The organism is Olivibacter ginsenosidimutans (assembly GCF_039542865.1).
Taxonomy (GTDB): domain Bacteria; phylum Bacteroidota; class Bacteroidia; order Sphingobacteriales; family Sphingobacteriaceae; genus Olivibacter; species Olivibacter ginsenosidimutans.
On record NZ_BAABIQ010000040.1, the window covers coordinates 57,672 to 115,342 of the forward strand.

Here is a 57,671-nt window from a genome sequence, read left to right on the forward strand (position 1 = left end):
AATCATGAAAAGAAAGATTTATGGAACCTTTTTTCTTGATCAGAACACTTATCCATATGTTAAAAGTCTATCGCCGGTAAAAAGGTGCCTGGCAACCATAATTAACTATTAAAAAACATACAAACCTGTATAAACCACCCATTTATTAACTAACCAAAAAAGTCTAAATACATTTTTTTGATAACGTACGCTTAACCGGTTCTTAAAATCAAAGACGTTTTTTTGAAAACAATTTGCAACAAGTGTAAATAAAATAAAACAACAAATTAAAACCAGTAAAATGAAAAGAAAGATTTATCTCTTACTACTAAGTTTATGCTGTTTAACCTTCCTATCGGCGCAGCAACGCGTTTGGGCAGGTGCACGTATGAACGAGTGTAGCATCCCTGGGGCAAATGGAGATCCCTCACCCCAAGAACAAAAACAAACCTTAGGACACCTCCGTGGTAACGTTACAGATGAACAAGGAAAAGCAATAGCCGGTGCTAACATTCGCATTGTAGAACTGAACAAAAGTACTAGTTCCGATAATGAGGGTCTTTTTTCCATAGATCTACCAGCGGGAACGTATACCTTATATGTTACATCCATTGCTTATCAAGAATATCGGCAAACGCAAGTAACGATATCGGCCAACAAAACGCTTACTTTAAATTTTACTCTACAAGAAAGGATCGACGCATTAGATGAGGTTGTCGTTGTCGGTTACGGCGAACAGAAAAAAGTAAATCTAACGGGTTCCGTATCCTCCGTGAGCAGTGAACAACTGGAGAAACGCCCCCTTATATCGACTTCCAACGCCTTACAAGGTGTCGCTCCGGGTGTAACCGTAACATCGCAAAGTGGGGCTCCAGGTGGTGATGGTGGACAAATACGCATTAGAGGGATCAATTCTTTTAACGGATCCGATAGCGGTCCGCTTGTGCTCATTGACGGGATCGCCGGCACCTTAGACCAGATCGATGTCAACTTAATCGAATCCATCTCGGTATTAAAAGATGCGGCATCATCAGCCATTTATGGCTCACGCGCTGCCAACGGTGTCATTTTGATCACAACCAAACGGGCAGCGGAAGGCAAATTTACCGTTAACTACAAGGGTTATGTGGGCAAGCAGGATGCTACACGCATTCCGGAAGTGACAGACGGACTTACCTTCATGAATGTTTTTAATGAAGCAAATAGAAATGATGGTGGGGGCGACTTATACAGTGAGGCGAACATTGCTGATTTTAAAGCACAGTATGCCGCCGACCCGAACAACTTCGACTGGCAAAAAGCGATTCTTGATGGATCAGGACTTACACACAATCATTTTGTATCCCTAATGGCTAATACAGGTAAAATAAGTGTTATGCCTTCTGTTAGTTATGCCGATCAGCAAGGGATTATTAAAAACACCGGGTACAAGCGTTACAACATACGTAATAACATGGACATTCGTCCAAATGATAAAGTAGCTTTAAAATTCGACTTGGCGCTTACCAATAGCAACCGCTTACAGATTGCAAATGAAGGTACTGTCTGGAATTATTTAGGTCGGATGCCTACCAATATTCCCATTAGACGTAACGGGCTCTGGTCGGAAGGCTGGGTAGGCAACAATCCTGTCGCATTTATTGAAGAAGGTGGTGATCGGACAGCAAACAACCTTGAGCTCCAAGGAAACCTTAACCTCAATTACAAACCTGTTGACTGGCTTTCGCTAACCGGTATCCTGGCACCGAGGTACCGCACCAGAAACAATCATGTGTTTACAAAGAGTGTCATGACCTATAACGATGATGGTACGGAAGCCGGAGCGGCCAATACCTTTACGGATCTAACCGAATCAGCCTATCGCTATTTCTATGGCAACTATCAATTTTTGGCTGCTACCCACAACACATGGAAAGCACATACTTTTCAGTTTATGTTGGGTACCTCGCGTGAAACCTATGACGAAAAATACCTGATGGGTTATCGACGTGATTTTGCGTATGACGACTATGAACAACTGGTTGTTGGAGCAGACAATGAAACAAAAGACAACAATGGTACGCAAGACCAATGGCTATTGGTTTCTACATTTGGCCGGTTTAACTATAACTATAAAGATCGTTACCTCTTTGAAGCAAATTTCCGTTACGACGGTACTTCACGCTTTATCAATAAAAATCGCTGGGCATTCTTTCCATCCTTCTCGGCAGGTTGGCGCATATCCGAAGAGGCCTTCATGGCCAATGCCAAAAATGCCATCAATCAATTAAAATTACGGACCTCTTGGGGTAAATTGGGTAACCAGAATATTGGTACTTCCTATTACCCTTTTACCGAAACATTAGCATTAGGCAGTATCTCGATGGATAACAAAATCTATCCCTTGGTAACGCTTAACACGCTGGCAAATCCTGATCTGCGATGGGAAGCAACCACCATGACAGGCGTGGGCTTGGATGCCGTTTTATACCATCATTTTTCCCTGACGGCCGATTGGTATCGGAAAAACACCGATGGGATTTTGCTTACCCTAAACATTCCACAGCTTATCGGACTAAACGCTCCCTATCAGAATGCAGCCAAAGTGCGCAATACGGGTTGGGAAATCAGCACCCGCTATGATAACCAATGGAATGATTTTAAACTGGGTATCGGTTTAAACCTATCCGATGTCAAAAACGAAATTACCGACATGAAGGGCCAAACATCGGGCGACTTGTTACGCCAACAAGAAGGGTCGGCCATTAATTCTATTTACGGCTATATAGCCGACGGGTTATACCAATCGCAGGAAGAAATTGATGCAGGCCCCACACAGTTCGGCACTTTACATCCAGGCGATATCCGATACAGAGACATTGCAGGTGCTTTCGATAGTAATGGAAACCCCATTCCCGACGGCAAAATCACCAATGACGATAAAACCATTATTGGAAGCACCGTTCCACGTTATACCTATGGCCTGAACCTCGATCTGGGTTGGAAAGGTCTTCGGTTCAGCGCTTTCCTCCAAGGGCTAGGTAAAGCCGATGGCTACCTGAATTCCCACTATGTCATACCAACCGCCAACTCGAGTGCCATCAAAACATGGCAACTAGATTACTGGACGGAAGAGAACAGGGATGCGGCCTTTCCACGCCTATCAATCACCTCCACCAATAACACGCAGAATTCCTCTTTCTGGATGAAAAGCGCAGCTTATATGCGATTAAAAAACATACAAATTGGTTATGTATTGCCCAAAAATCTACTCAAAAAAATAGGAATAAGCGATTTGTTTGTGTACTTGAACGGTCAAAACCTATTCACCTTCACTGATTTCTGGCAAGGCTACGACCCTGAAGTAGGTTATGATGCAAGTGCAACAGACGGTGTATCACTAGGCGGAGCAGCTTATTACCCGCAAGTCAAAATTTATTCATTAGGTATTGATCTTAAATTTTAAAGAAAATGATTCAGTTAAAGAAAATAAGACTAGGATTAGCTCTTTTGGGGACACTGCTCGTTGCAGGGTGTGAGCTAGACAAATTTCCACTAAACGGGCCCGAAGCAGGTGCCTTCCCTCAAACAGAAGACGAAGCAACCATGGGATTATTAGGTGCTTATAAAGGGCTGACGCTATTAGACGCCGCCAGCACACCTATTTTACATGTGATGGATAATATTACCGATATTGGTTATGCTCGTCCGGGGAACAATTACACCTCTCCTATAACCAGTTCATTGACAACAGACAACGCTTTAGCCACCAAGCCATGGGGCGTACATTATAAAACTATTGCCCGTTGCCACACGGTATTGGATAAGCTGGAAGACATCAAAGCAACCATGCCAGAAGCAGCCTATAATCAACTGGATGCCGAATTACGGGTTATTCGTGCTTACTGCTATTCGCAATTGATCGAACTCTATGGCGATGTTCCACTCGTATTGCACACACTCGGTCTACATGATAGTGATGTACCCCGCACTCCTAAAGCGGAAATACAACAGTGGATCATTGATGAAATGACAGCAGTAGCCGATAATTTGCCCGTTTCACAGCCGCAATACGGTAATGTACGCGTTGGAAGCGTAGTAGCCTATATGCTCAAGGCACGCGTGGCGCTATACAGTGAGCAATACGAGGTGGCTGCAGAAGCTGCTGCAAAAGCGATCGAGTTGTCACAGGGTGTCTTCGATCTAACGCCTTTTGATGCAACAATGGCCTATGCCAACCAAACGCATGAAGCTGGCGAACCATCAAGCGCCAATATTTTTGGTTATGATGGCTATGCCAACAGCAAAGAATGGATCTGGATTGCGGAATACAACCAAAACATCAGCGGAAACACGCATAACCAGGGATATTATATGGCCTCCCGTTTAGGCAAAGGTGTTTGCTACTGGGGACCGACACAAAACTTCATTGATTCTTTCCAAGCTATTGACGGACTGCCTATAGACCAGTCTCCTTTATACGATGTCAGCAATCCCTTCGCCAATCGTGATCCTCGACTTGATCTCTACTGCGCTCGCCCGCACGCCCGTTTAATGGGAATACAATTCGAACCCAACACCAGCTTTGGTAAAGTCAACAACTACTGGCCTATCATTAAAGGTGAAAGCGATAAGCCTGCGCAGGTGGCCAATGCCGACGCCACCAATGCCTATCGCTCTTTCAGCGGTTACCTGTGGCGTAAGCATACCGATCTTAAGGATTACGATCTCAATTCCGTTAATGGCGTATCCGACCTCGACGTTGGTATTTTCCGTTATGCCGAATTGCTACTTATCTACGCCGAGGCAAAAATTGAAGCGGGAGATATGGATGCTTCGGTGTATGACGTCATTAATAAAATCCGTAATCGTGCTGGTATGCCTAATCTTAAGCCTAGTCTATCACAGTCCGAGTTGCGCACAGCCCTACGCTATGAACGTAAAGTGGAGTTATGCAACGATGGTTTACGCTGGTACGATTTACGCCGCTGGAATATTGCTCCTCAAGTTATGAATGGCTATCTGTATTTAAACCGGGCAGCTAATCCATGGACGAAAAACGTATTGGTGCGGATTGACGAAAATTACTCACCCATCTACGATCAAAGCGAAGCCACCAAGTATTTCGGCACACAAGAAGTCGTTTATAAAGAAAATAAGGACGAATTATGGCCCGTACCTCAAGCAGAACGTGATGCCAATAAAAATTTAACCCAAAATCCGGGATATTAATAACAATCAAGAGTGTCTAAAAATAAACTTTAGACACTTGATAAAACATTCACAACCATTAAACAAATCTCCTATGAAATTCTTTAAGCCTATTCTAGGATTACTTTTGATCATCCTATGTTCGAACCACAAAGCGTTTTCACAAAGTAATTATCAAAAACCCAAATTGGACCATAAAGATTCCTGGTCGCTCGTAATGATCCCCGACATACAGAATTATGTAAAATGGAATAGAAATCAACCTATTTTGGATCTCATGATGGCCTGGATTGAAGACCATATCGATACATTACATGTTAAAATGGTGGTATGCACCGGTGATCTGGTTGAACATAACGATATCATCAACAGAGGAAATGACGGCGATCAATCGGCACAACACCAATGGGAAGCTGCTGCTCGTGCCTTTTCCAAGTTAGATGGTAAAGTACCCTACATTACAGCAGCTGGAAATCATGATTATAGTATTGACCGGGAGGGACATCGGACATCGCGTTTTAATGAATTTTTTAAAATCGACAAGAATTGGATGAACCAAAAGGTCATTGTCCAGAACCATTACAATGAAGCTGGCGAACCTTCTCTGGATAATTCGGCGTATGAGCTCCGATCACTGAATGGAAGAGATTACTTATTCATTACAACCGAGTTTGCCCCTAGAGATACGGTCGTAACATGGGCTAAAAAAATTGCCGACATGGAGCAGTATAAGCATCACCGCATTGTACTGCTAACTCATGCCTATTTGAATGCCAAAGACGAACGGACTACAGGTGAACAAAAATGGTTTATCTATGAGCCTTATGTGATTAATAATAGTTACCAAAAGTCTGCCCGTATCACGCTGCCCTATGCCAATAATGGACAACAGCTGTGGGAAAAATTGGTACAGCCAGCAGCTAACATTGAATTAGTTTTATGTGGCCATATCTCAGGGGAAGGTTACCGCACCGATAAGAACGCTGTCGGAAAATCTGTTCATCAACTGCTGTTTGACGCGCAGTCTGTGGGCGGCGGCCACAGGGATGGAAATGGAGGAGATGGCTGGCTTAGGATATTGGAATTCTATCCAGATAATAAGACTGTAAAAGTGAAAACCTTCTCTCCCTTCTTCGCCGCATCACCTACTACGCAAGCTTTCGCCTGGAAAAAAGATGCACGGAATGAATTTACATTTGAATTTGATAAATAGATGTTAGATATGAGATGTTACGTGTGAGACATAGCGGTACTAAATTTAATACGATATTTATTTTTGTTAAATTTTATTTATTTTTATTTTTGTTTGTTTTATTTTGTTACATTTATCTCCATATAAGCCATTAATGAAACAATAAAGCAAAAAGTAACTAACGGAGAGCTTCACCATTAAAACGCCATTAGAAAAATGAAATCAATATCTTTTAGTGTATCTGTATTTATTTCCAATGGATGCGATAGTAGCCTAACAAAAAGCCTGTTGCTTGGAGAGAAAGCATTGAATATAAGTTAATTAATGCATAAGAAACCAAACAAAATCCAAGCTAACGAAGAAGAATACATGGGATTATCACTAAAACCGGAAAAAAGAAGGTGGTTTATCATTTTGATATTGTTTGCTGCCATTGTGTTCAATTACATCGATAGGCAATTATTATCCATACTAAAGCCAACGATCAAAGAAGAGTTTCAGATTGGTGATGACGGTTATGCTTTTATACTTAATATTTTTACGGTATGTTATGCGTTGATGTATCCACTTACTGGTTGGCTCACTGATCGCTTCGGTGCACGAAAGCTCATGTTCCTTGGTGTAGTCACTTGGTCTATCGCCTGCATTGGCGGTGGTATCTCTAAAACCATCGGACACTTTAGATTTTTCAGGGGCATGCTAGGTATGGCCGAACCCACTGTTTTCCCTTCCCAATTACGGGTAATAACCGTATGGTTTCCTGGAAAATTACGCGCTACTGCCAATAGTCTTTGTGTAGCAGGAAGCTCTATTGGTGCGATCATCGCTCCTCCATTTGTGGTATGGCTAACCGTGGCTTATAGTTGGCATATGGCTTTTATTGTTTCTGGAGCAATTGGCCTCGTCATTGCCGCATTGTGGTGGTTTATCTATCGGGATCCGCCAGCCATCATTGCGCAAGAGGCTGCAGCGTCTGCCGAGTCCTCCTTAACCGAAAGCTTTAAGTGGAAGGAACTTTGGTCTACCCAAAGTCTTTGGGGGATTCTAATAATTCGTTTTGTTAGCGACCCCGTTTGGTATTTTTGTTTATTCTGGCTACCGGGATACCTTCAAGAACAGTCAGGCCTATCCCTTACCCAATTGGGGCTAGTCGGTTGGATACCTTTTTTAGCGGCCGACTTAGGAGGAGTAGGTACTTCAGCATGGTCTGATGGGCTCGTAAGGCGCGGTTATAACCCCCTATATTCCAGAAAATTGATGCTCAGCATGGTGGCCATATTTGCGCCTTTATGTGCCTTAACACCCTATTTACCTAATGTTGCTGTAACACTTGTGATCTTTAGCTTGGTTGCAGCTGTATGCATTAGTTGGTTATTCACCATCAGTGTGGTCATAGCCGAAACCTTTCCGGTGAATAATGTAGCCAGTGTATTGGGGATTGCTGGTGGCTTCGGAGCAGTTGGGGCGATTATTTTCAATTATTTCGTCGGACAATACATTGGAACAATTGGAACAGAAAAAGTATTTCTGGCCATGGCTTTTTTACATCCAATTGCCGTATTGATTTTATGGACAATGATTCGGCCAGAAAAACCTAAACGAAACGTGGATAAAATGGTATTAAAACATTAATGATTAAAGATATGCAACCATCATGATTTATTCATTCCCCTGAAAACAAAACAAAAATGAAAAATCTGATAGCTTCATCACCATTGAAAAAAATTTATACAGATGAAAATAAAAAATAATCAAATTTTAGAGCCTGAAAAAACACTTCCCATTCGCATGGAGGCAGATATTTTAGTAGTTGGTGGCGGTCCGTCTGGAATTATTGCGGCACAAGCCGCTGCTGAAGACGGATTAAAGGTAGCGCTCATCGATAGCCGTAGCTTTCTGGGCGGGAATATGACGATCGGCCTTCCGATATTGGGTTTTTTAGGGCAAAAGGGTAATCAGATTATTAAAGGTCTGCCTCAGCAATTTATCGATCGGCTGGCTGCCAAGGGTGGAGCGAGCGAACATCGCCCTTGCCCGCTTCACATGAGCATCACGCTAGTGGAACCTGAAGCCGTAAAAAATGCTGCATTCGAGATCTTGCAAGAAAGCAATGTCGAGGTATTATTATATACCTTCTTTTCGGATGTAATTTTGGATGGCAATGCGCTCAAAGGCGTAATCGTAGAAAGCAAAGCCGGCCGGGAAGCTATCTTGGCCAAAACAATCATTGACTGTAGTGGCGATGCCGATGTAGCCTATCGCGCAGGTGTTCCCTGCGAACAAGGTAACGAAGTTGGCGGCACACAACCTCCTACACTTATGTTCTGCCTTGGTAATGTGGATACCGAAAAATTAAGAACGAGCATAGCGGAAGAACCGAGAACGTATTTAACCGACTTTATCCCTGCGGAGTACTTTGGTCAAAACAATCAGTTCATCGTAGTAGGTCTCAGAAGCTTGATGCAAAAAGCCCGTCAGGAAGGATTCAGTTTGCCCGTTGAGCGAACCATTCTGATTACAGGATTAAGAAAAGGCGAAGTGTGGGTCAATATGACGCGCATAAACGGTGTAGATGGTACAAACCCCAGTAGTTTATCTTATGGGGAAATGGAGGGTCGCAAACAAATCACAGATATTCAGGAATACCTCATTCAATATGTTCCAGGATTTGAAAAGGCCTATTTTGTAAAAATGGCTCCCTTTCTAGGCATTAGAGAAACACGAAGAATTATCGGACAATATGTAATGACCAAGGAAGACATTTTAGCTTGCAGGTATTTTGAAGACGCCATTGCCGTAGCAAGTTATCCGCTCGACATACACCATCCGGAAGGTGGGGATTGCACCCTGCAATGGTGTGGCGACTGTTATGATATTCCCTACCGTTCACTTATTCCCCAAAAAATCAATAATCTCCTCGTAGCGGGACGTAGCATTTCCACAACGCATGAAGCCATGTCGGCTATACGGGTGATGGCTCCCTGTATGGCTATGGGTGAAGCGGCAGGAAGAGCAGCAAAAATAGCCATACGAAATGGCCTTACTCCCGCTACGCTTGATGTGCACCAATTACAGGAAGAATTATTAGCAAAAGGAGCTTTCCTCCGACTGGAACGATCGACTTCTTTAGCTTAAAGATAAACGATATGGCAACAACGAATAGCACGACGAGACGCAAATTTATTTACAGTATGGGGATAGCAGCAGCTCCCTTGCTGATGCAGTCGTTTAAGCCCTTCTCCTCCCGAAAACATGCTGACCCTAATATTCACCATATTTTGACCTGCAATATACGGGTGGCACTTCCTGAAGATGACGAGAAAGGTGTTGGATGGAATTCCCGAAGAGCGATTTGCATAGACATTATCCGAGCGCACCATCCCGACATTATCGGTTTTCAGGAAGTTATAAAACCGCAAATGGATGATTTAAAGAAGGCCTTTCCCGATTTTATAGCTTTTGGTTTTGAAGGACCGGAGATGGATGCACATCCTGTGGGTTATCACGGTATTGCAAAAAATCCCATTTTATTTTCCAAAGAACGCTATGAAATGCTAGCAGCAGGCGAATACTGGCTTTCTGACACACCATTACAAGCGGGAAGTATTTCCTGGAATTCAGCTCGTGCACGCCACGCCAATTGGGTGCGTCTGCGCGACAAAAAATCTGGAAAAGATTTTCGATTGATCAACCTGCATTTAGACCATATCAGCCAGGATGCCCGTGAAAACCAAATCAAGGTTGTTATGAATGAATCAAATCAATATGCTCCAGATTATCCGCAAGTACTAACAGGCGATTTTAATTCCAGTGCGGCAAATGCGGTATACGGCATTATAAAAGAAAATCATTGGCAAGATTCTTATACCGTACTTCACGGCGATGCAGAACCCGGTTATACGGTACACCTATTTCAAGGAGCGCATTATGCTAAGAAAGAAAAGGGGAAAAAGATTGATTTTATCTTTTATCGCGGAAATATTCAAACAACGGCGGCTACAATTATTAAAGATAACAAAAATGGTCGTTATCCAAGCGATCACTATTTTGTATCAGCAGCACTCGTTATATAAAGACACCAAAAATCCTAAATTAACATGATAAAAACTCAAAATAGTTCACCTTTCGCCAATAAAATTGGATTACCGGCAAGCTTAAGCTGGGGATATCTTGGCATATTGATTTTCATGATGGGTGACGGCGTAGAACAAGGCTGGTTAAGTCCTTATCTGCTATCCAACGGCATGAGCATCGAACAATCAGCCGCCTTATTCACTGTTTATGGTATTACCATTGCCATTTCTTCCTGGTTTTCTGGTGTATTAGCCGAAACGTATGGCCCACGCAAAGCCATGTTTACAGGTTTATTACTCTATATTATAGGCACCATTGGCTTCGTCGGATTTGGTATGTCCCATCTCAACTACCCGATCATGTTGATCACCTATGCTTTACGGGGTTTTGGTTATCCGCTATTTGCTTATTCCTTTTTGGTTTGGATCACTTACCGAACACCGCAGCATATGCTTGGACGGGCAGTTGGCTGGTTTTGGTTTGTATTTACAGGTGGCTTAAATGTTTTGGGAGCATATTATTCCAGTTGGGCTATTGAACGCCTAGGTTATCAAGATACGCTATGGAGTTCCTTATTCTGGGTTTCTTTAGGTGCTCTCTTCGCACTTTTACTCAATAAAGATCGTTTTGAACAGCAAGCTAATCTAGCTACTGACTCCAAAACGGCAGAACTATTGAAGGGCCTAACGATTATCAAAGAAGAGCCAAAAGTTCTCCTAGGTGGGATTGTACGGATCATTAATACCACCGCACAGTTTGCATTTCCGGTATTTCTACCCATCTACATGGCACAGTTTGATATTTCTACCAAAGAGTGGCTTCAAATCTGGGGAACTATCTTCACAGCCAATATTCTTTTCAATTTACTCTTTGGTTTCATCGGTGATCGCCTAGGTTGGCGAACAACCATTATTTGGTTCGGCGGAGTAGGCTGTGGCATAACTACACTCCTATTTTTTTACAGCCCTAATTGGTTTGGGGGAGATTATTGGACAGTGATGCTAAGCGGCACCCTTTGGGGAGCATTACTGGCCGGTTATGTGCCCCTTTCGGCCTTAGTACCATCGCTTGTAAAAAAAGATAAGGGCGCTGCCATGGCCATCTTGAATTTAGGGGCCGGATTACCAGTATTTATCGGTCCGGCACTAGTTGGTCTATTTATCGGACTCATTGGCGATGAAGGTGTAATATGGGTCTTAGCGATATTATATTTTATCAGTGCATTGCTAACGAGCTTTATTACTTTACCAAAAGAAAGCGAATCAAGTGATAAGTTGTAAGTTTTACGTATGACAGCATACGCTTTCACAGCTAGCGGCATAGCGGTTAAGGGACTTATAACGCCTGCCTGCGGTAGGCAGGCACTACTGCTTATGACTTAAAACTATTACCTACTAGCTCCAACAATCAAAGGAATAACAAATAACGAATAACGAACAACAATATATGAAAATTTTAATTACAGCACCTTATTATGAAAAAGCGCAGCACGAATTAGCGGCCCTTTTCGGAGAGGTTATTTATCGGGAATGGAAAACAAAAGGAAGTGCTTATACCGAAGCAGAACTCTTAAAATTATTACAAGAGATTCAACCAGATGCTTATATTACTGAACATGATGAGGTTACCGAAAAAGTAATCAATAGCTATCCACAACTGAAGTTTATAGGCGTTTGTCGAGGCACGCCGTCTAACGTTGCCGTAAATGCGGCTACGCAGCTCGGTATTCCGGTGTTTAATACCCCTGCCCGAAATGCACAAGCCGTTGCCGAAATGTTTGTGGCCAATCTCATTACCTTTATGCGCAATACCCTTGCCGGTATGAAATGGTTAGCCGATGAGAAATGGGAAGCTGGTGCACATACCTCTTATCTGCAATTTAAAGGAAATGAGGTAGCCGGTAAAAAAATCGGTATGGTTGGATTTGGTGCAGTAGGCCAAACGACCGCTAAGTTATTGGAACATTTTCCGGCAACTATTTTTTATTACGATCCTTATTTTACCTCAGAAAACCCTAATTTCATCAAGGTTTCGTTAGAAGAGCTTTTTAGCACCTGTGATGTAGTGGCTATTCATCTTCCTGTTACCGAACAAACGAAAGGTATGATCGACAAAACGTATTTATCGCTAATGAAACCAGATGCTATTTTTGTAAATACTTCGCGAGCGGTAGTCGTTAATCGCCTGGATTTACTTGTTGCCTTAGAGGAAAAGAAAATAAAGGGGGCTATTTTAGATGTCTTTGATCAGGAACCACCAGATGCGATCGATTACCAAATCATTCATCACGAAAATGTATTGGCTACCCCACATATTGCAGGAGCCACTCATGAAGTGGAAGATCATCATGCCGATATTATGAATGCAAGCTTAAAAAGTTTCTTCAAAGACGGAAAAAAAGCGATTAAACAATTGGTCAATAAAGAAATCCTTGAAACGAATTTATCTTAAATAAGTCATGAGTCAGCAAGAAAAAGAAGCCTATCTCATCGTTGATATTGGTACAGGAAATGCACGTGTAGCAGCTGTTTTACCTGATGGCACCATTTTAAGTCTAAAAAGACAGAATGTGCTTTATGAAACCGATCATGATTATCCCGATGCGCTGTCATTTGATCCGGAAAAACTTTGGAAACAGATTCTCGAAATGAGTCGTGAGGTACTCTTGGCTGTCGATAAATCTATTAAAATTGCAGCCATTACCGCCACTAGTCAACGAGAAGGGATTGTCGTAATAGATGCAGCAGGTAAAGCACTCATCGGCATGTCTAACCATGATAATCGGGGAAGGGAATGGGAACATTTGATTCAAGACAAATCAGCGATGTATCAAGTAGTTGGTCGCTATCCCACGGCGCTATTTTCGGCATTAAAACTGGTCGGGTTTCGGGAACGAAAACAGCATCTTTGGCCCTCAGCACACCGCTTTACAAGCATCAGCGATTGGATAACCTTTAAATTTTCCGATCAATTCGTCTACGAACACTCCCAAGCATCCGAAACCTTATTGTATGATGTACAAAAGGGTACATGGAATCCAGCATACTGTGCCTTATTTGGCTTATCGCCCAACTTGTTGCCCCCATTAAAAACCGCTGGCACTGTATTAGGCCCTGTCCTGCCAGCGTTAGCCGAAAAGTTGGCCATCAGTCCAAAGGCACTGGTTATCACCGGTGGTTCAGACACCCAGGTTGCTATTAAAAGCGTAGCACCGACGCTAGAAGACGTTATTATCGTCTCTGGAACAACAACCCCCGTTATACAAGTGGTTGATCAGTATTTACTCGATGAACACGAACGTACATGGACCGGTAGACATGTCGACAAAAATGCTTTTGTACTCGAGGCCAATGCCGGAGTAACAGGTTTAAACTATCAGCGCCTAAAGGAAATCTTCTATCCAAAGGAAAGCTATGATACTATTGAGGAAGAACTGAATACGGTTCCTCATCAGCAGTGTATTGCTTCTTTAGGCTCTTTGGTAGCGAATGAAAAATCACCTTTAACCAAAGGCGGTTTTATATTCAATGCTCCTGTTTCCCATCAGCTCACCCGCGGTGATTTTGTATGGGCGATTCTTTGGGATATTGCCTGTAGCATTTATGAAAACTATAAAACACTATGTGCAGTTGCTCCACACCACAAAAACTACCTGTTGGCCTGCGGTGGCGGCGTGCAAAGCCGTGCTTTAAGGCAATTTTTAGCCAATCTTTTAGATAAAAAAATCATTATTCGAGATACATACCGACAATCATCGGTCATCGGTGCCGCCTTTATTTGTAACGATGCATTAGGTAAAACTACTCCTATTCCCCATACTTTAGAGACGACTGTTCCGAAAGACCGCAGTCACTACCTTAAACTGTATCAAGAATGGCAAACTGTAAGACAAACCTTTAAACAAGTATCATGAATACATACGTTATTGGCATCGATGTAGGTACACAAGGCGTTCGGGTAGCACTCATTCAGGCAAATGGTACAGTAGCGGCCAGTGCCTCCCGAACCTTTCCATTGACGGCCAAATCCAGGGAAGAGCAATCACCCCTTATTTGGTGGGATCATACCTTGCTGGCGCTTCAAGAAATTAGAAAAAAGACAAAAAATACCATAAAAGCAACGGAAATCAAAGCTATTGCCACAACGTCTACATCCGGAACGGTAATTCCTATTGACCGATCAAACGAACCTCTTCATCATGCGTTGATGTATAGTGACAAGCGTTCCGTAGAAGAAGGAACCTATTGCCGCATGTTGGCTAAACAGTATCAACCCAAAGGTTTCACCGCATTTAGTGCTTCCTGCGGATTACCGAAGATCTTGTGGTTTACCAAACACTTTCCTGAAAAATCAGCTGCTGTTCACCGTTGGATTCACGCAGCAGATTTTATCACCGGCAGGCTTAGTGGTCAATATCACATAACTGATTATACCAATGCACTCAAAACAGGCTATGATGTAAGCCACCATCAATGGCCAACTTATGTAACCGAACAACTCGTACCTGTACATTGGTTACAGAAGGTCGTACCTTCAGGAACAGTCATCGGCACCCTACAGCCCACCCTGGCACAGCAACTCGACCTACCAAATTTAGCAGTTGTTGTTGGCTTAACCGATGGATGCGCATCGCAAATGGCTTCTGGAGCAATCTGCCCGGGCGATTGGAATACCACCATAGGTACGACCATGGTCATTAAGGGGGTAACCAAAACACCTATCATCGATCCAACAGATAGTATCTATTCGCATCGACACCCTGAAGGTTTCTGGATGCCGGGTGGTGCCAGTAATACGGGCGCCGACTGGGTAAGCACCGATTTTAATGCATCAGACTTGGCTGCCTTAAATCAGCAAGCCGAGCGATTAATACCATCACCTTATCTTGCCTGGCCACTTAAACAACAAGGAGAACGCTTCCCATTTGTATCGCCCCAGGCCCGTGGATTTGCTCCCGAAAAGCTTTCCAAGGAAGCCCTTTATACAGCGAATATGGAAGGAGTTGCTTATATTGAACGTTACGCTTACGAAATCATCGAAAAATTAGCGGGAGAGCCGGTAAATGCCGTATTTACCGCTGGTGGTGGAAGCAATAGCGACGCTTGGTTACGCATCCGTAGTAGCGTGCTCAATAAGCCTATTTACAAATGCCGGGAATCTTCAGGTGTTTTGGGCGCAGCAATTTGTGCCGCTTCTAAAACTATTTTCAATTCGGTTACTGAGGCGGTTGAACAGATGACCCATCGAGAAAAGGAAATTTACCCCGAAGCAACCTTAATCGATACGTATGAAGAAAATTATCGTCAATTTATTCAACTGTTAATCAACAAACAATACCTTGCAATATGATGACTGTATATCTTTTACGCCATGGCGAAACGCCCTATAATGCTGATGGAAACCGCTATTGCGGAACGACAGATGTCGCACTGACCGAAAAAGGCATTGCACAAGCAAAAGCAATCGGACAGCGCTTACAGCCTATATCTTTTGATGCTATATATGCTTCACCCCTACAAAGAGCATACAATACCGCTGCGCTCGCTTGTCATGAACACTTACCCGTAACCAAAGACGAGCGACTAACGGAGCTGGATTTTGGCACTTGGGAAGGAAAGACCCGTGAGGAATTTATAGCCGAAAACCCTAGCTTGTGGGAGCAATGGGATAGTGCTCCGGAAAAATACCGTGCGGGGGGTACCGGTAATACAGCAGCCGAAATTGTAAGTCGCGTTGATGAATTTTTTATGGAAAAAGTACAACAATATAGTCAGGGCACCTTATTGGTAGTAGCACATAATACGGTAAACCGATTGTATTTAGCCTATAAATTAGGTATGCCTCTGCGGAATTATCGGCGAATTGTTCAAGAAAATTCGGCCATCACCTCGTTTACACTTAGTAGTCAAGGAGAACTTACGCTCCATCAACTGAATGCACGTTAACATGGTTATACGCTCATACCAGATCCCTTATAACTTTCTATCGCTTATAACGTAACTTAAAACTAACAACGCACAACTATAAAGACGCTCGCTTAAATAGATAAAAGGGTACCTCGATATGGCTTTTCGAATTTTCCAGAATTAGATTTGCCGCAGTAGTGCCCATTTTTTCAAAATCCGTTGAAATGGTGGTAATGCCATCCAAAATAAAGCGCTTTACGCGGGTTTCATTATACGATATGACACCTACCTGAGTGCCTATCTTGAGCTTCATGGAAATAATTCGATCCAGTAGGATAACCAGATCATCTTCCATCAAATTAATGTACACCTCACCTTCTTTGATGGGTTCCTTTGCAATATCACTAACCAACAAATGATCAAAGGCATATTGTTGACAAAAGCGATAAAAACCTTTAATAATTTCTCTCGGAAAGTAACTTTTATCCGGAAAAATCAACTTTAAGGTATGGTATTTTGCCAACTCTTCTCGCGCTTCTTCTAAGGCATGGTAAATATCGCCTTCAAAATTTTCATATACCGCAGCATAATCCCCCCCTACACCTGGTACCTTTTTATCCAAAAGCACCAGTTTTTCCTTCGGAAGCTGATTAATGACCTCCGCTGCTTTTTCCCGTTCTTCCACAAAATGCGGAATGATGACATAATGCGTATACTCCTGTTTCTGATTTTGGATAAGCTTTTTAAACAGGTTAAAATCGTTGTTATAAATGTAAAAATCAACCGCTGCATCAGTGCCCAAGGTCTTTATAAAAGCATCATATACAATTTTCTTGTGCGCGCTCAATTTATTAAATAGCAGCATGATGCTTCTTTTTTGCCGAAAGTCTGTACGGCTGACATAATAACCTTTACCGGGTACTGAATCAATTACGCCTAATTTCTTTAAATGCCGATAACCTTTTTCTGCGGTGTCTCGCGATACCTCCAGCACGAAGCTCAACTCGTTAATTGAAGGGAGCATTGCATCTTTTTCTATTTTCCCTTCCTTTATGGCATTCAATACTGCACTGGTTAGCTGCAGATATTTTGGCGTTACTGAAAATTCGTCAATCTTAATGTGATCAAAAAATGGATCGTACTTCATGGATAGGCTATAAAAAGCTAAAGATAGCGATTTTTACTGAATTATGCGAACACCTTTTGGCGCTTTATATTCGGTTTTTATCTGTCCATTAGCCAATTTGGTATGCTTTACCCACAATACACCCTTTGGTGTTGGAAACGTCCCTTCTACCACTTTCAAATCACCCAAGTGCGGTTTTAGCTGAATTGCTGCACAACCTGGAGCCGCTACTTGTATACCCAATACATGTTCGGTAAGCCAAGCCGTTGGTCCGGATGCCCAACCATGACATAGGCTATGCCTGAAACCTTCATAACAGTAGGCGCCATAATCGCCATGGATATCTTGTTTACCCGGCGGCACCAGCTCATCAATCCGAGCGGCATTGGGTAGCCAATCCATATTAAAGTCTTCCCAAAAGGTCGTTGCACCTAAATCGAGCATCGCTCCCCAATACGTCTTAATGATGTTTAAAGCCTGTTGATAATCTCCTGCTTTAGCCATAGCTTGTAGCATATAGTACCCATAAAAGGTAGAAAAGTCTTTCGCACCGCCTACATTTAAAATTTCATGAGCAGCTTTTTCGGCAGGCATCAATTCGGCCAACGACAATAAAGCCGCTGCTTGTTTAGATCCATGGGGGTCGGGTATATTTTTTTTCAACCGTGCAATAGCATCTGTACACAGGGCCGCGGTTGCCTGATCGTTTAATACCGTTGATAATTCTTTTCCTTTTTGGAAAGCGAGCACCATCATGGCCTGCAAACCAGCATGTACAGCGGGTGCATTCTCACTCGAAGGCCAATCTAAAAATCGCGTTCCATCTAAATGTTCACTGTTTTTTTCATCGATCTTCGTGGCCAATAATTTCAGTAGATCGGCTAAATAAGGACCCTGCTTCTTCAGGTATGCCAAGTCTCCATGATGTTGATACCAGTCGCGCTGGATAATAATCCACCACATTGAATAAGCACTGATGCCATTCATCCAACCCGGTAATGGTGTAATTTCTTTGGCCAGATCCAAGCTCTTAGGTACGACTTCGTTATAGCCAAATACCGTGTTAATCGTCGATACTTCCGGATGCATGTCGCCTACCCATACTAGTCGATCGCGTTTAATGCCATCCCACAAATATTCCTGCATATTTAAATGTACCGTATAGGCACCAGTTTCCCAGATTTTATTCAGTCGTTCATCATTACTTTTAAATGAACCAAGATAAGGAATGTCGCGATAGGTAAAAATCGCACGCACTTCTTTCAACTGTAATGCCGCACTATCCTCTTCGAGTGTAATGCGTAAAAACCGAAACCCCGTTTCGCCTAATTGGATTTTTCCCAGCCATGGCAGCAATGTCTGAAAATCGCGTATGGCGTGATCATTGGTTGCACCCTTTTCACCAACAACACTCATCGCCTCACTGGCCGACTCGCCAAAAGTCAACCGCACATGCAGCGGCTTGTTTCCCGCCCACATGCCCGTAACTAATTCTACACCTCCGTGAAGTTCACGTCCAAAATCCAGCAGAATACTGGCCTTTTTTCCATCACCGGAATTTTGTAAGATACATTTGTAACGGTTTGCTAAATCCGCCTGACCAATACCTGGTTTTAATAATACTTCTTGATCGCTTACGTTTCCTTCGGTATATAAAATGCGCTGAGGTGCAATAAAATTCCGGGTTAATGGACTAGTTAACGAATCTTCTGTGAAAATTGCCGGTTTATGATTTACAAACTGGCTAAAACCACAAGTACAACTACAAAGGAGGAGAAGGAGTATACTTATTTTCTTCATTAGGTATATAATGTTTGTATGCTGACGGCACAAGATAAGACTCTTCGTTTAACCATGCATCATGCACTATGCTGATTTATTCATTTTGAAAGATCTCCGGATATTTACGGATAAAATAAACCGGCGTACAACTCCAGGCATGGCAATAGCTGTTGACGGGATAAAAATTGTAGGGCGATTTGTATTCATCGGTTGGATCATAAACCTCCCAAAAGGTATCTGCTCCCATATCGACCATCTGTCCCCAATACTGGAGCATGATCTCTTTAGCCTCTTTGCCCATTCCACTTTGGATCATCGCTTGTAAGAGATAATGATACAGATATGGCCCACCTGGTTTTAAGGCTGTTGCATCCTGTTCTAAGGTATGGATCAACGATGGTGCATCCTTACGCGAAACCACACCGCTTAATACCATCCATAGCTGCGAAGCGTAAGAAACCTGCTTTGCTGGTCCGCTCACAAACAGTTGTTTTTGTTGATCAAAGAAATATTTTCGGGATGCCTGTTCCATTTTCTGGATCATGTTTGGTAAGCCGGAAAGTTCTTTTTCCTTACCTAAATGTTTAGCCAACTGGTAAGCTTGCTTTAACGCAAAGATAGCCAGCCCCTGTATAGCCACCGCTTTATGTAAGCCATCTTTCCAATCGATAAAAATCCATAGTTCCTTGTTTGCCCGATCATAATCGAGGCGCCCATCCGGCTGTAAGTATCGTGTTACTAGGTCTATTTGCCGTTTAACAACTGGCCACAGATCCAATGCTGTACCCGTGTCTCCTGTATTTTCGGCATAATCTTTTAACGCCACACCGAACAGCAAAGCGTAATCTAACAATTGCTGTCCTTCTTGTGGATGTGGTTTCGGACGTTCAAAAACGGTTCCGTGTAGATAACCTTCCTTATTCGCTAGAGCTGCCAGCAAATACAGGCAACGCCTGGTTAACTGGTGGTTTTTATAGGAAACATCGTTTGCCAAAGCCTCTAGGTATAAATCACCAATCCATAGCCGTCGATCCCGTTTAGGTCCATCTTCATATACCGTTTGCATACATTCGCTTAATGTTTGCAGCCCCACGCGATCAATTGCTTTTATCCGTTCAGAAGTTTTAGATGCCAAAGCAGCCACCGCGGTAGAAGCTGAGCTTGTGGCTTTAATCTGAATGGAATCGAACGTAAAATCGTAAGCAATCGAGGGACTTAACAATTCGACTTTCACATAACGAAAGGCTAGACGGCGTGGTATCGTTATTTGAGCAGGAAGTTCACTAACCGTTACAATTTCATCTTGCAACCAAGCTCGGCTTAAGCCCCCAGGATAGGGGTCGAAGGGAACAGCTACTTCTGAGGGCACCTCGCCAAAGGTCAATTTTAGACGTAAAGGTGCATCCGGTGTCGTGTGTAATGGACGTAACGAAAACGAGACATATCCGGTAACATGTGTGCCAAAATCGATGATTACACCAGACTGTTCTTTAAAGCCCTGGCTAATAAACTGGTCAATGGACGCTGCAGGATCCATCCGCCAATTTTGGAAAGCATCGTTGTCTTTTACTAATTTCCCTAAACGTACTGGTTTTACTATTGTTTCTGTTAATACGGGTTTATTTGCCTCCGCTTTGGCTAACCATTGCTCGCGTTGTGCTGCATAATAGTCTACCGTATCGTTAAGGTTCTTCAAATGCAAGCGGTCTTGTATACCGGGAACACCCTTCTCGCTTTTCGCAAAGCTAGAAGGGTGTTCACCAAACAACAGCATCGTCCCTAGCATTACCACTACTGCCTTTTGTATGCTCATCCTAATCTTATTTACCAATCAATGTCCATTTTTTAATGCGATTACTGTGGGTTCTGTTCTAGATTATCTAAGTTAATTTCCCGTTGAGGAATTGGCAGCAAAAGCCTATTGTTGGTTACCTGATAGGCGTTTGTCGGTATCGTCAGTGAGCCATCTTTTTCTCTTGCTCCATGGGCATTCATGATTTCCACCGCTTTCCCCGTCCGCAACAAGTCATACCAACGATGATTCTCAAATGCTAACTCTACCCTTCTTTCTTGGAAAACCGCTTCCCTAAAACGGTCCTGACCATTGATATCCCGAGCTTCCAACGGTTTCAAACCAGCTCTTTCCCGAATGTTATTCACTAAATTGAAAGCCTCTCCATTTGCTGCAAATCCTTTCTCATTTAAACATTCTGCCAACATCAACAGCACATCAGCATAACGCAGCACTGGAAAATTCACATCTGTTTGGCCTGGTTCAACAAAACCAAAGTTATACTTTTTAACATAAGGAACGGCAACAAAAGTCCCGCTGCTATTGGTAAATCCTTCTGCGAGGGAAGACGCTTTACGTTTATCTCCCTCTTCATAAGCATCAATCATATCCTGCGTTGGAATATTCCAACCGGCACTACCCCCCAAATTCGTATTGGGATCCTGTGTTACTACGCTACCCGACGTATAGGGTGCAAACTGGTACATAAAATTACTGGATAAGGATGGTTGGGAACCCAAGTATTGAATTTCAAAGATTGACTCTGCGCCATTTTTCTTTTCCGGTGAAAAATTATCCGCATAATTGGTCACTAAGGAATATCCCATGGTAGATACTTTTCTCAACTGATCGATGGCCTCATCATATTTTTTAAGTGTTAGGTACACTTTGGCCAATAGGGTTCGTGCCGCACCTTCCGTAACACGTCCTTTTTCTGCCGAGCTGATAGTCGCGTTCGATAAATTATCTGCGGCAGATGATAAGTCGCTAACAATTTGGTTATATACCTCTTCCACAGGTGCCCTACCTTTAGACAGCGCACTATCCGGCGATTCAACAGGAGCCAATCTCAAAGGCACTCCACCATACTGTCTAACCAGGTTAAAATAATGAAAAGCTCGAAGAAATAACACTTCACCCCGATATTGCGCACGCTTCTCATCCGTCATCTCCACTTCATCCAACCGTGCTAAAACATCATTTGTACGGGTAATGCCTTGGTAGGAAAGTTGCCAAAATTGTCTAATAGGCTCTGCACTCGCATCTACTAAAAACTGATCAATAAACTCCCGGGTTTCCAGTCCTCTATCTTGATTGTTATATTGAAATGTTGTATTGTCCGAGCGCATTTCACCGTATAACCACAGATGCAAACGACCTAAATCCTGCAAGATATTATATGCGCCATTGACGGCCTGTTCTACTTCCTCTTGGTTTTTATAAAAATTGTCTGAATTGGCTGTCGTTTCTGGGTCAATTGCTAAAAAATTTTTGCTGCAAGAACCCAATGTCAACACGGCCAAAAGGGTATATATAATCGATGTGCGATGTAAATTCTTCATGATATGTATCTTAAAAAGTCATGTTTAAACCAAAAGTAAATGTTCTAGGTAAAGGGTAGCTTGTCCAATCAAGCCCTGGAACTAAAGCGGTACTCAGGCCCCCTTCGTTGGCACGAGGTACCACTTCCGGATTACCTCCAGAATAACTGGTAAATGTTGCCAAATTCTGCACACTCGCATATAAACGAGTACTTTTTATCACGTGACTTTTTTTCAAAAAGCTTTCTGGTAGAGAATAGCCTAGGGTTAGATTCTGAATTCTTAAATAAGACCCATCTTCTACCCAGCTCGAATTTACATCACGGTAAATCACTCGTGCCCCATTGGTAGTTGGCGTCATCCCATCGCCGGGATTTTCTTCAGAGCGCCATCTATTCAGAACCGATCTATCGACGTTAAAAATCCCATCGATATTAAATAAATGTTGATTCGCCTGCTTTAAAATTTCATTTCCCTGAGATCCCACAACAACAACATTTAAATCGAAATGCTTATAGCTAAACGTGTTGGTCATACCATAGGTAAAATCGGGATGTGGATTACCAATGATAGCAAAGTCCTTTACTGGCTCGATAATGCCATTACCGTCAACATCCTTATATTTTACCGATCCTAAAACGGACGTAACATGTTTCGGCGAATTATCAAAATCTTCCTGCGTCATATAAATCCCTTCTTTGATATAGCCAAAGAACTGCCCAATAGGACCTCCAACTTTCGTAATATGGGTATAGTTCCCCTCTCCACTACGTCCGGTGTAAATTGGGTCATTGCGATCATTCAATTGAAGTACTTTGTTTCGATTAAATGCTATATTAAAGCTTGTATTCCATTTAAATGCGTTAACTAAATTTTGCGTATTCACAGAAAACTCTAAACCCCTGTTACGAATTTTACCTGAATTAATGGTCACATTACCAAAGCCAGAAGAATAAGGAATTTCTGCATCATATAACATACCGGTGGTAATACGGTTGTAGGCATCGATCGTTACATTAATTCGACTATTTAAGAAGCCCAAATCCAAACCGGCATCCCATTCCTTGGATTGTTCCCAAGTTAGCTCATTATTCTGTAAAGAAGTAGCAACTCTTCCTCCAGCGAGTTGTCCGCCTAAAGCATAATTGGCTGTCGAAATGTTTGATAAGTAGGTATAATTACCAATATTAAAATTACCGGAAAGACCATAACTAGCACGCAGTTTAGCATCGCTGATCCAAGAAATATTTTTCAGGAAATTCTCCTCCCCAATATGGTAGGCAACTGCTCCAGAGGGAAATGTACCATACTTATTATTTGCACCAAATCTCGAAGATCCGTCTCTTCTAACCGTACCGGTAAAAATCCACTTTTCTCCGAGTGAATAATTTACCCGTGCGAACATGGATAAAAGTGCCCATTCTTGCACATCTTGCCCCCATGATGGAATTAAAGAAGCTGCATTAATGGTTTCGATCAAATCATCTGGATAATTAGTGGCATTTAAATTAAGTCCATCTAACCGCTCCTTTTGCGCCGAATATCCCGCTATTGCATCAATATGATGCCCTGGAGCCAACTCTTTTTCGTATGTCAATAATACCTCAGACATCCAGTTCGTTGTAGAGGACTTACTGGTGGAAGAATTTGGCACATATGACTCGGGTGGAGCATTTATCCCGCCCACAAAGGATGGATTAAATGTAAAACCAGAGCCACTACTATAGTCGATATTAAAACTATACTTAGCTTTGAACCCTTCAAATAAATTCAATTCAGCAAAGGCTGATCCTAGGCCACGGAATAATTTTTGATTGGTTCCGCCAAACTCCAGTTTATTTAGTGGATTTGGTCCGGCATACATTCCAGGAGAGCTAATATAGGAGGTACGATTTCCGTTGGCATCGGTTACAGGTACAAGTGGACTGAGCCATAGGCTGCTTGTTAATACATCCGTAAAACCCGTTTCAAAATTATTAAGCTTTTGCGTAGAATATGTAGGCGCCAAAATCACGCCCACTTTCAACCGCTTACCCAAATCTGTCGAAACATTGGTCCGTACCGAAATACGGTCATAATCCGTATAGCGAAGCACTCCCTGTTGATTAAAATAGCCTAGCGAAAAAGCATACTGACTGTGATCGCCGCCTCCTATTACATTTGCGTTAACTTCGTTTTGTGGTGCGGTTCGTAAGATCTCATTATACCAATTGGTTCCCTCACCATATTGCTCCGGGTTTCTAAACTCAACGGGAATATCATCATCTGTAGCGACCAAGCCTCTTGAGGCAAAATTATCTTCAATGATTTCCTTTCTAAACTGCGCAAATTCCCGCGCATTTAACATCGTTGGTTTACCTTTTTCGGGAACCTGTTGTAGGCCGGTATACATCGTAACACCAACATTGGGTTGGCCAGATTTACCTTTTTTTGTCGTAATCACCACTACTCCATTGGAGCCGCGCGATCCATAAATTGCTGTTGATGACGCATCCTTAAGAATAGAAATAGATTCGATATCGTCAGGGTTAATAATCGCCAGAGGATTTGAAGTCCGGCCAGAAGAAGAAGTAAGTGGAAAACCGTCCACTACAAACAAGGGATCATCGCCGGCACCAATTGAGCCCGACCCCCTGATTTTAATTTGAGAGCCTCCTCCAGGAGTACCTGTAGGTGTACGTACTTGCACACCAGCGATTTGACCGCTCAGCTTTTGGTTAACACCAGAAACCGGCATATCTTTGATAGCGGTTTGAGATACTGTACCTACCGATCCCGTCAAGTCTTTCTTTTGTTGACTCCCGTAGCCAATGATGACTACTTCATCTAAGCCCTCGGCACTTGTTTCCAACAGCACATCAATTGTTGGTTCGTCTCCTACAGCCACTTCTTTGGTAGTGTATCCAACATTCCGAAAAACAAGTGTAGTGCCCTTTGCTGCGCTTATGGAATATGCGCCTTGTGCTGTTGTTGTAGTTCCTTCGCGTGTACCTTTGACCAGTACAGAAACTCCTGGAATGGGTCCACTAGCGTCTGACACCACGCCAGTAATTTGCTTTTTTTCCTGCGAAAATGCATAAACGGTAATAAAACAGAATAGAAGATTTAGCCATGTAGTCTTTAAGTAGTGCATAAAATGAATTTTCTTTGGTTAAAAAGTTAGCTCCTTATATAAGGCTTCCCAATTAACATAATACTTACTAGGAACTCATCCTGTACTATCCTGAAAACCATCCTGCACTGTTATGCTACCAACATATGGTATAGTTAATTTTTTCTATCTCTTCCATTGGTATCGATAATTAAATCGTCTATTTGGTGCCGTGTCTCCACGAGTACTCAACGAAATGATATCGTTTAAGTTCTCGGGGTTATCGCTCCATTTAAAATCAAATTGCAATTGCTTTGCCGTAAAGCCTACTAACCGTCTAGGAACAGCAATCTCCAAGGCATTATCCCGATAAGAAAACGGTAGATCGGCCTTGGGTTCCCAGATACCCTTTACGGAATTGTATTGCATTAAAGTAGTTGTATGTTCATCTTTCACTACCTTGTTTAGGATATAGTCGTACCCATTCCAACCCGTCTTGGAATCGCTATCAGCATCGATGAATAATAACATCCAATTGGGATCTTGATGGGAAGATAGTGCTTGGGCTGTTTGAGCATAGAAATAAATTGTTTGCCGATCGACAGCAACTTTAGCCGTAAGGATATCATTTCTTCCAGAGCTGTCTCGATAATACATGCCACCATAACCTTTATAGTCGCGGTGAAAAACATCCCCTTTGGTATCCCGGTATTCCACCGCAATCGCTTTCCAGTCATCAAAACGACCATCAATGACGATATGAGCTAAGCCTTTCGATGTAGGAATGGGCCGTACCCCTTTATAACGTCGGATATTTTGAGCCATTTGCATATAATAGTTATCCGTATAGCCACCTTTCATCGGTTGTATGGTACGATTAAATTCTGCGTTATATTGGTCAACAAAAAAATAAGGACTTTTGCGACGCATAAAATCAACTGTTTTCCCTTCTTTAGGCTGGTATTTTCCTGCTGTCCATTCATTCCAATCGTTGAGATACAAAAATTGTGGATCACTCTTAAGTGCTTCTTCCCAACGTTCCTGAAAATAAATTCCATAGCCTTCAGGACGATCAACCGTTTGATGTAACCAAGGCACATACGTCGGCTGGGGAAGATCGTATTGATTTAACACCGGCTCTCCTTTTGAACGCGACCAGGATTTACCAACCAAGCTAGAGGGATGCTGTGCGGGTGTGACAGCTGCTTCCTCTTTTTTCCCGTAGTGGGTTGACACCAAACTATCAGGAGGCATGGTGCGGACTTTTTCATTACCCAAATCGTAACCGAAACTCCAGTTATCTTCTGTACCCACAAAACGTTTTCCTGCCCATTCATAATAGCCCCACCACATATTACGCAAGGTAAAAAAAGCGTTGACCTCTTTGGTGTAATCCTTATAAAATTCTTCTGTATAATCTGGATTACCATAATGTGGATGATGGACATCTGTCTTTGCTGCTGCATCATAATGCGGATTTGGCTGTTGGGTTCCTTGCCCGTTAGCATCTATCTCTGGATTGGCGTTATACAACAATAAGGGTTTGCCATCCCAATAAAACCATAAATCGCTGAACCGTTTTGTTTTATAAATTCGGTCATATAGATCTTGTACAACGGTAATGACCGGTCCATTAAATGCCCAAAAGCAAAATTTCGGTACCTGATTACCTTCTGCCTTCATTTGTTGCATGGTGGTAAACAATACCTCCCATTCATCCCAATAACGTACCGCATTGGTTACATCCATAACCAGTACATCTACCCCCGCATCAGCAAGCATCGACATATCTTTGCGGATAACATAGGTATCTTTGCTTAGAAAATAGCCCATTTCAGGTTCTCCCCAATGATAAGATCCCTCCTTCCAAAGAGGGTGCTTGGCATTGAGGCGAGCAGTCGGATCCGACGTAAGCACCTTTGTTACATCAGCCGTATAAGGACCCTTTAAATCGGCTAGGTTATCGCTATGCCAAGTGATATAAAACATCCCTACCACCCGACGTTGATCTTTTTTTAGAGGTCCTACATCCATCATCCCCGGCATTTTACGGCCTAGCGCATCCGTGGCCACCCAAGTGTCGGGATAGATATCACGTATGGTATCTTCTTGTGCAAAACTTAACCCTGTTTGTAAGCAGCAAAAGCTCCATAACAACACGTATCGAAAATTTAGGTATTGACGCTTTTTTTCAATCATAAAAAACAGTTTATAATGAAGGAGTAGTCTGGTATACAAAATTAAAACGACCTCCGGGTGCAGTATCACCATTGACATAGAAGTCCATAATATTGCCGTTCTCCTGCATATTATCGTTCCATTTAAACTCAATAGCCACATTGTCTGGTGCTTTCAGTCCCAATGCATCAAGTTGAATAGCCAATTCCAGTTTATTGTTCTTTACGGCAAAGGGGGCCTCTGTTAGCGGCTCCCATTCCCAACGTCCTCCGATATTTCTTTCAACTATGGCTTTATTTCCTTTAGGATTCAACCGATTAATGAGGAGATCATAACCATTCCAACCGGTCGCTTTATTTCGATCGCTATCAATAAAGAGCAGCATCCAATTTCGGTCATTTTTATCTGTTAATTTATCTGCTGTTTCCACGAAGAAATACATATTACGATTATCCCGAGCCACTTTAGCGCCTACAATATCATTCCGCCCCGTATGATTAACGTAATACTGATTATACCTTCCGCGATGGTCACGACCTAAGGTATTTCCCTTATAATGTTTATAATAAGGTTTAACATCATCCCAATCATCCCACCGTCCCATACGTATGGTTTTTGAGCCAGAGGCTTGTTCAGGCGCATCCATTCCCTTAAATCTCCGCACATTATCAATCAGCTGCAAGTAATACACATCCCCTCGATCTCCCCATCCCTTATTGGGTTCAATATCACGGCTGTGTTCCCAATCAAACTGATCAACAAAAGAAAAGGGATCGCCTGTCCAACTATCTTTAGGCAGCCATTGACCTGCAGTAAATTCATTCCATCCGGTAACAAAAACCAATTCTGGGTTGAGCTCAAAAGCTCGATCCCATTGCTCCTGAAAATTCCATCCATACAGATAACCTTCAATACGCGGATCAAAGCCTTTCCGCCGACTAAAACTTCGGCCGAAGGTACCGGGAAGGTTAAATGCACTACAATGCCCTTGTGTTGAGGGACCAGCGTTCTGCGCAATACCCACTGTCACCTGTTCAACTGTTCCATTCGCATTTTTTACATAGCCATGCTGTGGATAATTCTCCAACCAACCCCATTGGTCATTTCTTGTCGGTCCATCTACATAATCAGGCTGTCCAGGACGAAACGTAAAATAGTTCGCAATCTCTTGGTCCTCCCTGCTATTGGTTAAATTATCCGGATAAGCCATGATGCAAGGCTTTCCTTTCCAGATAAACCATAAATTAGGATATTTATTTGCCTTATACACATCTTGATAAAGCTGTCTTAGGGAAACTAAGGCATTCGGAACCGGACCAAAAGGCAACATAAACGCAATTTTTGGCACCTTAACACCATCCCGTTCTGCCTGGTTCCACGTTTCCATTAACGCCTCATAAGACGCTTTCCACGTTAGGCTGCCATTGGTGCAATCGAAAAAAACAACATCAACTCCAGCATCAGCCAGCATTTCAGCATGTTTGCGTAATATCCAAGGATCGGTTGTTTGGTAATAACCGAACAGAGGCTGCTCCCAGTAAAAAAAACCAGGCTGTTTATCCCCCCAAGCAGGATGATGATAATCTTTCATTGCCTCTGGATACTGGCGTACAATTTCTGTGATATTCTTGATACCATAGGTCGTATCGTCATCACCTTGATGCCAAGTCCAGTAGAACATCGCAATATATTTATCTTTTTTCTTGGGGTGATCCGGCTGATAGCTGCTCACCTTTCTCCCAAGTGCATCTGTCGCGGCCCATTGATCGCTACTAATTCTCTCTTGTGCCAATAAGTGGATGCTCAATAACAAGAGCATCGCGGATAAACTAACTATTATTCTCTTCATTTGTAATGATTATTTTTCTAATCCAACCAACCGGGGTTTTGCCAATTCTCTCCTCCTAATCCGATTATTTTATTCACTTCTGATTGATCGATGGGATACAGCAACCACTTATCGGCTGTCGATTTTCTTGATGTAAGCTTAAACCGATTATAACTCAAATTATTTCCTGCCTTTTCAATACGCATTCCTGTGACGAACTGATCCGTTTCTGACAAAATTTTCCAGCGTCGCACATCAAAAAAACGGTGTTCTTCGAATGCCAGTTCAATCCGTCGCTCATTCCGATAACGTTGTTCAAAATCTGTTTTGGCAAGTCCTATCGGCAAAGGAGGCATCCCGGCGCGTGTACGTATGGTATTTACCGCATCACGTGCACTGAGCGACAGGTTACCCGCAGTAATATTCACATCCGGACCCTCCGACTGATAAGCCGATTCGGCAAAGTTTAGATAAATTTCTGCTAGACGGAATAAACGGATATATCCGTCGGCATTATTTCCGCTTCCAGAGCGATAATTATTAAATTTCCGTAAATAATATCCTGTCCGCGTGTTTTTAATGTTCGTGGAAGAAATCGCTTCCTTTCCGCCTACAAAAGTTTCGATAGGCGAGCCTTCGCCCGAAGATTCGGTTATCTTAATATTTCTTAGCTGAATGTCCTTACCAGCCAATCCACCGAAATCAATTCTTAAAAAATCATCTGCTTTTCCCCAAGTAAACTGCCCCACACTAGCGCCAATATCTATGGTATAGGTAGTCCAATCAGTAGCTGGAGGTATATTGCTGTAGGTGGTTGACCGACCACCAGCAATAGGGTTGAAAAATATTTCAGGTTTTTCGATACCGGTGTTGCTTTTATACTCAAAGGTCAGCACAACATTGGAATAGCCATTTAGTTTCTCTGCTAATGGGGATGTCTGTATAAAGGGATCTCCTCCAGTAGTTGTTAGTAAATAAACACCAGATTCTTCTGTTGCGCTTAGGTTATTAGCTGTACCCAATTCTAACGTGAAGGGCTGGGTTTCGCTACCACCAACTCCCAATGTCTTTGGCGCACCATTATAATAGATTGATGCGTAGAAACGCGGATCGCGTCCTTCATAAGGGCGGTTAGGATCATAGCCCGATGTTGGGTTTATAATGGGTTGCAGATGATCTGCATCAGCATATCCACGAATAGGTGATTGCCCATTAGCCATTTCGTAGCTATCAATCAATTCCTGTGACGGACAGGGTCCTGCCTTCTCTTGCCCCGTGGTTGAGGGCAGGCCCGCATACTTCCAAACTTGCCGTTGTCCACCAACTTGATAGATCGTTTCTTTATCATATGAACGTTGATCGTTCGGATTGGTGATAAAGTATAAGGCATAAGCATTTTGCGCTGCATCCGGCGATGGCTTATCATCAAAAAGTTTATAGTCGTGCGACAACAATTGGTTTAATGCCTCTGCATTAATGGATGTTGCTTTTTCCCAGGTATATGTTCCGTCTGTAAATAGCGGACTAGCAGCATAGGTAACTGCTTGTGATTGGACAGCGTAAGCTACCGCTCGCGTCATGATTCCCTGTTGATTATCATAGATCGCCCAATGAAAACCCTGCTCGGTATCGGGCACCATAAGCGCAGAATCACAATCGGAAACAATAAAATTAACGACCTCATTAAACGACGCCTTATGATCTTGGGAAAAATCATGACCAATTTCCACGGATGATTTCACTAGGGGTACACCTCCGTACCGTTTTATGAGCTGCAAATAATATAAAGCCCGTAGTGTCCTAGCCTGTGCAACCCATCCTGCTTTTTCTTCCTCGCTGGCATATACCGTCGCCGTTCGCATCCCTTCAATAAATACATTGCATTTACGTATGCCGGTATATAAATCGCTCCAAGGGCTACCATCAGTAGAATAATCCGCATAATTCGAAGAAGTTATATTGCCATCGTACCAAAAATCGTATTTACTTGATCCTGTTGCATTAATATCCGCATTTTCAGATTCGTCAGTATAGGAAGCCCGATCCATGTCTGGTGTCGGAACATAGCCATAACAGGAATTCAAATATCCCCTAGTCTGATTATAATCTGTAAAAATATCATCCATAGTGATTCTACCGTCAGACGGCAGTTCCAATTGCTTATTACACCCGAGCAGGGTAAAGAAGAAAACACTGCCAAGTAGTATGTTAAATCTCTTTATCATATTCATCATTTTAACATCTTCAGAAATACAAATTCACACCAACATTATAAACCCGATAAACAGGTATTGTCGAATAGCCGCCACCTTCTGGCCCAAAGTCGTCGGTCTTCATGTGGTGCCAAGTCAACAAGTTTTGACCAGACAACTTAAAGCGGATTTTTTGTGCCCCAATAACCTGCGCCGCACGACCGGAGAGCGTATAGCCGATTTCTACATTCTTTAAGCGTAAATAAGAACGATCAAACACATTAAAGCTGGAGTTTACTTGACTAGAACTTGTTCGAGTTGACAGTGCCGGATAAGAAATTTCTTCACCATTCGCATAGCGTTCCGGTGTCCAAGCGTGTTCATGTAACGCCGTAAATACCCCGTCATAATTTGTTTCCCAAACCCCCAAGCCACTCATAAATCGTGCATATTTTCCGAGTCCCTGAAACAAAATATGGAGATCAAAACCCTTATAATCTAGACCACCATAAAAAGAATAAACATATTCAGGAATAGCCCCCGTTCCTAAAGGTGCATAATCTTTATCATCCAGTTCACCATCGCCATTAAAATCAATAAACTTTAGATCACCAACCCTTGGGGCCACGTTATACTTTATTTGATTGCTATTTAACTCTTCTGATGAGTTAAAGTATCCATTACCATTACTGTAATCAACTAGATAGCCAAAGGCTTGCCCATAAGCAAAGCCTTCTGCTTGGTAACGATAAGCGTAATCTTCAGCGCGCATCGCTTCATCTATAGAGATTACCTTATTCTTCATATGGGAGATGGAACCTCCCACAGTGAATTGCAAATCCTTGTTGATGGCGCGATGATAATCTAAGGTGAGTTCGTAGCCCTTGTTTTCAAAAACTCCTCCGTTTATCGATGGATAGCTATCCAAAGGAATACCTTGATATGCAGGAATGGTACTTATAGCATCGATCACCATATTTTCCATACGTTCCTTAAAAACATCTACAGACAGGTTGAGTGCCTGAAAAAAGCCGATATCTAGACCCAGATTAGTTTTTGTAGAGATTTCTGCTGACAAATTCGGATTACCAAAGCTTTTCTCATTAATTTGGTATTTCAAATAGCTTAGAGGCCCACCACTAGACAATTCGATATCATCCAAATAAGAATAGCGCGCCAGTCCACTTAGATCATTGGCCGTTTTACCCCAAGCAGCCCGCAAATGAAGATTGGTTAAGATGCGGCTATCCGCTAAGAAGGTTTCATTAGAGACCGTCCAAGCCGCTGAGAATGCAGGCAAAAAGGTATAACGATGATCTGGAGCAAATTGCTCCGAACCCGAATAACTCGTCACCGCACGTAAGAAATAGCGGTTATCATAGCCATAATTTGCATCTAAACCGGAACTAAATCGATTGTATGGTAATAGATCGGGACTATTCGTATTAGCTTTAGTTAAATTCTGGTAATAAGCATAAGCGGTACCACTTAGCTCATGCAAGCCAAAGGATCGCTGATAATTCAATACCCCATTGTACGTTAAATGATAATAATGTGAGTGGCTTTTGGAATAGGCTAATGGGCTATTCGTATCCTCTCCTTTACGAATGAATACCAATTCATTTTGTTTCTGTGGGTCACGCTGCCAACGTTCATAATTTTGGAGCGTACTTAAACTGCCCACAGAATTGGTTTGATACGCAAAAATTCCCGTAGCTTTCAAGCCTTTAGTGAGAAAGCTCAAATCCATGTTCAGCCCAAACTGCGAAGTAATATTCGTTACTGTGTGATTTACATAACCCGAACGATTTAGCTGACCATATGTCGGACTCCCTATGAGTTGTGTCGTTAACACCTGACCACTTGAATCGCTCAGTTGCCCCGTCGTTTGGTCAAAGACATCTGGTGTTACCGGTCCATACATCGTTGGTGGCAATTGAAAGATACTGCTATATACATTCGCTACACTTGAACCTGGTGTATGCTCCCGTTTCACATTGCCAGCCAGACGTACAAAAGCACTAAGGTAACTATTGAGCTTCATATCGACGTTAGAACGATAGTTCACCCATAAATTATAAGGATCGGTACGATAATCCGGCTGGTCTGTATGATAAATACCAGCTTGGTGCATAAAATTTACGTTTGAATAGAAAGTAATCTTATCATTTCCACCATTGACATTCACACCAACCCGTTGCATGGTGCTTAAATCCTTCATATAATAGTCGTACCAGTTATTATTGGGATATAGTTGCGGGATATCTCCATTTCTAAAATGGCCAATTTCTTCGTCGGTAAAGAATGGAGATACACCATCGTTAATAGCAGCTTGATTTCGGAGTTCCGCATACGTAGCGGCACTGATGAACGTCGGTTTGGTACTTACTTGTTGTACTGCTTGGTCCAATGTGGTTGACATTCGTAATGGCCCTTTCTGTCCTCTTTTCGTTGTAATGACGAGTATACCATTAGCCCCTAATGTACCATACATCGCTTGGGAGGCGGCATCTTTTAATACACTAATCGATTCGATTTCATTGGCCGAAATGTATTCCAAAGTTTGGTTTGCATTGTAAGAAGTGATAATACCATCAATCATCGCTAAAGGTCCATTTGCACGGGCGGCAGAAACGCCACGTACATATAGTGTAGTATTTGCACGTGACAATTCAGATGAAGCCTCTTGGGTGATTAGACCGGGGAATCTTCCGGCAAAACTCATGCTTAGATTGGCCACAGGTGCGCGTTCCAGTTCTTCGCCACGAACACTCGCTACTGCACCACTTAAGGCTCCTCGTCGCATAACAGAATAGCCCAATCCGACCATTTCATCCAAGCGATGTACATCAGGTTGTAGCTTGACGGAAATATGTTCGTTTGGCGTGCAGGGTATCTGTTGACTAATCAAACCATTCTTTTCGATGCGGACCGCTTTACTTCCATCATCTACTTCCAGTTCAAAGGCTCCTTCATAATCGGTAGATGTCCCGCTCTTTCCATTTTCTGATGTAATAGCTACACCAACTAAGGATTTTCCCCATTGATCCGTTATTTTACCCTTCAGTTTTACGGAAATACCTTCTTCCTGAGCAAAGCTTACGACATGTAGAAGCAAGCCGAAGCACAAGCACAAGAGGGTGCAGGTATGTTGTTTGGATTTTTTATGATTCATATGTAACTAATTATCATTTGTTGCTTATTCTTCATGAAATTCATGAATGCTTCGCGTTTTGTTTTTAAAGGCTGTATCGTTTCGTTTGTTAATTCATCAAAACTTAACCTAAAACTACCAGCCTGAATTTTGCCAATTGGCCCCTGTGATGGCCAATAAACGATTTGCTTCAGCCAAAGGAATAGGCAAAAACAAGTACTTATTGATATAGCACAAGCGTGACTCGCTTCTTACCGTACGCCGATTATACGTGTAGCTACCGTCTGCATTCCGGGTTATCGCTGCCGCTGTAATCCATTTATCCGTATTCGACAAATCTGCTGTTGGACTAGACCATCTACGGACGTCGAAATAGCGGTTTTCTTCAAAAGCTAACTCGACCTGACGTTCATGCCTCACCCGCGTAATCAGCTCCTGTTGTGATAAACCCGCTGATACGGGCGGCATATCCACCCGTGCGCGAATTTCATTAACTGCGGCACGGGCTTCATCCAAATGGCCTGATTCTGCCGCTGCTTCAGCGAAATTCAAGATAACTTCACCCAAGCGAAACAACTTCCAGTTCGCGCCTGCTACCCGATTATCACTTCCCGAGCTGGGATGTAAAAACTTTCGCTCATAATATCCTGTTCGCGTAGCCGAACGGGTGCTGGCATGGATGCCCGTACGAGGTTCACCAATATAGGTAGAGATGATGCGGACGCGATTTCCATTACTTGCTGGATAATTCTCTGGAGATTCTGGAGCTTCCGCAAAACTCCAATTAGCCTTCCTTTTGGATCCGTTATAATAAATAGAGGCATAAAACCGTGGATCTCTGTTTGCATACGGATCTTGCGGATCATATAGGGTGTTATTCGGATTATAATTAGGTTGCAAATGTTTTTCATCCAAATACGGTTGATCTAAATCCAATATAGGCTGACCATCCTTAGTCTCATAGGCATCCACTATTTCCTGTGACGGACAGGTTCCGGATTTATAGCCATCCTGCGCACCAATACCGTCCATATACCAAACGTCTCCTTGACCTTGTCTACTTTGGTAAAGGGTTTCTTTATCAACCGGATTTGTAGCATAGGCCATGGTATTGGTAAAATATTCATTATATAAGGCCGCCTTAGCATTATTGTCTGGGCCAAAGAAGGCAGTAGCCGACTGATAGGTTTGCGGAAAATTAACTTGATTGTATAAAGCAAAACCCTTTGCTCGTAAATTTTCTAAAGAAGCCTTGTTCAATTCATAGGCTTCTTGCCAATGATCTTGACCATTGTTATATAGTGGGCTTGCTGCAAAGAGCATCATTTTTGATTTAATGGCTTCTGCCATCGCTTTATTTACTCTCCCAGCCTCCGCACTAGAAGTAATACGCCATGGAAGTTCAGGTGTGGCCAATGCAACATTGCAATCCTCTTCAATAAACTTGACCACCTCATAGTAGCTTGCTTTCTGCAAACTTGAAAAATCATCACTAAAGTGATGAGGTTCACGAATAATCGGCAGTGCGGCACCATACCACTTTAGTAGTTCAGCGTAATAATACGCACGTAATAAGTGTGCCTCAGCCTTCCACCTTGGTCGATTCTTCTCTTCAATGACCGTTGCCTGATCAATCCTGCTGATGAAAACCGAACAGTTGTAAATAGCATTCCAATACCTCGCCCAATAATTGCCATTACCATTTTCTGCACTAACATTAACCGCAGGATGATTATCTGCTGAAGCATTACCATTGTACATTCGACCCGACATTAAGGTAGGTTCGGCTTCTGCATCGGTATCCCAGGCTTCGTCGCTCCAAACTACAGGCCCTCTGCTCCAAAAATAATACAATGTCCCTTTACCGGGCATGTTGTCATAACACGTATTTAAATAAGCACGCACCTTAGCATCATCCTGAAAAACCTCGTCAATCGAAATTTTACCGTCTGGAGCCATATCCAAAGCTTTATTACAAGCCGTCCACAGCACCAATCCAAACAGACCTAATGCATATACTAATTTCATTTTCATATTCAGTCAATTATAAAGTTAGATTTAAGCCTAGGTTATACATTTTTGTCGTTGGATAGCTTAAAGAGCCATTCGTTTCAGGATCTAAATGATCCATTTTTAAGTGATCCCATACATATAAGTTTTGGCCACCCACATAAATCCGCAACGACTTAACGCCCCACTTTTCAAACAGCTTTTGAGGTAGGGTATATCCCAATTCTACATTCCGCAATCGGATAAAGGAGCGGTCCATAACAAAAAAGTCATTTGCCGTATGATTGGTTGTGGTCTGGGTACTTAGTGCTGGATAGGTTATTTCCTCTCCGTTGGCATAACGCTCTGGCGTCCATGCGTTACGGTGATAACTAAAATAGGTTCCTTGTTTAATATTTTCATATACGCCCTGATTAGCATATAAACTGGAATAACGGCCTACTCCCTGAAAGAATATATTGCAGTCAATTCCCTTATAATTAAACCCTACATTCAAACCAAAGATAGTCCCGGGTATATTGGTATATTTAATCGGCGCCTGATCTTTATCATTAATCAAGCCGTCGCCATTTAGATCAACGTATTTAAAATCACCTAAACCTGGTGTTCCGAAGCTGTAGGTAGTATGCGATAAATACTCATCCAACTCTTCTTGCGTGTTAAAATAACCATTTCCATTGCTATAATCAATTTTATAGCCCCACGCTTGTCCCAGTGAAAAACCTGTTGTACGATAGGGATACGTATATGTTTCATCACGTTTGGCTTCGTCGTAAAATTCAACATTATTTTTATTAAAGCCATAGTTCCCTTTAATATTAAGTTGAAAGCCATTAAAGACTTCTTTATTATAGGCAATTTCCAGCTCAAAGCCCTTATTATTTACCTTTCCCATATTTACCTTCGGTATATAATCCAACGGAATTCCTTGTAATTCTGGAACCGTTCCTCTTGAGATTAAAATATCCGTTCGATGTTCTATAAAATAATCAAAGGTGATATCCAAGTCGTGCATCAACTGGAGATCAATACCGTAATTCTGTTTCTTCGCTACTTCCCATCCGATATTGGGATTTCCCAATAATCCGATATTTACGCCACCCCCTAAGCTGCTTAGCGGTCCACTGCCCATGGTAATATTGTCCTGATAAAGGAAGCGTTTGGTTTCAATTTGGTCATTACCAACTTTTCCATAGGATGTCCGTAATTTGAGATTGGTAACATATCGGTTATTCGACAAGAATTTTTCATTGCTAAGCACCCACCCTAGGGATACCGCAGGGAAGAAACCAAAACGATGCCCTGGCGCAAATTGTTCGGAGCCGTTATAACCTAAGTTTACCTCTGCCAAGTAGCGACTATCATAAGCATAGGTGAACCGACTTGCCAAGCCAATAACATTATATGGAATCTCGCCTGCTGTGGTTTCCCATTTATCACGCTGACCAAGGAACATTCCCGTTACCTCATGCTTTTCATTAAAAGTTCGTGCATAATTGATAGAACCTTGTAAATTGATGTTATAACGTGAATCAGCACCTTTTACCAATTTAAGCAGATTTTCATCTTGATGATTAAGCGCGTAAGACAACTCATTCGTATTATAATTAATAATGGCGCCATACAGTTTCTCCTTTTTCTCCCCTTGCATCGCTGTAGTTGCCCGTGTATCGTAAGAGATCATCCCTTTTATACTTAAGCCTTTAGTAATCAACTTGCTTAAATCCCATTGAGCACCTAAGGTACTATTGAGGTTTGAACGGAGTTCATTGCGGTATCCCATGCGATTCATAATTTCGAAGGCCGAACGATCGAGATAACCTGGATCCACGATCTGTCCGGGTTGAACACCAAAGCCATCAATCGTTGTTGGCCCGGGGGTAATTGGCAAAATGGTTTGTGCTTGATAAAATAGGTCTGTAATCATCCAGTTGGTATCTCCTCCATATAACCATGCTGCTGGCATATTCACTTTTTCTATGTAACTTCCAATATTTAAGAAGGCAGATAGCGATGGACTAAGTTTATAATCCAAGTTACTTCGAAAGTTATACCGATCTAACCAAGAAGATGGATCATATCCTAGCACCGATTCTGGTTCAACTTTCAGATTTCCTCCCTGATGCAAATACGCTGCATTGACAAAGTAGGAAAGTCTATTGCTACCACCGGTAGCATTTACATTTAATCGTGTTTGTGGTGTATACTTCGAAATAAATTCGCGGTAGTAATCATGATCAGGATACATATACTGTCGTACTGCCGCCTTGGTAGCATAGTCTGGATCATTAGGATCAAGTCCCAATAAGGGATTGACGAACTTTGCTCGTACTTCATCGCTAAAGGGGAGTTCTAGATGATCATTCTTTGCCGCCTCATTTCTTAGGTCGATATATTCCCACGAATGTAAACGTTCCGGTTCTCTCGTTAAGGAAGTATAGCTTTGGTCCAGGGATACGTTAAATTCTGTTTGCCCTTCTTTTCCACGGCGGGTAGTAATCATAATTACGCCATTAGCACCCCGTACCCCAAATACCGCCGTAGCTGAGGCATCTTTTAATACCGTAACCGATTCCACTTCATTGGCATCGAGTGTACGGATATTGTCGCGAGGAACGCCATCGATCAGTATCAATGGGTTTTTCCCGTTCGTAGTGGCTGCGCCACGCAAATATAATGTGGCATCATCTCTCCCTGGTTGGCCATTAGCCTGAATTGAGGTTAAACCTGATAGTCGCCCAGCCAAAGATACCGCTAAACTGGCCGACGAACTTTTGCGTAATTCTTTATTACTAACACTAGATACTGCACCGGTTACCGATACTTTTTTCTGCGTTCCGTAACCTACTACAACTACTTCATCTAAACCTTGGTCTTGTGATGAAAGTTGAACGTTAATGATGGTTTGACCACTTACAAGAATCGTTTGGCTATTATAACCCAGATAGGCAAAACGCAAGGTCGCTTTTGGATCAACCTGAATGGCGTATTGTCCATTCTCATCCGTTTTTGTGCCTGCTGATGTTCCCTGAACGTATACACTTACTCCAGGAATCGGTGTTAAACTAACAGAATCAATGACTGTTCCTTTTACCAAGATAGGCTCCTGTCCATAGGCGTGTTGCACCCATAATAGCATCAACATCATTCCTAGAACAGGCCATTTTAGGCAATTACGTGCGTAATTCTTTTTTCGCATAAAATTTATTTTAATTGGCGTAATAAATGGTTAGATAGCCCAGATAAAGGCCAATAAAAAGCCTCTACCAAAAAGCTGTCTTTTTTGGCTTACATTGCAAATAAGAAATTGACTGCAATTATTTGCTTAGTACGTTAACAAAATCTACTTCGAAAGTATTGTAATGGAAAACGCAACGAAACATAGGCTTTATACTTGTAGCTTTATCATCATATCTATTTTTAAGTTTAAAAAATTGGTTATCTATACGACAAGGATAAAAGTAATAAAGAAAATGTATTCTACTGTCCTGTACTATGTTGAGCTGTCTGCGCCATCCTGCTATTGCCCTAAAAATCTGCCACCATCGTTATGTGTAGTACTTAGCAAGTCTTCCTGAGGATTAGAGATGGAAATGATCCTGCGGTTAAGGTTGGTTTAGGAGAATGAATTTATCGGGTTACTATTAAGCTTTAACAAAGGGGTTAATAAAGATAACCCCTTTGTTAAAGCTAAGTGCGTTTACGCTTAAAGCTGACTTTCATTAGATCGCTTTAATACCCTGGGTTCTGTTTAATCTCAGGGTTATTTTGTATTTCGCTAAATGGAATAGGGAAGATTAATTCATGATCCTCCACACTGAAATTCAATTTTAAATTTTCAAAATAAGCATTCATTACTTCTTGTGCTCTTCCGGTACGCACCAAATCAAACCAGCGGTCTCCTTCATCAAAAAACTCTACCCGTCGTTCTTTCTCCAAAGCTAACCGACAAGCGTCTTGCGTTAATCCAGAAAGATCAGGCAAGGAAGCTCTTTCCCGCACCTGATTAATATACGTTAAGGCGTCGGCAGTATTTCCTTGCTCATTTAATGCTTCAGCATAACTGAGTAGTACATCTGCGTAACGCAATATGGTGAAAGTTACACTACCATCCTCCAGGTCGGTAGCCTTCCAGTCTACAAACTTTTTGCCATAACGTGCGTAGACGTTGCTCCCATCCGCTAGCGTTACGGTATCGCCAACTGATGCCTCCTTCCGCTTATCCCCTGTCTCATAGGTATTCATCATATCCAAGGTAGGAACGATCCGCCCAGAACCTTGCTGATTATTCGGGAAAAGCGTTGTATTTAGATTCGGTGGCGTAAACAGGGCCGAAAAATTGTTTCCGATGGTCTGTCCGCTTAAGAATTGGACTTCCAACATCGACTCTTCCTTATTATTGTTACCTGCACTAAATAAAGAACCATAGTCACTAACCAGCTGATACTGATTCAAATCGATGACTTCCTTCAATTTGGTAGCCGCCTGATCATAATCATGCATGGCTAGATACACCTTGCCCAATACTGCCTTAACGGTACCCAAGGAAGCTCTTGTTTTATCGGTATTCAATTCTCCTGGCATTAGGCTTTCTGCACTTTGCAAATCTTCCACGATAAATGGATAAACATCCGAACTGGGTTTTAAGGTCAGATCGGCGTTGTAAACTTCCTCCGGGCTATTAAAGCTCTGTGTTACCAATGGTACATTTCCATAAAGTTGCACGAGATAGAAATAACAAAAAGCCCGAAGAAACTTAGCCTCTCCAGTTATCCGGTTTTTTGCCGTTTCGTCGAAATCTACGCCATTGATTTTATTGAGAATGATATTACAGTTAGCGATGGTCAACAAGCAGTTGGTCCAAAACTCATTGACTAAACCGTTTGCAGGATTCAATGCTACTTGATCATACTGTTGTTCATCATTTGAAGGTGATTGAAATTTGATTTCTGCATTATCGGTTATTAATTCGGCCGCATATAAAAGGGAGCTTTTTGTATATAAAGCCCTGAGTCGGGAATAAGATCCGATAAGTCCTTTTTCAAAGCCACTTTCATCTTGATAAGAATTTTCGTCATTTAATTTATCCGATGGTACGCGATCCAGAAAATCGTCTTGGCAACTGTACAGTGCACCGAGTAATAACATAAAGGTGCAAAGCGTGATTTTTTTTATATTAGCTATAATCATAACGTTAAATTTTAAAATGAAGCCCTAACACCTAATGAATATGTCCTTGGAACAGGATACGAGTAGAAGTCGACACCCGTACGGGCTACATTATCCCCTCCTGTACTTGCCTCTGGGTCAAATCCCGGATAATCCGTAAACGTATAAACATTGGAAACATCGGCAAAAACCGATAGTGATTTCAGTTTCCAGCGTTCGACAAGCGATTGTGGCAAGGTATAGGATAAATTAATGTTCTTGATGCGAACGAAAGAAGCATCAAACAAATATTTAGTGGTATAGGCATTGATGCCCAGCGCATAATCATTACGTATAGCGCGTGCATATTCTCCGTTACCTGGATTTTCAGGCGAACGCCAACGATCATTCATTAAATCCAATTGGTTTTGTACTCCTGCTCCATTCAAGCTAGTTGATCCACCTTGAAAATAAAGCTCTCCCCCATGCGAACCGTAGATACTAATACCCAAGCTAAAAGCTTTATAACTGAATTGGTTGCCAAAACCCCAAGTAAAATCTGGCCATGGATCGCCCACAATGGTACGATCGCTCATATCAATCTTTCCATCCTGGTTTACGTCTTCAAAACGATAATCGCCAGGTTGTGTTTGAGGGGCTTGAACCGCGCTATTAGCCACTTCGTCTGCTGTTTGGAATACTCCTAAAATATTCAAAAGCTGAAAGCTGGAAATAGGATATCCAACTTGGGCAACTTGGAAATCAGATGTTTTGATCACTCCATTAGCCGAATGTAAGGCGAGCACCTTATTACGGTTCACGCTAAATGTGGCATCGCTACTCCAACGAAAATCTTTACCATTGATGTTCTGCGTATGCAAGGTAAGTTCTAGTCCTTTATTTTCCAATTCACCAATGTTTTGTATAGATGTAGAAACACCGGTAATCGGAGGCATGCCCACTGTCAGCAACAAATCTTTTTTATGCGAACGGTAGAAATCAGCCGTCAGGTTAACTCGACTATCAAAGAAGGATGCATCCAAGCCCACATTCACCTGATGAGATTTTTCCCAGCCCAATAGATCGTTAGCCATCGTTGAGGGCGTCACACCTAGTACAATCGATCCATCCGATACGGTTCTGGCCATGCCATATAGAGCTAAACTAGCATAATTTCCAATCAAGTTATTTCCTGCCACTCCATAACTGGCACGTACCTTCAGTTCATCGATCGCCTTAACATCCTTTAGGAAGTTTTCTTCAGAAAGGCGATATGCCAAGGATACAGAAGGGAAAGTACCCCATCTGTTTTTGGTGCCAAAGCGTGAGCTCCCGTCTCGACGAACCGTAGCTGTAAGTAAGTACTTATCTGCGTAAGTATAGTTTACGCGACCTAACCAGGAAAGCATCGTCCATTCACTGGTATAATCCGTTCCGGAAGATACCACTCCCCCACCAATAAGGTGTATGTCATCGGTAGGAAAATCCGAGGCCCCTGCTTGCATAATATCATCCTGATTTTTTTGAATAGTAAAACCCACCACCGCATCAATTCGGTGAACATCATTAAAGGTCTTTTGATAACTAGCGGTATTTTCATTGAGCCAGTTCATGGTATTGATCCGAGTACTTGCTGCCAAAGCGGTTCCAGTGCGACTAGTGGCTAGACCTATTTTAGAAGATTTCCACACACGTGACTGACTTGTGTTATAATTAACACCCACAGTTGATTTTAAAGTCAGTTCTTCGATGGGTTTATATTCTACATAGGAATTGGAAAAAACATTAGAATTTTTTCGTTTATCCGAAAAGTTATCAGCAATAATCAATGGATGCTCGACCGGAATTCCCAAAGGGTCAGAAAATTCGGAATAATACCCTCCATTTTCATCGTATACCGGGATGGTAGGATCGCTACCAATGGCCGAGGCAATCAATCCGCGATACTGGATATCTCCTTCTGCCCGCGCAAAGTCGCCGAAATTGTGTGTTCCGGCAAAGGAGGTACCGATTTTCACCTTCTTGTTTAATTCAACATCTAGATTGGCCCTAAGGTTAAACTTTTTGAAGTCAGAACCAATAATAATACCTTTCTGGTTCATATATCCACCAGAGATGGCATAGTTAATGGTTTCTTTATTGCCCGTGACGGATAGCTGATAGTTTTGGACCAAGGCTCTGCGAAAAATCACATCCTGCCAATTGGTACCCTTACCGGCAAACTGTTCTGGGTTTCGGAAGGCCGGTTTAACCACAGATGTACCATCGCGTACATCGTTGGGATCGGAAGCATTACCTCCTGAGAACACCCATGCATTATCACGCCCCTCTGCTACAAATTCGGCATATTCCTGCGGTGTCAATAGATCTAATTGATGTTGTACCTCTTGTATACCCGAAGAATGTTCAAAATTCACGGAAGAGACACCCCCTTTGCCTCGCTTTGTCGTAACGATAATGACACCGTTTGCCCCACGAGACCCATAAATAGCCGTTGCCGAAGCATCTTTAAGGACCTCTATGGATTCGATATCGGCCGGATTGATACTACTAAGAGGATTGACACGATTAACACCACTGACCCCCATAATACCAGAAACAGAATAGGAATCCGAACTATAGCCTGTTAATTCTGATCCACCACCCCCTGAACCAATTGGATAACCATCGATTACATAAAGCGGTTGACTTCCTCCTGTTATTGAGTTAATCCCGCGCAACACCATATTAACATTACCCCCCGGAGCACCCGAGGTTTGGTTGATCTGCACCCCGGCCACTTTACCTTGCATCATCTGATCAAAACTATTAGCTGCTGGTACAGGAACTAAGTCTTTTTTTGCTAAACTGGTTACCGCGCCGGTTAAGTCGCGCTTACGCTGTGTACCGTAACCGACAACAACGACATCTTCCAGCTCTTTGACGGCTGCATTTAGGCCAACATCGACTATGGCTCGATTATTAACAGCAATTTCCCGCGTTTGATAACCGGTATAACTGACCACCAATGTGGCATTTCCTGGCACTTCGATACTATAAACACCGTTTTTTCTAGCTCTGGCGCCCTTTTTACTTCCTTTTAGCATAATACTTGCTCCAGGAAGTGGCTTAGAGGATTCGGCAGCGGTAACTGCACCGGTAACTTTAATGGTCTTTGTTTGTGTTGCGGTACCCACCGCCTGCTTGGTGGTGTCGGTAGTTTGCTTTGTGGTATCTCTCGCACGTTTTGTGGTGTCAATAACTTGCGCGAAGAGAAGGATCGGAGAAAATAGCGACAGGGAAACTAACCCGACTAGACATTTGCCCCTCAGGGCATTCAATGGATGCTTCATAGGTAATCATTTAACAGCAAGAACTATTTAAATAAATTTATAATCCAGCTTGGATCCTTACTTGAATAAGAGCCAAGCTGGAAGTTAATTAACCTGTTTTAGCATCCTCGGGAATTTATTAACAATTTAAACGCCTAATGTTTTTATTTATTTCAAAGAATGTTAAGAAATGTTAAAAATATTGTTTTCTTTTTCTCGCAAAAAGAAATAAAAGCCCATCGCTTGGAAATTTGCTTCAACGGTAATACATCAACCTGCACATCACAAATTTCCTAGGCGATAGTTAAGCGGAACGGAAGGACTGTGCTTAAACCACTCCAACAGACCCCATCCATTTCGACTTTATCTCCTTGTCATTTCGACCGTAGTAGAGAAATCGACCTTATTTCACGTTAAAAGTAACACTATGTTTACCTGAGGTGAGCCACTCGTCCTGATCGGCCAGTGTTTTTCCTTTTTCATCTTTGGCTTCTCCAGTTTTTATATCAGGAAAAACAAGTTTCGCTTTCGTATTAGGCGGCACCTCTATTTCCAAATGCATGGTATTATTTTCAATGCGCCACGAAGAACTTATTTTTCCATAAACACTTTCGAAATCGGCTTTTGCGGACGTTATTTCCCCGCCTGGTTTTGGAGCTATACGAAACTGCTTATAACCTGGTATTATTTCATCAGGTTGTATTCCGGCGATATTTTTATACATCCAGTCGCCAATAGCACCATAGGCATAATGATTAAAAGAGTTCATGTCTTTATTTTGGAAAGTACCGTCGGGCTTAATACCATCCCAACGTTCCCAAATAGTCGTTGCACCCATCTTAACGGGATAAAGCCATGAAGGGTAAGTCTCTTGCAGGAGCAATTGATAGGCCACATCCAAGTAGCCAAAGCGACTGAGTACATGGCATAGGTAGGGTGTTCCTAAAAATCCGGTAGTGAGGTGATTATCGTAGCTCCGAATATTTTCTACCAAGCGTTTCGCTGCCTCTGCACGCATATTTTCTGGCAGTAAATCGAAGTTTAAGGCTAAGACATAAGCCGTTTGAGAACTAGAGACCAATCTTCCCGAGGGGGTCACAAATTCATGCAAGAAGGCCTTTTTTATCTTTTCCAAGAGTTGCTCATAGCGTTGTTTATCATCACTTTTATGCAAAACCGAAGCCGCATTGATCATCAGTTGCGCCGAATGGGCATAAAAACATTGTGCAATAAGGTATTTATCGGTAATAGCCGCTCTTCCGTCTCGGTCATCATTAGGAACATAAAAAAGCCAGTCACCAAAATGCCAACCTTTATTCCATAAGCCATCGGTACTATTATCTGTCATGAATTGCACCCAATTTACCATAGAGGTATATTGATCTTTTAAAATCTGTTCGTCACCATACACCTGGTAAAAATTCCATGGAATGATAGTCGCCACATCTGCCCAACCAGCAGATCCACCTTGCTCGCCATTAAACATATAGGGAACAACATGCGGAATAGCCCCACTTTTAAACTGATCGGCTTTTACATCTTTTAACCATTTAATAAAAAAGCCAGCGACATCTCGGTTATACGCCGCTGTAGTAAAAAATGCCTGTGCATCACCCGTCCAACCCAAACGTTCATCTCGTTGTGGGCAATCTGTCGGCACATCTACAAAATTCCCTTTTTGACCCCACTGAATATTATGTTGTAATTGATTAATTAAGGCATTAGACGTTTCGAAGGTACCTGTTTGTTGCATGTCTGAATGCAGTACCACCGCTTCAATATTGGCTAAATCAATCAACTCTTTAGCCCCGTCTATCTTGATGTAACGGAAACCCTGAAAAGAAAAATGCGGATGGTAGTGTTCTTCCGCTCCTCCTTTTAGGGTGTAGGTAAGCTGTTGTTTAGCACGACGCAGATTTTCAATATAAAAATTACCCTCCTTATCCAGCACTTCTGCATGGCTAATAACCACTGAATCTCCTGCTTGCCCTTTTACATGGAAATTCACCCAGCCCACTAAATTTTGGCCAAAATCTATTACTTTTTCCCCCTTGGGCGTCGTTATTATTTTAACCGGTTTGATATGTTCTTGCGTCTTTACCAGAGGAGCCGCCGATGAAATGAGATGCTCATACGATAGGGTATCGTTCACGAGTGCCGGTTGCCATTGTTGTGCGTTATACTCCGCAGTCGACCAATTCGCGATTTCTTTTCTGGCATCATATCGTTCGCCATCATAAATATCAGATAGCAGGATAGGGCCGTTTAAGCTCGTTTTCCAGGAATCATCACTGATGATTAACTGTTGTTCGCCATTGGTATATTCAATCACTAGCTGCGCTAATAAGGATAGGTCTTTGCCCCAAAAATTCCTTCCGCCCATCAAATTCCCCCGGAACCACCCGTCGCCCAACGATACACCTATGGCATTATCTCCTGATTTCACTAAGGATGAAACATCATATACTTGGTATTGCAACTGCTTGTGAAAGCTTGTCCACCCCGGTGTAAAATAAGCATCCCCGACCCTTTTTCCATTAATATACGCTTCGTATAAGCCATAAGATGTGATGTATAAGCGTGCCTGCTTTATTTTACCATTGGTATTCCACGCTTTACGGAACATGGGCGATGGCCCGGAGGCCTTCGGCGTATCTTTGGTATATTGAATCCATTTTGCTTTCCAGTCGCTTGGTGCTAACAATCCCATTTCCCAAAAGTTGACTGTACTCCAAGAAGAGGCATGGCCTTTATTATCCCAGATACGCACTTGCCAATAGTAGCGCTGGCCACTTTTCAGTTCATTTCCTTGATAGGCTATGTGTACTGATTGGTCACTGGAGACCTTTCCTGAGGTCCAGGATAATCCCTTATGGACGAACGATTTTGGATCAGTAGTCACCCTGATTTCGTACGCCGTTTGAAAAACATCCATTTCGTCCGACCGAATTTTCCAACTTAGTCTGGGGTGCGATTGATCAATGCCCAAGGGGTTGACTTGGTATTCACACGTGAGGTCATAAAGGGAGAGTGATTCTTTTGCTTTTACGTTCAGCACAGTACAAAAGATTAAAACGATCCACAAACTTTTCTGAATTTTTGAATAGCTATTTAATACATACATGGTTTATAACAATTAGTATACGGTATTAGAACCCTTTTCAAAGGTTTATCCACTAAAATTTTAATTTTTACCCTCCTTACGGAAGGCAAACTTTCCATTTTTTATTTTTCATACGTTACAATACGCACTGGACCCAGCAAACCGGATGTCCGCAAGGTATCATTCTTGTTGTAAGGATTAAAGGTGGTGAAGGTAACCCGTTGACTATTTCGAGGCTTTCCGTCCAATAACCATTGCGGCCATTTTCCATCTTTTACACCATCATCGGGGTATTGCTGATCGCCGATTAAGCGATTTACCCAAAGGTTGGCCACTTCGATTTTCAATACATTATCTTGCTGCTTAAGCACGTCCGTCACTTCCACACGCCAAGGTGCGGTCCATACTGTTCCCAAATCTTTCCCGTTTACATAGACCTTAGCCATGTTTTTTACTTGTCCCAAATCCAAGTATACCGGCTGCTTTGGTAAGATTTCCTGTACATCAAAATGTTGTTCATAACGTACAATACCCGAATAATACTTCATACTATCGTTGGATGATTTACTCCAATCGATCAAGTTGCTGGTGATAGTCTTTTTTGGTCCGCCTAAACGGGAATCAAAGGTTAATTTCCATAGTCCTTGCACATCTTGAACGGTTTTTAAAGATACGTTATTCCGAGAAGGTTTTTCGCCTTTCATCCCGCTATTTTGTTTTGGAAAGACAATAAAATAGCTTTGGTAGGATTCAAACTGCAACGGAATTTTCGTTAGTTGATGTTCTTGTTCACTAACATCTGCCAATAAACGCCGCTGCCCATTTAAGGGATCCCAAAGTTCTGGCTGTGAACCCTTATTTCTAAAGGTAATAGTCGTTGTCACGTGGTGTTCGGTCTTATTCGACACAAAATAGATATCATAATCAGCAGCCGTTCGATGCGTATACCGCAACGCATCGGATCCAGAAAAATCCTCCACTATTCCCTTTTTTTCTAGTATTGCCTGTACGACATCGTAGCTCGGATACAGTTCACCTTTTGCGTATAACGATGTTCCAGAGACTATTTCTCCTTTTCCGACCGGCTTGTTTTCTACCGGTTTCCCCATCGGGCCATCCCATATCTCTTTTACAATGGCTTTTAGTTCCGTATCGCCATTCGGATAATGAACGAGACTAGGTGATTGGTGTGGCGGGTTGGCGACAACGGTCGCTCCATCCTGTACCAATGTCCGTATTTTATCAGCTAAGGCAGGAGTCATACGCGTCGTATTGGGCAGCACCAACACCGCATAAGTGGCACCACTTGGAAAAACAACACGATGGTCTTTTACCCTTGCCCCCATTAATTGCAGCGGACTACAGCCATCAAAATTATATCCTTTTTTATCTGGCAACCCTTCATCATCGCTAAGCGCTGAGGCTGGTGGTGTAAATACTTGCGGTGCACCTTCTGGTGTAAGATAGAGGATATCAGCAACTGTTCGTCCCTGCTGCAGGATATAAGAGCATCGGGCAATATACCGATGGTATCCCTCTACTAAAGGCCACCACGTTTGATTTCTGTCCCAATGAACGCCATAAGGTCCCATAGTCATTCCCGGACGTAAGCTATCCGCCAATGCTTGATGTTGAAAAGTATGGTACATAAACTGATTAATACCCATCGCAAAAGCCCAATCACCCTGATTCTTCATCACTTCAGGATATTGTTTCCAAGCTTCATTATTCTGCGCCGTAAAAGCCTCGGCGGCTACCCGCTGTTTTCCACCAATATGCGCAATGGAAGTCGCTTCAAGTACACTAAAAACCGTGTTAAAACCGTAACCTTTACTCCAGAATTCCGCCATTGGAACATCGGCTATCGCCCCTAAATCCATATCCGAATTCGGGTTCATATCATAGGGTTCTATAGACAATTTAAGGTTATTATCGTGGCTGTATTGTTTCAGGTATTGCGCATGGTTAGCCAGTATCAGCTCTTGTGCCGTTAGGCGTAAATCCCATAGAAAGCGTTCACTGGTTTCTCCATCACCAACCGCATAGCCTGCATAAATGGGGTAATAAGGTTGCGGGTCATACCCTCTTCTCTTTTTAAAAGCTGCTCTGAAATTTGCCGTCCAGTTTTGGGCACCCATTTCCCAGCTATCGATATGCAAACGCTTCAATCCCCCTTGTTGTTCAGGCTTAGGAACACCAATTTTCTTCAATAAAGCACCCACATAATGATCGAGATGTGCCCTAAAAGCGGCGCTATCCATCTTATCTACTTCAAAACCCAGTCCAGGCATAGGTGCCGGACGAGTTACTGCACCATTATTTCGGCAACCAAAACGCATAATGGTCCAATTGCCTGCGGGTGCCTCCCAATCCAAAGAGCCATCTTGTTGTAGCTTGTCGCTTAAATCGATGATTTGCTTTGACTGGATTGCCATCTGTTTTGGTATTACCGAAGAATCGGGCATCGTTAATCGCGGTTTCACCCCTGGTGCGGAAGAGTAGGGAGCCCGATAATAAAGCGCTTTTTCCTCTATATCGGCTATCGAATCTCGATTCGGGATTGAGGGGAAAGCCAATACCGCTACATCCTGATAATAGTTTAACCATTTTTCCCTTAATTCCGGCGTAAGTGCTCCTTCCCCAAAAAACGGTTTTTTCGGTTGGGGTTTAGGTAGCTGTAGGTGCTGCATACGCCCATCGCCTTTGATCGTTACCCGACTGGCAACAAGATGTTGCATCGATTGTTCCGGTTTTACCCAAGGGCCACCGCTACCCGCCCATCCGGGACCAGAGCCGAGGATGACCTCTATTCCCAACCTTTCTGCTTCTTTCACCGCATAGGCAAAATGATCTTGCCATGTCTCACTTAAAAAATCAATATGCCCCCGGGGCACCCCAACGTTAACCTCCAGAAAAACCACACTTCCAATCCCTGCTTGCTTCATCGATTCCAAGTCTTTTGTCATGCCCTCTTTGGATAGGTTACCATCCATAAAATACCAATAAACGCCCGGTCGCACCGAATCAGGAGGGTTTACGAAAGCGCTGAATAAGTCTTCTGTATCCGGTTCTTTCGACTGGTGGCCGTTGGGCGACAAACAGGCCGAACAAAAGGCCATCATGCACAGTCCTACGAAATAAATCACGCGATTTTTTTTGAATACCATTTTTTATAAAAGGTTAATTCAGCATTAAGCTATAAGCCATATGCAATAGGCTATAAGCGGTATGCCATAAGCTGTATGCTTATAGCTTATAGCCTAAAGCCTAATGCTGTTATAAAACATATTTTCCTGCTTGCAATTCATACACTTGTTGGTTTCCCTGAATACCTACTGCCTTCATATAATCCTTATACGCCGCCAAGGATAATTGTTCATCCTTCGATAAACGTAGTGTGGCTGTACAATTTGGGGGAACCGTGATCTGCATGCGAAGCTGTCCATCTTGACGCTTCCATTTCACCTCGATCAAGCCTGCTGGAGATTCCATCGAAGCTTCTGCCCACGTTAAGGTAGGAATGGTAGGTGGACTAATCACAAAATTTTGGTAACCCGGTTTATTTGGATCTATTCCTATGCCTGCTACCCCATCGATATACCATGCACCAGGGAACAAATAAGAGCTATGCAATAAGGAGTGTCCCGGTAAATCTTTTTCCCACATTTCCCAAATACTGGTTGCCCCATTAGCCTTCATATAGCCCCAACTTGGATAGTCGGTTTGTGCAGTCATCGAATAAATGAGATCATCCCGATGCTGTTCTCGAAGCAACTTAAACAGTAAAGCACCTGCTGTAATACCGACATGAATATGCCCGTTCTTACGCACCAAAATTTCATGTTCCAATCGCTTCATAATCGGTTCGCGAAGTTCATGAGGCATTACATCGGCCAATAAAGCGGCTGCCAGGTTAGCCATGGAACTATCCGCGTAACTATGATCAGCCGCATTATAAAAACGCGCATGGATATGTTTGCTATAGTTATTGGCTTCCTTTTCCCAACGCTCGGCATCGGCATCGCGCCCAATCGTCCGTGCAATCTTCACGGCTGTTCGCAAATTATATACCCGATAGCAATTATTGAGGCACAGTGTTTCTGGCTTATCATTGTTCATCCCCTCTGCCGTTGCATGTGGCCAAAGCCAGTCGCCCAAGAAATCCCAATTCCCACCAAAGCGTTGTAGCAGTCCGTTTTCCGTATGGGTATCCAAAAAAGAAAGCCAATGGCTAATTAAGTCAAAGTTTCGCTCTAATATACGTTTATCGCCCTGTTGTTGATAAAACAACCATGGTAGGGTAACCACAATACCACCCCACGCGGGGCCTCCACCACCCATATAGGTCGGTGCGGTATGTGGTAGAATACCATTATTAAAAATTCTTCCACTCATTACCGCTTTACGCGCAAAAGACGTATCATACATATCGCCTACAATACTTTCCGTGCCACTAACGTCTCGCCAGTCTTCCATCCATTTGGTATAAAATGCTCCTACATGGAAGTTCAGCATACCCGTTTCACACGTAGCATGGGCATCCCCACCATAACCTAGTCGTTCCCGTTGCGGGCAATCGACGATATAACCTCCCAAGGATAAATTCTCATAAGTCCAACGTACCTTATCGTAAATCCATTGCTGCAACGCATCCGAACAAGCAAAGGTTACTGCAGGTTTATAGCCTGTACGCACCATCCATCCTTTAATATCCGACAATTTCGGTTTATGCTGCAAACCCTTAATCGTAATCCAACGTCCAGAGCTATAGTTAAATCGGTTACGGAAAGTACCTTTGCCACTTGCTCCTAGGATATAAGCGCTGTGCAAACCGAAGGTCATGTCTTCCTGTTCACGCTCCGAATAAAGAAATTGTACGGTATCCCCTGGATGACCTTTCAGTTTTACTTCTGTCCAACCAGCAAAATTGACGCCCATATCCACACGGAAGCTCCCGTCCGGCCGTTCTTCGATACCAACAGGTTTAATTTCTTTCGTCAAATAGTTTTTCTCTACCTGCTGTGCCGATAACGTTAACTCTGGGTGATAAACTACCGCTTGCTGCCAAGTGGATTCGTCTGCGGCTACGGTATTCCAATCGGGTAGTTCATCATGGGCATTCCATTGCTCACCACCCATGCGATTTGAATTCCAGACGCCCAATAGTTTATTCGGACTTTTATGTGTCTTCCATGAAGCATCGGTCAGCAGCAACTTATCCGGCCGTGCACTCGCCGAAGGTGTTTTTTCCTTAAAAATAGCGGCCTGCGCCCATACAATTGGCGTATTAGGCCGATCTTTGGTCACATAGGGGCCATGGATCGACCAAGAGGTACCCAGCCAGATGGCCACTACATTTTTGCCCTTCTTCAAAGCAGGTGCTAAATCATAGGTCACATAACGGGCACGCTTGGTATGATCAGTCACTGCCGGTGCCAGCACATCATCTCCTATCCGCTTGCCATTCACATAGACCTCATGAAAACCAACCGAAGCCACGAAGAGGGTAGCCTTTTGCGGTTGAAAGGGCAAATCAAAACTTTTTCGTAGCCAAGGGTCAACGATATTGCAATCGGCTTGCTTAGGATCAAAAAGCTGATCGGTACCGATCCATTGCGCCTGCTTTTCTGACGCATGAAACAGTCCGGTAGACCAATAGGCCGGTTCACTCCACGCCGATTGCTCCCCCTTTTCATCTTTTACCGCAACTTTCCAGTAGTAGGTTCGATCAGAAGCCAAGGCCTTACCACCGTATACGATTTGTTGCATAGTATTCGAACTCACCCATTTTGAATCCCAAAGATCAGCCTGGTCTTGTTGGAGTAATGCTTTACTTGATGCCACGAGAATCCGATAAGCCTGTTGCTTTTGTCCGAAAGTCTTTTCATGGGTCGCCGTTAAAATCCAACTGAAACGTGGTAGCGGTTCATCGAGCCCTGTCGGGTTTTCGAGGTATTCGTTCCGAAGGTTAACAGGCTTGATGCTGCTATCGGCAAAACACCACGACATCCCCAGATAGGGTATGATGAGCAGGAAAAACAAGCGTAAAATAGTATCCAATCGGTTCATCATATATTAGGGTATTATTTTCTCAAAGCTACAAAATTGAATCGCCCTCCGGGCGCAGCATCTCCATGCACATACCAATCCAATGGATCAGCTTGTTGCATATTATCCGACCATTTGAATTCAATATTTAAGTTGGGTGTTATACCTATTAATTTTTGAGGAATAGTGATCATTAAGCGGTTTTTAGACAGCTGATACGTTACCTTTGCTATTGTTGTCCATTTTCCCTGAGCAAAATGCTGTAATTTTTCTCCGGCGATTACCCGGTAATCATAACCACACCAACCTGTTTGTTGCGACCGATCAACATCTAGCCATAGATTCATCCAAGCGCTATCCCGATCGGTGGTAATCGGATCAACCGTTTCTGCATAGCAATAGAGATATTTCTGATCTTGCGCTACTTTCAGTTGTTTAAAATCGTTACGCCCTGTACGATCGACATATCGTATTGTAGGTACACGTGGAGCTCCTGGATAATCGCGTGCTAAGACATCACCCGTGTAATCACCGAAAGCAGGGGAAACCTCTTTCCAATCAGTCCAAGAGCGAATACGTTTCATCGGACTTAAAGCTGGTAATGGCGCTATTCCTTTATACCGTCTGATGTTGCTCACCAGTTGCATGTAATAATGGTCTTTAAGGTCTGCCGTTAGGGAAGGCTCGATGTCCCGACTGTATTCCGGACTAGCCTGATCTACAAATAAAGAATGCTTTTTATCTCCTTTTCTTCCTTGCCATTTCCCTGCAATCCATTCGTTCCATCCGGTGACGAAGATAAACGGGACATTCTGTTTTAACGCAATATCCCATTGCTCCTGAATATTATAGCCATAAGGTAAATCGTCCGCATTACCGGGAGCTCCCTGATGGTAACTCCTCCCCCAATTGCCCGGTTGTTTATAAAAGGCAGAACCACCCATTGAAGCCTCGAGGTTGGGATGTTGCGCTGTAGATACATTAATAATTTCCCGTTGGCCTTGTTTATTCACGTATACCTGTTGTGGTCGATTAAAATCAATCCAGGGCCAGCCCCCTGCCTTTTGCGGTTCATTCGGCCATTGTGATTCACGGATCGTAAAAAAAGAAGCATAATTGCTGCCAAGAGCCTCTTTTGACCAACCAATGATTAAAGGTTTTCCCTCCAAGTAATACCACGTATCCGGATGGCGATAAGGAGCCTCTGCTTTATAGCAATTGTCGTACAGTTCCTGCATGGTTTCACCCGATTGGGTATTGGTATAAAAGGCAAGCTTTGGCGGGTTTTTACCTTGTCTTTTAATCGCTTCAATGGCCTGCATTAAGGTATTTGCCTGCTTCAGGTAAGTCAAGCGGTTCGTCGCATCCAAAATCAATACATCCACGCCAGCATCGGTTAACAATTGTATATTTTTTAAGTGTACCCAATAGTCGCCTCCATGGTAATACCCATAAATAGGCTGCCCCCAAAAATAGTATCTGCCGGACACACCAGCACCCCCACCCCAATTGGGATCATTAAAATCTTCAAAAACAGCTGGATGTTTACTATAAAGTTCATGCAAGTCCCAATGCTGCTCCGAGATGGGTGAAGTGGGATCACCTTGCCATAAAAAATAGAATAAGGCTACCGTACGATCAGATCGGGAGCTGCCCACTTGATCGTATTGTGGCAATACCCTTCCCAATCCATCTGTCGCTGCGAGCGGTTGACTAAAGCTCCATTGATGGAGCAATAGTAATCCTATCACAAGCTGAAGCACTTTTGGTTTCATCAGAACAATCAATAAGGGTAACGCTCTATGCTAACTGGTCCGAGTAAACCACTTGGCCGTAGTGGACTGTCCTTGTGGTAAGGATTGACGTATGTCCAATGTTTGCGTTCCTGCTCCGGTAAATTTAAATCGCCGATTAATCGATTTACCCAAGTATTGACTACTTTTATGGTTATTTTATTCGTGCCATCCTGTACCGCTTCGGTAATATCCACCTTATAAGGTGGTGTCCATACTCCTCCAACATCCTTTCCGTTGACCTTCACTTTTGCCAAAGCGATGACAGAACCCAAATTTAGGTACAGTCGTTCATCCGCTTTTGGCTTCTGTATGGATAAGATTGTTTCGTACCATGCGGCACCGGAATAATACTTGATCGCAGCATCAGGATTACGTGACCAGTCGCTTAACTGTTTAAAGACGACGGTATCCTTAGGTCCTTCTGCCTGTTGGTCGAAGCGCACCTTCCAAGGTTGGTTGACCGTTTCAACATTTAAGGGTTGCGGAAAGTTAAGTCGATCTTGATGAGCAGCGCCACTTCCATCCTTTCGGAAGACAATAAAAGCACTTTCATACGCTTCTAAAGACAGTGGTACGGTAGTCGTCTGATCGTTTTCCGTAAATTCCGGCAGATCGCGTTGTCTGCCCGTAATGGCATTCCATAACTCGGGCAATTTTCCGCTAATCCGAAATGTTGGCTTAATGTTTATCTTTTTATCCGTCTGATTTGAGACAAAATAGATTTCCCCATTATCTAGGGTACGATGGATAAATAGTGCCGTATCCTGATCGGCTAGTTTAACGTCCGGCACGACGCCTATTTGGTTCAAGGCTTCCTGTAAACTTAGTCCATCCATCACCAAACCTTTACCATAAGAATGGCTTTTTACCGCTTTTCCATCCACATTACCCCATAATTTTTCGGCAATTTCCTGTACTTTTTTATCCGCCTGACCATAGTTTTGCAAACTCGGAGAACGGGTAGGTTTTGGCCCTAATATCGTTGCACCTTCGTTTACCAATTGTTCAATCTTCTCCAGCAACTCGGGCCGCATGGTTTCTAATTTGGGTAAAACAAGTAAACGATAGGACATTCCATCAGGCAAGACCAAACGACCATCTTTAACTTGAAGGTGATCGCGAATCACCTCACCGTTGATATAATCAAAGGCATAGCCCTGCGGGAGCGGTGGGTCTTGTATGCCGGTCATTTTGGGTGCATCTTCCCCGATAAAATAAGCCACATCAGCC

The 57,671-nt window shown here is 42.8% G+C and carries 29 protein-coding genes (1 of these 29 only partly in view); 11 read left to right on the forward strand and 18 right to left on the reverse strand.

Annotated elements, in window-relative coordinates:
- The first annotated feature begins 280 nt into the window (after positions 1 to 280).
- The 11 genes from ABD930_RS15240 (at position 281) to ABD930_RS15290 (ending at position 16,380) form a co-directional block, all read left to right on the forward strand.
- Entirely contained in the window at positions 281 to 3,424 is a 3,144-nt protein-coding gene (locus tag ABD930_RS15240; RefSeq protein WP_345232605.1) for a SusC/RagA family TonB-linked outer membrane protein, read from the forward strand.
- A gap of 5 nt (positions 3,425 to 3,429) precedes the next feature.
- Entirely contained in the window at positions 3,430 to 5,190 is a 1,761-nt protein-coding gene (locus ABD930_RS15245) for a RagB/SusD family nutrient uptake outer membrane protein (protein ID WP_345232607.1), read from the forward strand.
- 73 nt (positions 5,191 to 5,263) lie between these two features.
- A complete protein-coding gene (locus ABD930_RS15250) occupies positions 5,264 to 6,382 on the forward strand; it encodes a metallophosphoesterase (RefSeq protein ID WP_345232608.1) in 1,119 nt (372 codons plus the stop codon).
- A 303-nt stretch (positions 6,383 to 6,685) separates the two neighbouring features.
- Positions 6,686 to 7,993 (forward strand): MFS transporter, encoded by a 1,308-nt coding sequence (locus tag ABD930_RS15255; protein WP_345232611.1) that lies wholly within the window; start codon positions 6,686 to 6,688, stop codon positions 7,991 to 7,993.
- Positions 7,994 to 8,095: 102 nt separating this feature from the next.
- Positions 8,096 to 9,496: an FAD-dependent oxidoreductase gene (locus tag ABD930_RS15260; RefSeq protein WP_345232613.1), complete on the forward strand. Its 1,401-nt coding sequence runs from the start codon at positions 8,096 to 8,098 to the stop codon at positions 9,494 to 9,496.
- An 11-nt stretch (positions 9,497 to 9,507) separates the two neighbouring features.
- The gene (locus ABD930_RS15265) at positions 9,508 to 10,434 is read left to right on the forward strand and encodes an endonuclease/exonuclease/phosphatase family protein (protein ID WP_345232615.1); all 927 of its coding nucleotides are present in this window, start codon (positions 9,508 to 9,510) and stop codon (positions 10,432 to 10,434) included.
- Between the two features lie 24 nt (positions 10,435 to 10,458).
- Positions 10,459 to 11,715 (forward strand): MFS transporter, encoded by a 1,257-nt coding sequence (locus ABD930_RS15270; RefSeq protein ID WP_345232617.1) that lies wholly within the window; start codon positions 10,459 to 10,461, stop codon positions 11,713 to 11,715.
- A gap of 166 nt (positions 11,716 to 11,881) precedes the next feature.
- On the forward strand, positions 11,882 to 12,886 hold the full coding sequence (locus ABD930_RS15275) for a 2-hydroxyacid dehydrogenase (RefSeq protein WP_345232619.1): 1,005 nt from the start codon (positions 11,882 to 11,884) through the stop codon (positions 12,884 to 12,886).
- A 7-nt stretch (positions 12,887 to 12,893) separates the two neighbouring features.
- Positions 12,894 to 14,348 (forward strand): FGGY-family carbohydrate kinase, encoded by a 1,455-nt coding sequence (locus ABD930_RS15280; protein WP_345232621.1) that lies wholly within the window; start codon positions 12,894 to 12,896, stop codon positions 14,346 to 14,348.
- Entirely contained in the window at positions 14,345 to 15,784 is a 1,440-nt protein-coding gene (locus ABD930_RS15285; protein WP_345232623.1) for an FGGY-family carbohydrate kinase, read from the forward strand. Before ABD930_RS15280 ends, ABD930_RS15285 begins: the two co-directional genes overlap by 4 nt.
- On the forward strand, positions 15,781 to 16,380 hold the full coding sequence (locus ABD930_RS15290; protein WP_345232625.1) for a histidine phosphatase family protein: 600 nt from the start codon (positions 15,781 to 15,783) through the stop codon (positions 16,378 to 16,380). The genes ABD930_RS15285 and ABD930_RS15290 overlap by 4 nt, the downstream gene beginning before the upstream one ends.
- 76 nt (positions 16,381 to 16,456) lie before the next feature.
- Here the strand turns inward: ABD930_RS15290 and ABD930_RS15295 are convergent, their stop codons facing one another.
- The 18 genes from ABD930_RS15295 to ABD930_RS15380 all read right to left on the reverse strand — a co-directional run.
- The gene (locus tag ABD930_RS15295) at positions 16,457 to 17,488 is read right to left on the reverse strand and encodes a GntR family transcriptional regulator (RefSeq protein ID WP_345232628.1); all 1,032 of its coding nucleotides are present in this window, start codon (positions 17,486 to 17,488) and stop codon (positions 16,457 to 16,459) included.
- A 33-nt stretch (positions 17,489 to 17,521) separates the two neighbouring features.
- The gene (locus ABD930_RS15300) at positions 17,522 to 19,267 is read right to left on the reverse strand and encodes an alpha-L-rhamnosidase-related protein (protein WP_345232630.1); all 1,746 of its coding nucleotides are present in this window, start codon (positions 19,265 to 19,267) and stop codon (positions 17,522 to 17,524) included.
- 76 nt (positions 19,268 to 19,343) lie between these two features.
- Positions 19,344 to 21,062: an alpha-L-rhamnosidase-related protein gene (locus tag ABD930_RS15305; protein WP_345232632.1), complete on the reverse strand. Its 1,719-nt coding sequence runs from the start codon at positions 21,060 to 21,062 to the stop codon at positions 19,344 to 19,346.
- Between the two features lie 41 nt (positions 21,063 to 21,103).
- Positions 21,104 to 22,603, reverse strand: coding sequence for a RagB/SusD family nutrient uptake outer membrane protein (locus ABD930_RS15310; protein ID WP_345232634.1), 1,500 nt, complete (start codon positions 22,601 to 22,603; stop codon positions 21,104 to 21,106).
- A gap of 10 nt (positions 22,604 to 22,613) precedes the next feature.
- Positions 22,614 to 25,715 carry a SusC/RagA family TonB-linked outer membrane protein gene (locus tag ABD930_RS15315; protein ID WP_345232636.1) on the reverse strand — a complete coding sequence of 1,034 codons (3,102 nt, stop codon included), beginning with the start codon at positions 25,713 to 25,715 and terminating at the stop codon, positions 22,614 to 22,616.
- A 144-nt stretch (positions 25,716 to 25,859) separates the two neighbouring features.
- On the reverse strand, positions 25,860 to 27,872 hold the full coding sequence (locus ABD930_RS15320; RefSeq protein WP_345232638.1) for a hypothetical protein: 2,013 nt from the start codon (positions 27,870 to 27,872) through the stop codon (positions 25,860 to 25,862).
- Positions 27,873 to 27,882: 10 nt separating this feature from the next.
- Entirely contained in the window at positions 27,883 to 29,700 is a 1,818-nt protein-coding gene (locus ABD930_RS15325) for a hypothetical protein (RefSeq protein ID WP_345232640.1), read from the reverse strand.
- A 17-nt stretch (positions 29,701 to 29,717) separates the two neighbouring features.
- Entirely contained in the window at positions 29,718 to 31,904 is a 2,187-nt protein-coding gene (locus ABD930_RS15330; protein WP_345232643.1) for a RagB/SusD family nutrient uptake outer membrane protein, read from the reverse strand.
- Between the two features lie 19 nt (positions 31,905 to 31,923).
- Complete coding sequence (locus tag ABD930_RS15335) at positions 31,924 to 35,046, reverse strand: SusC/RagA family TonB-linked outer membrane protein (protein WP_345232645.1); 3,123 nt, start codon at positions 35,044 to 35,046, stop codon at positions 31,924 to 31,926.
- 114 nt (positions 35,047 to 35,160) lie between these two features.
- A complete protein-coding gene (locus tag ABD930_RS15340; protein ID WP_345232647.1) occupies positions 35,161 to 37,059 on the reverse strand; it encodes a RagB/SusD family nutrient uptake outer membrane protein in 1,899 nt (632 codons plus the stop codon).
- 10 nt (positions 37,060 to 37,069) lie between these two features.
- On the reverse strand, positions 37,070 to 40,234 hold the full coding sequence (locus ABD930_RS15345) for a SusC/RagA family TonB-linked outer membrane protein (RefSeq protein ID WP_345232649.1): 3,165 nt from the start codon (positions 40,232 to 40,234) through the stop codon (positions 37,070 to 37,072).
- A 533-nt stretch (positions 40,235 to 40,767) separates the two neighbouring features.
- Positions 40,768 to 42,225: a RagB/SusD family nutrient uptake outer membrane protein gene (locus ABD930_RS15350; RefSeq protein ID WP_345232651.1), complete on the reverse strand. Its 1,458-nt coding sequence runs from the start codon at positions 42,223 to 42,225 to the stop codon at positions 40,768 to 40,770.
- An 11-nt stretch (positions 42,226 to 42,236) separates the two neighbouring features.
- Positions 42,237 to 45,515 carry a SusC/RagA family TonB-linked outer membrane protein gene (locus ABD930_RS15355; RefSeq protein ID WP_345232653.1) on the reverse strand — a complete coding sequence of 1,093 codons (3,279 nt, stop codon included), beginning with the start codon at positions 45,513 to 45,515 and terminating at the stop codon, positions 42,237 to 42,239.
- Between the two features lie 382 nt (positions 45,516 to 45,897).
- Positions 45,898 to 48,552: a glycoside hydrolase family 78 protein gene (locus ABD930_RS15360; protein ID WP_345232655.1), complete on the reverse strand. Its 2,655-nt coding sequence runs from the start codon at positions 48,550 to 48,552 to the stop codon at positions 45,898 to 45,900.
- A gap of 167 nt (positions 48,553 to 48,719) precedes the next feature.
- Positions 48,720 to 51,764: a glycosyl hydrolase gene (locus ABD930_RS15365; protein ID WP_345232657.1), complete on the reverse strand. Its 3,045-nt coding sequence runs from the start codon at positions 51,762 to 51,764 to the stop codon at positions 48,720 to 48,722.
- Between the two features lie 109 nt (positions 51,765 to 51,873).
- Positions 51,874 to 54,669, reverse strand: coding sequence for a family 78 glycoside hydrolase catalytic domain (locus ABD930_RS15370; RefSeq protein ID WP_345232659.1), 2,796 nt, complete (start codon positions 54,667 to 54,669; stop codon positions 51,874 to 51,876).
- Positions 54,670 to 54,680: 11 nt separating this feature from the next.
- Entirely contained in the window at positions 54,681 to 56,420 is a 1,740-nt protein-coding gene (locus ABD930_RS15375) for a glycoside hydrolase family 71/99 protein (RefSeq protein WP_345232662.1), read from the reverse strand.
- Positions 56,421 to 56,428: 8 nt separating this feature from the next.
- Positions 56,429 to 57,671, reverse strand: partial view of a glycosyl hydrolase gene (locus tag ABD930_RS15380; RefSeq protein ID WP_345232665.1) — the end only. The gene runs 2,015 nt beyond the window's last position; 1,243 of the gene's 3,258 nt are visible here — the last part of the coding sequence; the start codon falls outside the window, past its right edge; its stop codon occupies positions 56,429 to 56,431.

Bases quoted from the DNA above. Each gene is read 5' to 3' on its own strand.
- ABD930_RS15240 (WP_345232605.1), top strand. From the start codon at position 281: ATGAAAAGAAAGATTTATCTCTTACTACTAAGTTTATGCTGTTTAACC.
- ABD930_RS15245 (WP_345232607.1), top strand. From the start codon at position 3,430: ATGATTCAGTTAAAGAAAATAAGACTAGGATTAGCTCTTTTGGGGACA.
- ABD930_RS15250 (WP_345232608.1), top strand. From the start codon at position 5,264: ATGAAATTCTTTAAGCCTATTCTAGGATTACTTTTGATCATCCTATGT.
- ABD930_RS15255 (WP_345232611.1), top strand. From the start codon at position 6,686: ATGCATAAGAAACCAAACAAAATCCAAGCTAACGAAGAAGAATACATG.
- ABD930_RS15260 (WP_345232613.1), top strand. From the start codon at position 8,096: ATGAAAATAAAAAATAATCAAATTTTAGAGCCTGAAAAAACACTTCCC.
- ABD930_RS15265 (WP_345232615.1), top strand. From the start codon at position 9,508: ATGGCAACAACGAATAGCACGACGAGACGCAAATTTATTTACAGTATG.
- ABD930_RS15270 (WP_345232617.1), top strand. From the start codon at position 10,459: ATGATAAAAACTCAAAATAGTTCACCTTTCGCCAATAAAATTGGATTA.
- ABD930_RS15275 (WP_345232619.1), top strand. From the start codon at position 11,882: ATGAAAATTTTAATTACAGCACCTTATTATGAAAAAGCGCAGCACGAA.
- ABD930_RS15280 (WP_345232621.1), top strand. From the start codon at position 12,894: ATGAGTCAGCAAGAAAAAGAAGCCTATCTCATCGTTGATATTGGTACA.
- ABD930_RS15285 (WP_345232623.1), top strand. From the start codon at position 14,345: ATGAATACATACGTTATTGGCATCGATGTAGGTACACAAGGCGTTCGG.
- ABD930_RS15290 (WP_345232625.1), top strand. From the start codon at position 15,781: ATGATGACTGTATATCTTTTACGCCATGGCGAAACGCCCTATAATGCT.
- ABD930_RS15295 (WP_345232628.1), bottom strand. From the start codon at position 17,488: ATGAAGTACGATCCATTTTTTGATCACATTAAGATTGACGAATTTTCA.
- ABD930_RS15300 (WP_345232630.1), bottom strand. From the start codon at position 19,267: ATGAAGAAAATAAGTATACTCCTTCTCCTCCTTTGTAGTTGTACTTGT.
- ABD930_RS15305 (WP_345232632.1), bottom strand. From the start codon at position 21,062: ATGAGCATACAAAAGGCAGTAGTGGTAATGCTAGGGACGATGCTGTTG.
- ABD930_RS15310 (WP_345232634.1), bottom strand. From the start codon at position 22,603: ATGAAGAATTTACATCGCACATCGATTATATATACCCTTTTGGCCGTG.
- ABD930_RS15315 (WP_345232636.1), bottom strand. From the start codon at position 25,715: ATGCACTACTTAAAGACTACATGGCTAAATCTTCTATTCTGTTTTATT.
- ABD930_RS15320 (WP_345232638.1), bottom strand. From the start codon at position 27,872: ATGATTGAAAAAAAGCGTCAATACCTAAATTTTCGATACGTGTTGTTA.
- ABD930_RS15325 (WP_345232640.1), bottom strand. From the start codon at position 29,700: ATGAAGAGAATAATAGTTAGTTTATCCGCGATGCTCTTGTTATTGAGC.
- ABD930_RS15330 (WP_345232643.1), bottom strand. From the start codon at position 31,904: ATGATAAAGAGATTTAACATACTACTTGGCAGTGTTTTCTTCTTTACC.
- ABD930_RS15335 (WP_345232645.1), bottom strand. From the start codon at position 35,046: ATGAATCATAAAAAATCCAAACAACATACCTGCACCCTCTTGTGCTTG.
- ABD930_RS15340 (WP_345232647.1), bottom strand. From the start codon at position 37,059: ATGAAAATGAAATTAGTATATGCATTAGGTCTGTTTGGATTGGTGCTG.
- ABD930_RS15345 (WP_345232649.1), bottom strand. From the start codon at position 40,234: ATGCGAAAAAAGAATTACGCACGTAATTGCCTAAAATGGCCTGTTCTA.
- ABD930_RS15350 (WP_345232651.1), bottom strand. From the start codon at position 42,225: ATGATTATAGCTAATATAAAAAAAATCACGCTTTGCACCTTTATGTTA.
- ABD930_RS15355 (WP_345232653.1), bottom strand. From the start codon at position 45,515: ATGAAGCATCCATTGAATGCCCTGAGGGGCAAATGTCTAGTCGGGTTA.
- ABD930_RS15365 (WP_345232657.1), bottom strand. From the start codon at position 51,764: ATGGTATTCAAAAAAAATCGCGTGATTTATTTCGTAGGACTGTGCATG.
- ABD930_RS15370 (WP_345232659.1), bottom strand. From the start codon at position 54,669: ATGATGAACCGATTGGATACTATTTTACGCTTGTTTTTCCTGCTCATC.
- ABD930_RS15375 (WP_345232662.1), bottom strand. From the start codon at position 56,420: ATGAAACCAAAAGTGCTTCAGCTTGTGATAGGATTACTATTGCTCCAT.